Consider the following 40,991-nt stretch of genomic DNA (forward strand, 5'->3'; position numbering starts at 1 on the left):
TTTTGGCACGCTGTTGAGTTCTCAAGGAACGGACGCTTCCTTCGTACTCACCCTCAGAACCTTCTGGGGCTTTCCTCCGGGCGCTTCCCTTCGGTGTTTCCAACACTATCAGTCTTTCTTACTCCCTCTGACCACCCACCCTGCGGACAGCAGTGGTTTAGACCAGTTAGGATCTCGGCTTGATAGCACTGCCGACCCCCGACTCGATGTCGCGTTGGGGCCAGGCAGGGGTACGACAGTACAGGTCGGCCGCAGTCGAGGCAAATCGCTTGCGGTGCACCCTAGGTCCGTCAACTGGTAGCTGTCATGCGGAACTAGGACTTCATATGACATACCCTGCTGAACAGTGCGTCGTCCGGTACGAGCAGTGACGACGCAGCACGAAATCCCCGCCCTGGGAGGCTCCATGACCACAGTGACGTCCCCTCTCGCCGGACGGGCCATCGGGCTCGCGGCCGTGCCCGACCCGGTGTTCTCCGGCGCGATGGTCGGTCCTGGCACTGCCATCGATCCCGAGCCTGGGGCCACGGAGGCCGTCTCCCCCGTCGCGGGCATCGTCGTCTCTCTCCACCCGCACGCGTTCGTCGTCGTCGATGAAGAGGGGCATGGAGTTCTGACGCATCTGGGCATCGACACGGTGCAGCTCAACGGTGAGGGCTTCGAGCTCCTCGTCAACAAGGGCGACACCGTGCAGCGCGGACAGGCTGTGGTCCGGTGGGACCCGGCAGCCGTCGAGGCGGCCGGGAAGTCGCCGATCTGTCCGGTCGTGGCGCTCGAGGCCACCCCCGACTCCCTCTCCGACGTCCGTGAGGACGGCGACGTGAAGGCCGGCGACAGCCTCTTCGGCTGGCAGTGACCGCCGCACGCCGGTGACGGCGAGTTCGACATCTACCGCGGCGGCACGGATCGCCGCTCAACCGGAGACGGGTGACATGGAGACAACGCTGCGAGGCGTCGGCGTGAGCCACGGAGTGGCGATCGGCGAGGTGCGGCACATGGGCACGGCGGTTCTCGAGCCGCCGGCCAAGCAGATACCGGCGGAGGACGCGGAGCGCGAGCAGGGACGGGCCCGGAAGGCCGTCGAGGCCGTCGCCGCCGATCTGATCGCCCGGGGCAATCTCGCGGGCGGCGAGGCGCAGGCCGTGCTCGAGGCGCAGGCCATGATGGCGCAGGACCCCGAACTGATGGCGGACGTGGAGCGTCGCATTGCCGTGGGCAGCACGGCCGAGCGTGCCGTGTACGACGCGTTCGCCGCCTACCGGGCCCTGCTGGCGGGTGCCGGTGAGTACCTGGCCGGACGGGTCGCGGATCTGGACGACGTGCGGAACCGGATCGTGGCCCGGCTGCTCGGGGTGCCGATGCCGGGTGTGCCGGACAGCGACGAGCCGTATGTACTGATCGCGCGCGATCTGGCGCCGGCCGACACGGCGCTGCTGGACCCGGCGCTCGTGCTCGGCTTCGTGACCGAGGAGGGCGGTCCGACGAGCCACAGCGCGATCCTGGCGCGGGCGCTCGGCGTCCCCGCTGTCGTGGCTCTGCCGGGCGCGGGCGAGCTGGCCGAGGGCACGCTGATCGCGGTGGACGGCAGTACGGGAGAGATCTTCGTCGAGCCGAGTGCCGAGAAGCGGGCCGCGATGGAGCAGGCCGCCGCCGAGCGCAAGGCCGCCCTCGCGGCGTCGAGCGGGCCGGGTGCGACGTCGGACGGGCACAAGGTGCCGCTGCTGGCGAACGTCGGCGGTCCCGCGGACGTGCCGGCGGCCGTGGATGCCGGCGCGGAGGGCGTCGGGCTGTTCCGTACCGAGTTCCTCTTCCTCGACGACAGCAAGCAGGCGCCGTCCGAGGAGAAGCAGGTCCAGGCGTACCGCCAGGTGCTCGAGGCGTTTCCCGAGGGCCGGGTCGTGGTGCGCGTCCTCGACGCGGGTGCCGACAAGCCGCTCGACTTCCTGACGCCGGCCGACGAGCCGAACCCGGCGCTGGGTGTCCGCGGGCTGCGCTCGCTGCTGGACCACCCGGAGGTGCTGCGCACGCAGCTGTCCGCGCTGTCGAAGGCGGCGCAGGGCCTGCCGGTGTACCTCGAGGTCATGGCGCCGATGGTGGCGGACCGTACGGACGCGAAGGCGTTCGCGGACGCGTGCCGGGAGGCGGGGCTGCAGGCGAAGTTCGGCGCGATGGTCGAGATCCCGTCCGCCGCGCTGCGGGCGCGCTCGATCCTGCAGGAGGTCGAGTTCCTTTCGCTGGGGACCAACGACCTCGCTCAGTACACGTTCGCCGCCGACCGGCAGGTGGGTGCGGTGTCGAGGCTGCAGGATCCGTGGCAGCCGGCGCTGCTGGATCTGGTGGCGCTTGCCGCGGACGCCGCGAAGGCCGAGGCCAAGAGCTGTGGTGTGTGTGGTGAGGCGGCCTCCGATCCGCTGCTCGCGTGTGTGCTGACGGGTCTGGGTGTCACGTCGCTGTCCATGGGCGCGGCGTCCATTCCTTATGTGCGCGCCACGCTGGCGAAGTACACGCTGGCGCAGTGCGAGCGGGCCGCGGCCGCTGCGCGCGCCGCCGACACCGCCGAGGAGGCGCGGCTGGCCGCGCAGGCGGTGCTGTCCGGCGAGTAGTCGTCGGCCGGATGCTGTCGAAGGGGGCTTTCCGCCGGGTGGCGGGAGGCCCCCTTCGCCGTTCAGTGGTGGATGTCCGGGTCGTCGGTGGTGACGGGGAACCCGGCGCAGTACTCGACGCCGGGCTCGGGTGACAGTGGTTCGCCGGTGGCGGCGTCGGTGCAGTAGGCGCTGAAGACCTCGCCCGCCGTGAGCGGGATCAGCCGACCGTGGTCGAGGCGCCAGCCATGGAGGTGGTCCGGGCTGCCGGGGCGGCTGGTGCGCAGGACGACTCCGCCGGTGGTTTCGAGGGCGATTCCGGCCGCGAGGACGGTGACGAACTCGGCGCCCTCCCCGGCGTCGATCTCTGCGGAGGCCGAGGCGGAGCCATGGGCGTGGAGCACGGCGAGGAGCTGTTCGTCGGGGCCGGGGACGCTGCACACGAGATGGTGGGTGCCGGGTCCGGCGACTTCGAGGAGCCTCATGAGGATCCGGGACGCCCGGTCGAACGCGGAGCGTCCGATGTCCTGGCCGCAGTCGGCGCAGGTACCGAGGTCGGCGAGGAGCAGCGTCGCGTACTGCCAGGTGGCGTGGCGGACGGCCTGGTCGATGAGCCGGGGCAGCAGCTCGGCCAGTGGCTGTCCCGTGTAGGTGACGGCGGGGCCGCGGCCGGTGAGCTCGGCGGTGAAGCGGCTGCGGGCCTCGGCGGTGTCGGCGTCGAGGCCGGTCTCCGTGCAGAACTCGGCGTATTCGTCGGGGTCGAAGAGGGCGACCGTGGTGTGCAGCTGCCGGGTGGCGAGCGTCTTCAGGAGTTGCTCGGACTGGCGGAGATAGGTGGTGTGGTCGTCGAAGGTGAAGCTCCGGTAGCGGCGCATCGCGGTGAAGTCGCGGGCGTCGGCCAGGATGCCGACGGTGCTGGGGACTTCGCGGCGCAGGATGCGCCGCATCGATGCGTGGGTGCCCGGCCGCTTGGACCTGCTGGTGTGCGCCATGCTGATTCCCCCCTGAGCGCTGTTGGTCACTGCTCACTCACGGTAGGTGGTGGCACTGACAACGGCGGCCGGTCGCCCCGGACGCCGCCCGGGAGCGGCGTCCGGGCCCGGGGCTACTTGCGGGTGCGGGCCAGGTCCTCGTAGAAGCGCAGGAGTTCGAGGTTGTCGACGGATCCGGGATTGACCGCCTTGTCGAGTGCCGTGCCCTGGAGGAGGCGTTTGACGGGGACCTCGATGCGCTTGCCGGTGAGGGTGTGCGGTACGCCGGGGACCTCGATGATGTCGTCGGGGACGTGGCGCGGGGAGAGCTGTTCGCGGATGGTCCGCTTGATGCGGTCCTTGAGTGCGTCGTCGAGTACCGCGCCTTCGGCGAGGTGGACGAACAGGGGCATCCAGTAGCCGCCGTCCGGTTCCTCCAGCCCGATGACGAGGGACTCGCGGATCTCCGGGAGGCGTTCGACCGCCTCGTAGATGTCGGCGGATCCCATGCGCACCCCCTGGCGGTTGAGGGTGGAGTCGGAGCGGCCGTGGATGACCACGGAGCCGGTTTCGTTGATGGTGATCCAGTCCCCGTGCCGCCAGACGCCCGGGTACATCTCGAAGTAACTGTCGCGATAGCGGCTGCCGTCGGGGTCGTTCCAGAACCGGATGGGCATGGAGGGCATGGGGTTGGTGACGACGAGTTCGCCGACCTCGCCGATGAGCGGCTTGCCCTGGGGGTCCCAGGACTGGAGGTCCGTGCCGAGGCAGGCGGCCTGGAGTTCGCCGATGTGGACGGGGAGCGTGGGGACGGCGCCGGCGAAGCAGCTGCAGACGTCGGTGCCGCCGCTGACGGAGGCGATCCAGAGGTCCTCGGCGACCTCGTCGTGGAGCCAGCGGAAGCCGTCGGGCGGCAGGGGGGATCCGGTGGTGGCGACGCAGGCGATCTTGGAGAGGTCGTGGTCGCGGGCGGGGTGGACGCCGGCCTTGGCGCAGGCCATGACGTAGGCGGCGGAGGTGCCGAAGAGGGTGGCGCCGGTGCGTTCGGCGATGCTCCACTGGGCGCCGGTGGTGGGGTGGCCGGGGCTGCCGTCGTACAGCACGACGGTGGTGCCGGTGAGGAGGCCGGAGACGAGGAAGTTCCACATCATCCAGCCGGTGGAGGTGTACCAGAAGAAGCGGTCGCCGGGGCCGAGGTCGCAGTGGAGGCCGAGCTGCTTGAAGTGTTCGAGCAGGATGCCGCCCTGGGACTGGACGATGGCCTTGGGCAGGCCGGTGGTGCCGGAGGAGTAGAGGACCCACAGGGGGTGGTCGAAGGGGACCTGCTCGAAGACGGGGTCGGCGTCGCCGGCCGTGACGGCGGACCAGTCGAGGGCGCCTTCGGGGGCCTCGGTGCCGAGCAGGGGGATGTGGACGACGGCGCGCAGGGTCGGCAGTTCGCGGCGGAGCTCGGCGACGGTCGCGGTGCGGTCGTGTTCCTTGCCGCCGTAGCGGTAGCCGTCGACGGTGAAGAGGACGACGGGTTCGACCTGCTGGAAGCGGTCGAGGACGCTGCGGGCGCCGAAGTCGGGGGCGCAGGAGGTCCATACGGCGCCGACGGCGGCGGTGGCGAGCAGGGCGGCGACGGCCTGGGGGATGTTGGGCAGGTATCCGCTGACGCGGTCGCCGGGGCGTACGCCGAGGGCGCGCAGCTCGGCGGCGAGTGTGCCGACTTGGCGGCGGAGCTCCGCCCAGCTGATGGGCGTGGGCTCATGTGTCTCGTCCACATGAAGAAGTGCGGGGTCGTGTGCCCGTGCGGGGTCCTCGGCGGTGCGCAGGGCGTGTTCCGCGTAGTTGAGCGTGGCGCCGGGGAACCACTGGGCGCCGGGCATGGTCCGGTCGCCGAGCACGCGCTCGTAGGGGGTGGAGAAGCGGATGTCGAACCAGTCGGCGACGGCCTGCCAGAACGTCTCGAGTTCCGCCACGGACCAGCGGTGCAGCGCCGGGTAGCCGCCCTCGGCCGGTGCTCCGTAGCGCTCGGCGGCCCAGGACTGGAAGTGGGTGACGCGGGCGGCCGCGATGCGGTCGGCGTCGGGCTGCCAGAGCGGGGCGGGGTTCGCTGCTGAGGTCATGGGTCGGCTCCCGGGCTTTCTCTACGCGGTCGGTGCGCGGTGTCTGCGCGGCCCGCGGGCGGGCGGGGTGTGCGCGGACGCGGGCTGAAAGGGACGATGCCACGTGATCGTCTTTCGCACCAGGGCTCTCCGCCCATGGTCGGGAGGGCGGATATGTGCTCCCACCACGGGTGAACGGCAGTTGAACAGGGCACCTGATCCGCCGGCCGGGTGGCAGGGTGAGCTGCATGGACGGTCGTGACCTGGTGCGCTCGGTGAGGAATGTCGGCTCGGTTCAGGGCTTGCGGGCGGCGCGCTCCGCGTGGCGGCGGAACAGGGCGGACGCTCGGGAGCTGTCCCCCAGGGGGCCGGAGCGGGCCAGAGTGCCGGGCGCGGCGCAGGAGGCGGAGCCGCTGCCGGGCGGCGGGATCGTCCGGTTCGCCCGTTCCGAGCTGCGCATCGTGGTCGCCACGGGAGGGGCGGTGTTCCGGGGCTGGGACGGTGCTGAGCCTCTGCCGTCGTACGGGCTGGCCGGGCCGCCTCCGGAGCCCGATCCGCGGGCCGCTCTCGAGCCGGACAAGGACGGCGGCTGGCGGGTGGTGTCGGAGCGGGTGACGGTCGAGGTGTCGCGCCACGGGGCGGTGGAGATCCGCACTCCCGGCGGTGTGGTGCTGCGTCGTGATCTGCCGCCGCGCTGGTGGGAGCCGGTCGGCGGCGGTCCGGCCCGCTGGGTGCAGCGCAGCGAGGTCGGCGCCGACGCGCGGATGTTCGGTCTGGGCGGCCGGGGCACGGGCCTCCGGCTGCGTGGGGGCGCGTACCGGATCTGGAACGGCGGAGCCGCAGGGCCGGAGGGAGATGCTCCGCACCTCACGATGCCCGTGCAGATGGTGGTCGCCGACGCGGGGACGCATCTGGCGTTCCACGACACATCGTGGGACGGCCGGGTCACGGTGCGGGAGGGCGAGGAGGGGGCGGGCTCGGGCCACGACCGGCCGGGGGCCGTCGAGCTGAGGATGGACGGCGGGCCGCTGCGGAGTTGGGTGCTGGTGGGCACTCCGGCCCGTGTGCTGAGCGGTTTCGCGCAGCTCACGGGTGCGCCCGCGCTGCCGCCTACGTGGGCGCTCGGGCTTCACCACGCGGGCGCCGGGGCGGATGACGAGCAGGCGGTGCGGCGTCTGGTGTCCGCCTACCGGGAGCGCGGGCTGCCGTTGTCGGCGGTGCGTCTCGGCGGGGGAACGGGGCGTCCGGCGCAGCAGGCCGGAGCCGGCTGGTTCCGCCGGACGCCTCCCGAGGACGCGGCGGCGGCGTTCGGCGTGGACGAGGCGCGGTTCCCGGATCTGCCCGCGCTGGCGAAGGATCTGCGCGAGGACGGGGTGCGGCTGGTCCGCGTCATCGGTCCGGCCGTCGCGGCGCGGCCGGGTGACGAGGTGTACGAGACCGGGGTGCGCGCGGGGGCCTTCGTGCGGGATGCGCGGGGCGCCGTGGTGCGCGGGGTGGCGGCTTCGGGCGATCGCGTGCACCCGGACTTCACCGATCCGCGGACCCGGGCGTGGTGGGGGGAGCTGTACGGGGAGTTGCTGGACCAGGGCTTCTCGGGGATGTGGCACGAGGCGCCCGTCCCGTGGGCAAAGTCGCCGTTCGGGGCCATGGCGCTGCCGCGTTCGGCGCGGCATGTACTGGAGGGCCGTGGCGGTGACCATCGGGAGGCGCACAACGTGGGCGGTCTTGCGATGACGCGCGCCGCGTACGAGGCGCTGTGCCGGCTGCGCCCCGACGAGCGTCCGTTCCTGGTGTCCGGCTCCGGCTGGACGGGGGTGCAACGGTACGGCGGGGTGTGGGCCGGGCCGGTGCCCAAGGGGTGGCCGGGGCTGCGTGCCTCGCTGGTGCTGGTCCTGGGGCTCGGCGTCTGCGGGGTGCCGTTCGCGGGGGCGGAGGCCGGGCCGGTGCCCGGCATGTCGGCGGAACTGTATCTGCGGCGCCTCCAGATGGCCGCGTACCTTCCGCTGCTGTGTGCCGGGAACACGGGCGCGGAGCCATGGGAGTTCGGGCCGGAGGTGCTGGCGCATGCGCGGGCGGCGCTGCGGGAGCGGGAGCGGCTGCGGCCGTATCTGGTGGGGCTGGCGCATCTGGCACGGCTGACCGGTGCGCCGTACGTCCGTCCGCTGTGGTGGGGCTGCCCGGAGGACCGGGGGCTGCGGGACTGCGAGGACGCGTTTCTGCTGGGCGATTCGCTGCTGGTGGCGCCGGTGCTGGAGCCGGGTTCGGACCGGCGGGCGGTGCGGCTGCCCCGCGGGCGCTGGTACGACACGGCGACGGGCCGCGCGTACGAGGGCCCGGCTCAGGTGCTGGTGGACGCGCCTGTGTCACGGATCCCCGTGCTGGCGCGGGCGGGGACGGTGCTCGCGGTGCAGGGTGACGACGGCCGGGTGGAGCTGGAGGTCTGGGCGCCTGCGCCGGGGCGCAAGGGCGGCGGACTGGTGGTGCGCGACACCGGTGACGGCTGGGCGCTGTCGCGGATCGAGCGCTACGCGACGCGTCTGGTGGAGGGCCGTGTGATGGTGGAGCGGGTCACGGACGCGGGGCGGGTGGCGGTGGACGACCCGGTGCGGGTGCGCGGCCTCGGCTGACGGCGAGGCCGGTCAGCGGTGTGCGTACGCGCCCGTGAACCAGTTGCGCGCGGCGGTCGTGTGGAGCGGGAAGGCCAGCTCCTCGGGCCCGCGCAGCAGGTACCAGCCGTCGGTCTCGTCGGTGGGCCGGGGCGGTGGCAGCGCGGCGGCGGGGCGGGCGGGCAGCAGTCCGAAGAGCAGCAGGTGCCCGGCGGCCGAGCTGAGGGCGTCGGCGAGGCGCACGTCGTGCTGCGGAACCTCGATACCGGTCTCCTCGGCGAGTTCGCGCACGACGGCGTGCCGCCAGTCCTCGGCGTGGTCGATGAAGCCGCCGGGCAGTGCGGTGCCGCCGCGGGCGGGTTCGATGGTGCGGGTGATGACCACGAGTCCGGTGCCGCGGTCGTCGTACGCGGGCAGCAGGGCGACGGCGACGGGCAGGGGGTTGCGGTAGGCGGTCTCGCCGCAGACGGGACAGGTGCGGGGCCAGCCGGCTGGGGAGCCGTACGGCGCTCCGCAGTGGCCGCAGTGGGAGTCCTGGGGCACGGGCGGACTGTATCCGATCACTCTTTCCCGCCGGGGCGGGAAGTGATAAACGGTGTGCGCATGACTCGACTTGGTTCCGCTTTCCGTGCTCTGACCGTGGCCGCCGCCGGGCTGCTCGCCGTCTCGGCGGCCGCTCCCGTCGCCCGGGCGGCCCCCGAACCGAAGGCGCCGCGGGAGTTCGTGTCGCTGCGCACCGTCGCGCCGACGATCATCCAGGAGATGCGCTACACGACGGACCACAACTTCGTCGGCGAGCCCGTCGACGGGTACCGGCAGCCGTGGTGCATCCTGACCCGGCCGGCCGCCGAGGCGCTGGGCCGGGCGCAGTCGCGGCTGCTGCGGCAGGGGTACTCGCTGAAGGTGTACGACTGCTACCGGCCGCAGCGCGCGGTCGATCACTTCGTGCGCTGGGCGAAGGACCTGGACGACAAGGCGATGAAGCAGGAGTTCTATCCGCGGGTCGACAAGTCGCGCCTGTTCGCGGGCGGTTACATCGCGGAGAAGTCCGGGCACAGCCGCGGCAGCACGGTGGACCTGACCATCGTGAAGCTGCCCGCCGAGCCGACGCGGGACTATGTGCCGGGCGAGCCGCTGACGGCGTGCTACGCGCCCGTTTCCGAGCGCTTCCCGGACAACTCCGTGGACATGGGCACCGGTTACGACTGCTTCGACACGCTGTCGCACACCGACGACCCGCGGATCACCGCGGCCCAGCGCGCCAACCGGCAGCTGCTGAAGGGGACGCTCGCCGCGCAGGGGTTCGTGAATCTGCCGGAGGAGTGGTGGCACTTCACGTACAAGCCGGAGCCGTTCCCGGACACGTACTTCGACTTCCCGGTGGCGCGGCGCTCGGTCGCGGGGCACCGGGCGGGCTGACGCGCGGGCGCCGGGCCGTTACGGTGCGGTCATGGCGCAGCAGACGTTCGATACGTACGAGGAGTTCTGGCCCTACTACGTGGCGATGCACTCGCGGGCCGCTACCCGGTGGGTACATCTCACGGGCACCCTGACCGGGCTCGCGATCAGTGTGTACGGCCTGGCGCGGGGGCGGCTGCGGTACGCGGCCGCCCTCCCCCTGATCGGCTACGGGACGGCCTGGCCGGCCCATTTCCTCATCGAGAGGAACAACCCGGCCACGTTCGGGCATCCGGCCTGGTCACTGCGCGGTGACGCGCAGATGATCCGGATGATGCTGGCGGGCCGGGACGGGGAGCTGGCGGAGATCGCCGCCAAGTGGCTCGCCGAGAACCGCTGACGGTCCCGGCCCGGCACAGACCTGCTCGTCGGTGGGACACGTTCTGCCGCAACCCCGCCTGCGAGGACGGGGAGCACCTGGCAGTTGCGCGCCACGGCGGGCGCGCGGCGGATGCCGGGCGCGCGGCCCGCGGGCGGCACCGCGCCGCCTCTTGACGTTCCCGCCCTCCGTGTCCAGCACCCGCCATGAACTGTGCCTGCTGTCCGCGACCTTGACGCCCCATCACGGCAGGGGAAAACTGCCTCCTCGTCGGCATCGCCGCACTTCGGCACGCTCACCACGCTCGTCACGGACGCCGGGCGGGGCCGGGGACCTCCCCTGCCTCCGGGTCCGCAGTCATGCACGCCATGGAGCACGCACCCTGCACGGAGGACCGGGGCCGGGCCCCGGGCCAGGGCAAAGGAGCCGCCATGAGCAACGGAGACATATTCCTCGGTGAGGTCATCGGCACCGCGATCCTCATCCTCTTCGGCGCGGGCGTCTGCGCCGCCGTCACGCTGCACCACTCCAAGGCGAGGGCAGCCGGGTGGGTCGTCATCGCCTTCGGCTGGGGCTTCGCGGTGCTGGCGGGCGCCTACACCGCGGCTCCCCTGTCCGGCGGGCACCTCAACCCGGCCGTGACCGTGGGCGTCGCCGTCGACACCGGCGAGTGGGGCAAGGTGCCGCTGTACATCGCGGCGCAGATGGTGGGCGCGATCATCGGCGCCGTACTCGCCTATCTCGTCTACTACGCCCAGTTCCAGGCGAACGCCGACATCAAGACCGCCCAGCCGACGCTCGGGATCTTCTCCACCGGCCCCGAGATCCGCAAGCCGGCCGCCAACCTCGTCACCGAGATCATCGCCACGGCCGGCCTGGTGCTGCCGATCCTCGCCTTCGGCAAGAACGACGGCATCGGAGTGGGCCAGATCCCGGGCCAGGACGCCGGCATCTACGGATCGGGCATCTCCATCCTGCTGGTGTCCCTCCTGGTCGTCGGCATCGGCCTGTCCCTCGGCGGGCCCACCGGATACGCCGTGAACCCCGCCCGCGATCTCGGTCCGCGCATCGTCCACGCCCTGCTCCCGATCCCCAACAAGGGGACGTCGGACTGGGGTTACTCCTGGGTGCCCGTCGCCGGGCCCCTCGTCGGCGGACTGCTGGCGGGTCTGATCTTCAACGCGGCCTTCTAGCCGCATGCCTCCCGGCCTCTGGGCCGCTTCGACAAGGGGACGTAAGGGGACGTCATGACCGACAGGTTCGTCGCCGCTATCGACCAGGGCACCACGTCCAGCCGCTGCATCGTCTTCAACCAGCACGGCGAGATCGTCGCCGTCGACCAGCGCGAACACCGCCAGATCTTCCCCCGGCCCGGCTGGGTGGAACACGACGCCACCGAGATCTGGTCCAAGGTCCAGGCCGTCGTCGCGGGCGCCCTCGCCAAGGCGGGGCTGCGGGCCGGCGAACTCAGCGCGCTCGGCATCACCAACCAGCGCGAGACGACGGTCCTGTGGGACCGCGCCACCGGCAAGCCCGTGCACAACGCGATCGTCTGGCAGGACACCCGCACGGCCGCGCTCTGCCGTGAACTCGGCGGCGCGGACGGCCAGGACCGCTTCCGTGACACCACCGGTCTGCCGCTCGCCAGCTACTTCTCCGGGCCCAAGGCCGCCTGGCTGCTGGACAACGTACCCGGGCTGCGCGCACGGGCCGAGCGCGGCGAGATCGCATTCGGCACCATCGACTCCTGGCTGATCTGGAACCTCACCGGCGGCACCGACGGCGGCGTCCACGTCACCGACGTCACCAACGCCTCGCGCACCATGCTGATGGACCTGGAGAGCCTGCGGTGGGACCCGGCCATCCTGTTGGCGATGAACGTGCCCGAGGCGATCCTCCCGGAGATCAGGTCGTCCGCCGAGGTGTACGGCACCGCGGTGGGCCAGCTCTCCGGCGTCCCGGTGGCCTCCGCTCTGGGCGACCAGCAGGCCGCCGTCTTCGGCCAGGCGTGCTACGACACGGGCACGGCCAAGAACACGTACGGCACGGGAAGTTTCCTGCTGCTCAACACCGGAAACCGGCCCGTGCCCTCGAAGAGCGGACTGATCACCACGCTCGGCTACAAGATCGGCGACGAGAATCCGGTGTACTGCCTGGAGGGATCGATCGCGATCACCGGGGCGCTGGTCCAGTGGTTCCGCGACCAGCTCGGGATCATCCGGTCGGCCGGCGAGATCGAGACACTGGCCGCGAGCGTCGACGACAACGGCGGCGCGTACATCGTGCCCGCCTTCTCCGGCCTCTACGCGCCTTATTGGCGCTCGGACGCGCGCGGAGTGATCACCGGGCTCACCCGGTACGTCACCAAGGCGCATCTGGCGCGGGCCGTGCTGGAGGCGACGAGCTGGCAGACGCGTGAGGTCGTCGACGCGATGTACCAGGACTCCGGGGTGCGCATCACCACGCTGAAGGTCGACGGCGGCATGACCGCCAACAACCTGCTGATGCAGCACCAGGCGGACGTGCTGGCGGTGCCCGTGATCCGGCCGAAGGTCTCCGAGACGACCTGTCTGGGCGCCGCGTACGCGGCCGGGCTCGCGACCGGTGTGTGGTCGGACCTGGACGAGCTGAAGGCCCACTGGCAGCGCGACGTCGAGTGGTCGCCGCGGATGGAGGCCGAGGTGCGCGAGCGCGAGTACCACAACTGGCGCAAGGCGGTGGAGAAGAGCTTCGGCTGGGAGGAGGAGCCCGGCGGAAGCTGAGACCGGCGGCGGCCGGCCCCCGCGGGACGCCCATGGAGGCGCACGGCCCGTACCCCTGGAATTCGCCCGCATCGGTGGCGGGCCGTGTCCGTGCGCGTGACCTCAGGTGATGGCGGGCTCGCGGGCCTGGTCCGCGCGGACCAGGGCGTGTTCCACGACGGCCACCAGGATCTCCTTGACCGACTCGCGTTCACGCGCGTCGCCGATGAGGAGGGGGACTTCGGTGTCGAGGTCCAGCGCCGCCCGCACGCTCTCGGCGGGGAAGCGGTTCGCCCCCTCGAAGCAGTTGACCGCGACGGCGAAGGGGATGTCCCGGCGCTCGAAGTAGTCGATGGCGGCGAAGCAGTCTTCCAGGCGCCGGGTGTCGGCGAGGACGACCGCCCCGAGCGCACCCTGTGCCAGCTCGTCCCACAGGAACCAGAAGCGGTCCTGACCGGGGGTGCCGAAGAGGTAGAGCACCAGGTCCTCGCGCAGGGTGATCCGCCCGAAGTCCATGGCGACCGTGGTCGTGGTCTTGCTCTCCACACCGGAGACGTCGTCGACGGGGCGCCCCGCCTCGCTGAGCGTCTCCTCGGTGCGCAGGGGTCTGATCTCGCTGACCGCGCCGACCAGGGTGGTCTTGCCGACGCCGAAGCCGCCCGCCACCAGGATCTTCAGAGTCACCGGCTCCGGCGGTGCCTCTCGGCGGCTAGAGCGCCCGAAGGCCATTGATCACCTCGCGCAGAATGCTCACGTCCGGCAGCTCGGCCGGGGGTACGGGACGGGTCACGTGGACGAGTTCGTCGTCCACGAGGTCGCCGACGAGGACCCGGACCACGCCCACGGGCAGGTCCAGTCCCGCGGCGAGTTCGGCGATCGACTGCGGTGTGCCGCCGCAGCGTTCGACGATCTCGACATGCTCCGGGGACAGCGTCTGGTCGTGGCGGGGGTCGGCGGCGGACGCATCGGGCACGACCAGGGCGATCAGATCGAGCCGGTGGCGGCTGTCGTGCGCGGTGCGGCCGCGCGTCATGGCGTACGGACGGACCACGGGACCGGCGTCCGCGTCGATCCAGTGGTGCGGGGTGCGGCTGTTCCGGAGTGAATCACTCATGGCAGCCTCTCACCCCCCGGCGGCCTGACCGGTCCGTGGCGCGGTGGCCAGGTGGGCGCCCACCCGCTTGACCATGAGCGTCATCTCGTAGGCGACCTGGCCCACGTCGGAGTCGGCGTCGGCGAGCACGGCCAGACAGCTGCCGTCACCGGCCGCGGTGACGAAGAGGAACGCCTCGTCGAGTTCCACCACCGTCTGGCGGACCTGCCCGGCCTCGAAGTGGCGGCCGACCCCCTTGGCGAGGCTGTGGAAGCCCGAGGCCACCGCGGCCAGGTGCTCGCTGTCCTCGCGGGTCAGCTCCTTGGAGGTGCCGGTGGCGAGGCCGTCGCTGGAGAGCACGAGCGCCTTGCTGATGCTGGCGACGCGGTCGACCAGCTCGTCGAGGAGCCAGTTGAGTTCGCCGGCGCCCCCGGCGGCGACCGGTGCGCCGGTGGCGCTGGATGCTGCGGCGTTCGGTGCGGTCATGGACCGTCCCCCTCCGATGTCGTTCCTGGTGCGTTCCGGCCGGGGCCGGTGGCCTGGTCCGTGCCGCGTTCGGCCGCGGCTTCCTCGGCGTTGCGCCGGCGGCCGCGCTGCCAGCCCCGCTGCATGGACGCCATACGGTTGCGGACCTCCTCCGCGTCCCGCTCGAACTCCCGCCTCGCGGCGGGCGCCGCCGGCGGCTGTGCGGCGGCCGCTTCCCTCAACTGCGGGGCCAGGCTGGCCTGCCGGACGCGCCGCGGCAGTCCGTCGAGCGGCGGCGGAGCGGCAGCAGGCGCCTCGGGGACGGGTGCCCGGCCGCGGGGCGACGGATCGGGTTTCTGGGCCACCGGCTCGCGTCCCCGGCCCGACCGGTCGCGGCGGTCCTGGACGAGCGGGATCGGCAGGGCCGGCGGAGCGGTGCCCCCAGCGGGCGGGGAGGTCCGTCCGAAGGGTGTGGGGGCATCCGTGCCGCGCCCGGCGCCGGGGGCGGGATGGTGCCGCCCGGCGGTGTTCCGCTCGTCGACGCGGCGGCCGTGGTCGGCGACGAGCGTCGGCTGCCGCCTGCGCCGGGGCAGCGGGACGGGTCCGGCCGGCGGCTCCTGCCCCGGTACGAGCCCCTGCCGGTGCTGGTCTCGGCCGGCGCCCTCGCGGCCCGCACCGTCGCGGCGCTGGGAGCGGGGACGGAAGATGCCGCCGCGTTCGCTCTCGGTGTCCTCCAGGTCGCCGAGGGCGGCGTCGACGACGGCCGCGCGGTCGACTGCGCCGGACCGGTCACCGCGGCGGTCGTCCGGCCCCAGGGCGCCGACGGGCGCCTCCAGTTCCACGGGCCCGTCGAGCAGGGCGGAGCCGGTCAGCCCGGAGGGGACCTTGGACAGGGCGAGCCTGCTGTGGTCGCGCCGCCCGGCCGCGCTCTCGGTCTTGCGGTCGAGCCGGAATCCGGTTCCCTGGGTCTCCGGCGCCTCGGTGAGCAGCGCGGCGGGGATGAACACGACGGCCGTGGTACCGCCGTACGGGGACTGCTGGAGCGAGACGCGCACGTTCTGGCGCTGGGCGAGCCGGCTGACGACGAACAGGCCGAGCCGGTCGGTGTCGGACAGCTCGAACTCGGGTGTCTCCGCCAGCCGCAGGTTGGCGTCGAGGAGCGCGTCGGGCGCCATGCCGAGTCCGCGGTCGTGGATCTCCAGAGTGAACCCGTTGGCCACCCGCTCGCCGTGGACCTGCACACCCGTGTGCGGGGGCGAGAACACCGTGGCGTTCTCCAGCAGTTCGGCGATCAGGTGGGTCAGGTCGGCGACCGCGGGTCCGCCGACGCCGATGCGCGGCAGCCGGCGCACCTCGATGCGCTCGTAGTCCTCGACCTCGGCGACCGCGGCCCGTACGACATCCATCAGCTGGATCGGCTTGCGCCACTGGCGGGAGGGCGCCGCGCCGGAGAGGATCACCAGACCCTCGGCGTGGCGGCGCATACGGGTGGTGAGGTGGTCGAGGCGGAAGAGGTCCGCGAGTTCCTCGGTGTCCTCCGTGCGCCGCTCCATCGCGTCGAGCAGGGTGAGCTGCCGGTGCAGCAGGACCTGGTTGCGGCGGGCGAGGTTGACGAAGACCTCGGAGACGCCGCGCCGCATGTCGGCCTGGCGCACGGCGGCCTCGACGGCGGCGCGCTGCAAGGTGTTGAGCGCCTGGCCCGCCTGCCCGATCTCGTCCTTGTCGTAGTCCAGACGCGGGGCCTCGGTCTCGACGTCGACGTGTTCTCCGGCGGCGAGGCGGCGCATCACGCTGGGCAGGCGTACGCCGGAGACCTCGTGGGCCTCCTTGCGCAGCCGGGTCAGGTCGCGGACCAGGTCGCGGCCGATGCGCACGGAGACGATGAGGGAGACGAGGACGGCGAGGAAGCCGAGCACGCCGGCGACTCCGGCGCGTACGAAGACGCTGTACGCGGCGGGTTCGATGCGGTCCTCGTGGCGGTCGCCGGCTTCCTTGCTCTCGCGGGCGAGGTCGTCGAGGACGGGTGTCGCGACCTCTTCCCAGCGGTCGATCTCGGCGGAGGCGAGCCGGTCGACGGGGCCCTCGGTGATGAGGCGTTCCTCCGTCTCGCGCAGCGGCACGGTCTCGGGGCTGCGCCAGTACTCCTCGTGGATCTCGCGGTCCTTCGCCGGCAGGCTCGCGAGGTTGAGCTCGTAGTACAGATTGCGTTGTGCGACGAGGTCGGTGAGGGTGCGTATCTCCTCGCCGGTAATCTTGCGGGTGGTGAGGGTGGAGGCGACCAGAGCGTCCTCGCGTGCGAGCATCTCGCGGGCCCGGAGCAGCCCGACCAGGCCGATCCCCTGCCGTTCGAGCGCGGCGTCGTTGAGGCCGTGCAGGGTGAGCAGGAAGCCGTAGCACGGGTCGACGAGGCGGTTGAAGAACTCGAGCGCCTGGAACCGGGTGATCGTGTTGCTGTCGACGGACCGGCGCAGCGCGCCGAGGCCGTCGAGCGCGTCGAGGAGCGAGGTGAGCTGCTGCGCGGTCTCGGGCGTCATGTCGTCGCGCACGGACTGCGTCCTGGCCTTGTCGCGCAGCGCGGCGACGACGGTGTCGGTCGCGTCCCGCCGGGTGCGCAGGGCCGGCAGCGCGTCGGAGGCACGGCGGTCGGCCAGGTAGACGAGGGTCTGACGGCGTTCCTTCTGGAGGACGTCGACGGTGTTCTCGACCGGGTGGCCGACCTGTTCGGCGACGGAACTGGCAGCCAGGAGCTGAGCGGCGTCCCGGCCTGTCAGGACGGTGGCGAACCCCCACAGTGCCGTGAGGGACAGCAACGGCACGAGGAGCAGCGCCACGATCTTCCGGCGGATGGACTTCCCGCGAAAGCGCATGGCCTCCCCCTGCTCAACCCGGCCCGGCTCGGCGGGTGTTCCGTCAACAAACGGCGAGAGCCTACTACTGTCACACGGACAACTCGAAGGAACGTCCGGACGATTTTCGGCCGACGGAAGTGAACGCGGTAGAGGCATGTCCTGGTATTCGCGGTGATGGCATTCCTCTCCGTGTCACGAGGGAGCGGCGACACGCCTCTTTTTCGGACCGGGGCAGTTGGCCGGAATTCTTCGCTTCGGGGTGCGGGGTGCGGGGTGTACGGGGCCGGGGACGCGAGTCCGGGACGTGGTCGGTACGGCGGGAATCTTCACGGCTTCCCATGCGTCCATACGTACGGGGAGCCGCGGAGGTTCACAGTCGTCACGCGCCGACTCGTCGATGGGCACCGCATTCCACGGAATGCGGCGGTTGTCCGTGCAGGAGTGCGCGAGCCGGAACAGCCGGAGTAGAGCGACGGATTCCGGGCAGCCACCCTGAAGTGGGACAGAGGTGGGGAGTGACAGGATCCATGGACACGCACGAGCGCTGCGAAGAGACTCCGGGCTCCGCGCCGCAGGCGTTGCAGAAAGCGGCGTCCGGGGCGTCCGGAGCGACATCGGCTCATGACGACGCGTATGGGCCGCACTCACTCTGGACCGAGGAGCCGAGCGCCAGGCGACGCATGGCGGATCCGGTGCGTACGGCCGCGGTCCGAGCGGTGATCATCACGTCCCTCACGCTGATCCAGGCGATGGCAGCCTTCCTTCTGTCGGTGACGGGTTCGTGGCTGGCGTTCCCGATGGTGCTCAGCAGTGTGGCGAGCACGGTGGTCGCGACCTGGTCGGTGCTGGACGTGTGGGTGACGCGGCAGGTGTGGAACCAACGGCATGGGGTGGTGTCCGTGCCCAGCAGCACGGCGCGGCAACTGCGCCGCGAGCGCCGCCGGGCGCGCCGGGCGGCGCGGGCGTCCGCGCGCGAGGCGTCGCGGATACGGAGGCCCGGCGCGGGCGGGCTGTCACGGGCCTGACCCGCGCGGGGTTCGCCTGCTGAGGGGCGACGTCGCCGGGGTGGCAGCCCGCTTGGGCGCGCAGAGGGACAAGGCCGCCCGAGCCGCAGGTCACGTGGCCGACGTTGCCGGGCCGCATGCCCTGGTGAACCCCGCTGGTCGGCCGAGAACCGCGCCGGAGCCGCACAACCGCAGGTCACGAGCCCACGTCGCCGGGCCGCCGCCGCCGAGACCCGGCCGAGCCGATGCCGAGGCCACCCCGCCCTTGTCGGCCCGGCCGGGCGGTCGGCTACGCGTCCGGTGCCGTCGTCGTCCGTTCGACCGCCGGGGACGGCTCGGACGCCGACTGCTCCGGGAGCGGGGCCCGCTTGAACATGCGCGTGGCCGTGATCTCGCCGTGCACCGTCTCCCCCGTGGGCTCGATCTGCGGAAGCCCGGGACGCAGGTGCTCCTCGACACTGATGTACTTCAGGCCCGCCCGCAGGTCCGCGTCGTTGCGCAGCCGGATCACCAGGGGGAACTCCGCGAGCGCCGTCGTGTCGAACAGGCCCGTCGTGTACAGCAGTTGCACACCGAGACCGTCGGAGACGGCACGCTGGAGCTCCAGCAGGTAGGTCGCGTTGGCCCGGCCGATGGGGTTGTCGAGGAAGAGCGTGCCCGCGTGCCGGTGCTTGTCGCGCCCGCGGTCGTTGCTGCGCAGGGCCGCCATCGTGCAGTACAGCGCGATCGCCGCCGTCAGCAGCTGTCCGCCGGAGAAGACGTCGCCCATCTGCCCCACCGGCACCCGCTCCGCGCGGAGCACGGCGTCCGGCTTGAGGATCTCCACCGCGACGCCCTTCGGCTCCAGGGCCGCCTGGACGCCCCGCAGCAGCAGGGACATGCCGTCCCTGCGCCCCTCGCCGTAGGCGGCGGACGCGTTCTTCTTCACGGCCGCGCGGGTCGCCTCGTCGATGACCTCGCCGAGCCGCTCCGCGAGCGTGGCCTGATCCGGCTCCTCGAAACGGATCCGCAGGAACTCCTGTCCCGACCACTCCCCGAGCCCCTCGGGCAGCCGGGACAGCCGCTGGGCCGAGCGCAGGGTCGCGAGGGCCGATTCCACCAGACCGCGCAGGCGGTCCACGATGGTGTCCCGGTTGCGCTCCAGCTGCGCCAGTTCGTCGGTGAGCACCCGCAGCCGGGGCGCGAACGCCTCGGCCCACTTCGCGGCGTGCTCGGGCAGCGCGGCCGCGGGCAGTTCGCGGATCTGCTGCCGTGCGGGGGTGCGGACCTGCTCGTAGCGCGTGGAGTTGGCGTGCCGTACGAGCACGTCGCTCGCCTCGCGTACGGCCGACTCGGCGGCCGAGAGGTCGGTCGCGCAGCCGCGTAGTGAACGGCGTGCCTCGGCCGCGGTATGGCGGGCCTCCCCCAGCGTGCCCGGATACGGCTCCGGGGCGTCGGCCGCCTCGTCGTCCTGGTGGTGGTCGCGGAGCAGGTCGCGCAGGAGCGCCGCCGTCTCGTCGAAGCCGCCCGCGGCGTCCTCGGCGGCTCGATGCGCCCGGAGCAGCTCCGCGTGCGTGGTGCGGGCGGTCTCCAGCGCCTCGGTGCGCGCGGCCAGTTCGCCGTCGGCGGTGCGCAGCAGCGCCTTGGCGTGCTCTGCGTCGGCGGGGACGAGGTCGTCGGGCAGGTCGGTGTGCGACGCGCCGTCGGCCGGGGCCAGCCGCTCGGCCTCGCCACGGAGACGGCCGAGCTTCTCGCTCGCCTCGGACGCGCGTGACTCCAGCATCTGCACGAGCGCCTCGGCGCGGGCGGCGGCCGCCTGGCGGGACGGGCCGTCGGCGCCGTCCGTGCCTTCGAGGAGCTGTGCGGCGCGGGTGCGGACCTTGTTGGTGAGGCGGTCGAGCTCCGCGAGTGCGGCGCTCTCGTCGCTCTCGGCACGGGCCTGTTCGGCGCGGAGATCGGCGCCGACGCCGACCTTCTCGTAGAGCTGGGACGCCGCACGGTAGGCCTCGCGGAGCGCGGGCAGGGAGGCTCGCGGGGCGTCGCCGTCGTCCTCGGGGAGGTTCTCGGGGGCTCCGGCGATCTCGGCACGCTCGGCGCGCAGGGCGCGGGCGGTGCGCCGGGCGTCGTCACCGGCGCGCTGGGCGGCGCGGCGGTCCTCGTCGGAGGCCTTGGCGCGCTCCAGGCAGGCGGCGGCGCGGGCCTCGGACTCGGCGGCCTCGTCGGCCAGTTCCCGCAGTTTGGCCTGCCAGCCCGCGCGTTCGCGCAGCCGGAACGCGAGGCCGGCGAGCGCGTCCGCGGCGCGACGGGCGCGCTGTGCGGCCTCCTGCCGCTCCTCCCGCACACGCGCGGCGTCGGCGGCCGCCTCGTCGGCCTCGGCCCGTGCCGTACGGGCCTCGGCGAGGGCCTCCTGCGCCTCCACCGCCACGGCGCGGGCGGTGCGCGCGGCGTCGGCGAGCTCGGCGAGCATGCCCTGCGGGCAGTCCTCGCGCCAGGCGGCGAGCCGGGCCGCGAGGGAGCGGTCGCCGGCGAGGCGTGCGGCGAGCGCGCGGATCTCCTCGTCACGGGCGGTCGCCCTGGCCCGCAGCGCGTGCCGTTCCTCGTCGGCCGCCGCCTCGTCGTGCATGGCGGGGTTCGGCGGGACGAGGAAGACGTCCTGCTCGGTGCCGGTGTCCGTCGCGGGCACGGGAGCGAGCAGCGCGGCGGCGGTGCCGACGGCGACGGCCGAACGCGGCAGCAGTGCCGCACCGGCGAGCGCCTCGCGCGCGCGGGCGTGCGAGGCGGGGTCGGTGATCACGACACCGTCGACGAGCTCGGGCCGCGCGGCCAGCACGGCGGCATGGTCGGCGGGGTCGACGGACTGGGCGAGATAGCGCCAGCCGGGCAGCGCCGGAATGCCGTGCTCGCCGAGGAACTCGACGGTGGCGAGCACGTCGGGTGCGGGCGGCAGGAGCCCGCCGTCACCGAGGGCGCCGAGGATGCGGGCGTCGTCGGCGGCGGCGGTGCGCAGGTCGAAGAGCTGCCGCTCGGCGGACGCGATGGACTGCTCCAGCAACTCGCGGAGCTCGTCCGCGAATCCGTCGAGTTCGGCGGCGCCGAGGGGACCGTCACCGGCCCGTCGCGACGCGGTGCGCCGCCCGTCGGCGGCATCCTCGGGAGCCGCGCCGTGCGCCGCCGTGTTCCCCGTGGCCGGAGCACCGGGAACGCCGTGTCCCGCCCGGGCCGCCTCGCCATGGGCCCGGCCGCCGGAAGCGGCGCCGTCGTCCATGGGGCTTGCGGGTGCCCCGCCGGGGGCTCCGGCGCCTGCTTCGGCCAGGGCCCCGTGGGCACCGCCGTCCACGTCCCTTTCGGCGTGGCCGCCGGACGTCCCGTCGTGCGCTGCGGTGCCCGCCTCGGCCGACGCCCTCGGTCCGCGATGCCCGGGCTCGCCCCCGGACTGAGCGTCCTCGGGCCGAGCACCGGCCCCGTCGTGCGCGGCGTCACCGGGGTGCGGCACGCGGGCGGCGGCCGCCGGACCGCGGGCGTGGTCGGCGGGGACCGCGCCGGGGCCGCGCGGTGCCGGGACCGCCGGGCCGGGCAGTTGGGGCGCGGGAAGGCTCAGCAGGTCCGCCAGCCGGCCGTCCTCCGCGATGGACTCGGCCGCGCGGCGCTCCGCCTCGTACGCGTTCTCCGCGGCCTGCGCCGCGTCCGCCGCGCGCGCGGCGGTCAGCTCGGCGCGCGACTCCGCCGCGGCGGCCTCCTTGGCGCGCTCGGCCGTGACGCGCGCCGCCTCACGTGCGGCGTCCCAGGCCGCGACCGCCGTCTTCTCCGCGTCGCTCGCCGCCAGCGCGGCCCTGGCCGGGTCGGCGTCGGGTGCGGTGTCGTCGAGCCAGCCGGCCCGTACGGCTTGCGCGGTCTCCTGCTCGACCTCGGCGAGGCGCTGGCGCAGGTGGCCGATCTCGCTGCGGGCGCGCTGGGCCTCGGTCGCCGCGACCGTGGCGTCACGGTGGGCGGCCTCGCCGCTCTCCTGGAGGGCGCGGGAACGCTCCTCCTCCTCGTTCGCGACCCGTTCACCGTCCTCGGCGGCCTTGTGCAGAGCGCGTACGAGATCTCCGGCGGCCTTGGCGCGTGCGGCCAGGGCGGGTGCCGCGTCCCGCTCGGCCTCGCGGATCGCCGCCGCGACGCGGGCGGAGCGGTCACCGGCGGCGCGGTGTCGCAGCACGGCCTCGGCCGCCTGCCAGGCCGAGTGCAGCGTGCGCGCGTCGATGAGCTCACGGCGCTGCGCGGCGGCGCCCTTCTCGGCGACGGTCAGGGCCAGGGAGGCGTGCCGGTACGCCAGTTCGGCGGCGATCAGAGAGCTGCGGCTGCGGGCCTGCTCGGCCTCGGTGACGGTGTGCGCGGCGGCCGTGACCTGCTGGGCGAGGTCGGCGGCACGGGCCCGTTCCTGCGTGGCGCGGGCGGAGAGGCGGCGCGCCAGGGTGCGGGTGCGGCGCTCGGCGCCGGCGTGGATCTCGCGTGCTCGCGTACGCGCCTCGGCGGCCTCGACGATCCGGCCGAGGAGGTCGGCCGAGCCGGCCGTGAAGTCCCGCTCCGCGGTGAGCTCGGCGCGGCGGCCGAGCTTGTTGCCGAAGCCGCTGACGAGGTCCGCGAGGCCGTCGGTGTCGCGGGTGTCGGTGACGGCTCGCAGCAGCAGATCGGTGAAGTCGGAGTCCTTCTTGACGGCGAAGAGGCCCGCGGCCTCGCCCTCGTCGGCGTTCATCTCGCGCTGGTAACGGAACAGTTCGGGGTCGAGGCCGAGTTCGCCGAGGTGTTCGTTCCAGCGGTCGTGGATCTCCTCCCAGTACACGTCGAGGTGCGGATACGCCTTGCCGGCCTCGGTGACGGCGTCGCGGAAGCCCTTCATGGTCCGGCGCCGGCCACGGGCCCCGGAGGCCCCTTCGACCGGCGGCCGCACGGCCGTGGACTCGGCGACGGGGAGGGAGTCGAGGCTGAGTCCGGGGCCGGGCCGGAAGGAGTACCAGGCCTCGGCGAACTTGCGCGGGTCGTTGGACACCTGGCGCCCGCGCCACTCGCTGACCTTGCCGACGACCACCAGCTCACCGGTCTGCGTGTGCTGCCACTCCAGGGCGACATGTCCGCAGTCGTCGGCGAGCAGGAACTTGCGCAGCACGCCCGAGCTCGCTCCGCCGAGGGTGTTGCGGTGGCCGGGCAGCATGACCGAGAAGATCAGCTTGAGCAGGACGGACTTGCCACCGCCGTTCTCCAGGAAGAGCACGCCGGCGGGGGCGGGACGGCGCGGCGGGCCGACCGGCTCCTCCTCGAAGAACTCCGCCTGGGTGGGAGCGGGGTTGGGCACCGGCTCGCCGACTCCGCGCAGGTCGAGCACGGTGTCGGCGTAGCGCGCACCGGCAGGGCCGATGGAGTAGAGGCGGACCCGGGACAACTCGTACATGGCGGCGGACTCTCAGTCTTCTTCTGGCTTCGTCGAGCGGTGGCGCGTGCGGTGCGGTGCCGCGGGGAAGGCGGCTGCGCGGGGACGGTGACGCGGGGCGGGGGCGGTCACGCGTGGAACGGCAGGCCGGCGTCCGCCGCGAGCTCCAGGTCGTCGCCGTCGGGCGGCGGGACGAGCGTCGCGGTGCCGTCGCTGACGGGGACGACACCCAGCTCCAGCAGTTCGGCCATCGCCGCGCTGCCGGCCATGTCGCGCACCTGCAACTGGTAGCGCGCGGTGGTGCGGTATGCGCCTCCCGCGTCGTCGCCGGTCCGCTGGAGGAAGCCGGAGTCGGTGAGGAAGGCGACCGCCTTGCCGACGATGCCGGTGGTGGATCCGGCGAGGCGGCGGGCGTCCTTGGTGGCACCCGTCGCGCTGCGGCGCGCGTACACCCGCCAGGCCGCCTCCAGGCCGGGGGCGTCGCTGGCCGGGTCGCTGTTCTCGCCCTGCTCCTCGGCGCGCTCCTCCAGTCTCCGGCAGGCCTGCCGGACGAAGGCGTCGACGCCGTTGACGGTGATCCGGCCGATGTAGCCGTCGTCCGCGAGGTCCTCGGGTCGGGGGAAGGCCATGGCCGCGACGGCGAGGTGGGCCAGGCCGTGCAGGAAGCGGTCGGCGGAGTCGGCCGCGGCGCGGCGCGCGTAGTCGCCCATGCGGACGGCGAAGACGGAGTCCTCGGCCGCGGTGACGGCCATGCCCGCGCGGGGTGAGACCTCGAGCACGACGAGGCCGAGGCCGGTCGCGACGGCGTCGGCGAGCCGCGCGAAGGGGGTGTCCTCGCGGTAGCGGCGGAGCAGTTCGGCGTACTCCGCGTCGCGGGCGGGGAGCAGCTTGGGCTGGAGGCCGAAGGAGACGAGCCGGGCGGCGTCGGCTGCGTCCGCGGGGGTGACGTTGCCGGAGCCGCGGGTGGGTCCGGTGACCGGGCCCGCCGGGGAGCCGAGCGGCGCGTCGGCCTCACGCCACGGCGCGGCGTGCTCTGCGTGCGGCTCGGTCACGGTCGGTGCTCCTCTGTGCGGTGGTGGTGCGTGTGCGAGCGGGCGGCGCCCGCGGCGGGCTGTTCCCCTGCCCGGCCCATCGCGAGCCGGGGCAGGCCCCGGACTCCGTACCGCGCTGCGCGCGGTGTCCTCGATCTCCCCGTGCGGCCCGGCAGCCGTGGGAGCGACCCGCGGACGGGTTGACGGCGCGGGGCCGAATCCGGCCCGGCCGGCGGTTGAGGCGCCGGGGGTCCCCCCACACCCGCAGGGCGCAGGGTCCGGGGGCGAAGCCGCCGGTCGAGGGAGGGCGCAAGGTCAGTCATGTGCCCTCCGTGCGGTCCGCCGCCATGCCCGCCGCGTCCAGCAGTGCGGTGCCCACGATCAGGTCAGCACCGCCGAACTCGAGGTCGTCCAGCTCCGTGCCGTCGTCGACGGCGAACAGCAGGCGCTGTTCGCCCTGCCGGTACGCCGTGCCGACCGGCGGGCTCGCCGCGTGGACGGCCAACAGGGCGACGAGGTAGGGAAGTTCGGGGTCGGTCCGGCGGGCCTCGGCGAGGAGACCGGAGAGCCGGCGGGGTGCGTCGTGCTCCAGATCGAGCAGCTCCATGGCGCTCGCCAGCTGCTCCTCACTGAAGCGGCTGTCGTCGGGGGTGGCGATCAGATCGGGCTCCGGCATCTCCGCACCGAGGTGTTCCCGCTCCGGCGGCGGGGTGAGCAGCAGGTCGACCAGGTCGCCGACGCGGACGGAGGCGGGCGTGCGCAGCCCGGTGCCGCGGGCGAAGAAGGCGTCGGTGACGCGGGTCGCCGAGGCGACGGGCAGAGGGAGCAGGGGCGCCAGCAGCTGGCCGTACAGGTCGAGTCCGGTCCGCGCGGTGGGGCGGGCGAAGGCCTGGCGGTCCTGCTCGGCGCGGAAGAGTGGGCCGGCCTCGAGCAGCCGGGACTGCAGCTGGGTGTGACGACGGATGCAGTCCTTGACGATGTCGACGAGCTCGGCGGCCCGCCGCTTGTGCTCCGGGTCCTCCGCCTCGTCGCGTGCCTTGCGGATGTTGGTCAGGATCGCGTTCTCGTGGCGGTAGCGGTCGGCGACGTGGTCGAGGGCCTCCGCGATCATGTCGGGGACGGTGTTGAGCCAGTCGACCGCGCGCACGTTGCGCCGGGTGGCGTCCAGGGTCCGGCGCAGGGTCTCCGAGTACTGCACGGTGCGGTACCGCGCCTGCTCGGCGGCGAGCTGGGCGTCGGCGAGGCGGCCTCTGCTGATGAGGACCTCCAGCTTCACCTCGGCCGCGATCTGTGCGCTGGTGACGTCGGTGTCGAGGGCGCCGACGAGGACGTTGACCGCCTCGTCGGTCGTGCGCAGGTAGACGCTGCCGCCGTATCCGGGGACTTCCTCGACGAGCTTGAAGTCGTAGTCGCGGCGGGTGTAGACCCCGTCGGTGCCGAAGGTGCCGTACACGGCGCGGAATCCGCGGTCCACGCTGCCGACGTTGATCAGGTTCTCCAGGACCCAGCGGGCGACGCGCTCGTGCTCGGCCTGCGGGCGGTGCGGCGCCTGGGCCGCGACCCGCGGGAGGAGTCTGGCCACTATCTGGTCGTGGTCGGCTCCGGTGTCGAAGTCCATGTTCAGCGTGACGAGGTCGATCGCGGCGAGGGCGACCTCGGCCATCGCGTAGACCGAGTACTCCCCCGCGAGGTTGGCCTTGCGGGCGTCGAGGTCGTGCAGGGGAGCGGTGCACGCGAGCGCGCGCAGGCGCCGCGCCAGCCCTTCGTCGGCGGCCGGGCCCTGCGCGGGCCGCGGCCCCGCGCTGAGCTGGGGCGGAACGAATTCCGTCGGGGCAGGCGAAGTCACGGTGCACAGATTAGGTCCTCGCACTGACAACGGAGAAAACGGCGCAGAAGCGACCGCTCCGCGCCCCGGGCCGTCCTCCTGCGCACTCCCGGCCGCCGGGGAGGCGGCCCCGGGCCCGCTACGCCCTGTCGGCGCCGGCGACGAGTCCCGCGCAGGCCTCGACGAGGCGGGTGCGCGAGTCGTCGAGGTAGTCGGCCAGCAGCCGCTCGGCCCTGGTGCGCTCGCCGGCGCGCAGGGCCTCCAGGATCTCCCGGTTGCGCACGAGATAGGGCTGGTGGAGGCCACCGGGGTCGTCCACGACGTGGAAGGCAAGGCGCAGCTCGGCGAGGACGCCGCGCATGAGCTCGTCGGTGCGGGCACTGCCTGCGAGGGCGACGAGTTCGCGATGGAAGTGGATGTTGGCGGTCGAGACGCCCTTCCAGTCGCGTTCGCGGGCGGAGCGTTCGCCGCCGGTGACCGCCTCGTCGAGTGCGGCCAGGTCGTAGGGCGGCTCCCCCAGCCCGTGCACGACGGCGCATTCGACGAGCTGCCGGGTCCGGTAGATGTCCTCGACGTCCTGGACGGCGAGCATGCGCACGAAGACGCCGCGATTGAGCTCGTGGACGAGCAGTCGTTCATGGGTGAGCAGCCGGAACGCCTCGCGCAGGGTGTTGCGGGAGACGCCGAGCGCCTTGCCGATGCTGTCCTCCGACAGCCGCACGCCGGGCGGGAAGCAGCCCTCGGCGATGCGGGTGCGCAGGATGTCGGCAACCCGCTCGGCCGTGCTCGTGCGCCCCAACAGCGGGCGGTCGTCGGCCAGTCCGCCGACCCCGGGCTCCGTCGTGCCCACAACGCCCTCTCTCCCTCGCCGGAGGCTCACACCGGCGCACGGGCTCCATCGTAGAAGCTCGAACAACTCAACCCGACTCTTATTGGATCGTTCAACGATCCTCTGGCTACGCGGCCGGTGGGAGGCGTCGGCGTACTTCAGTCTCGACAACGGACGCACCGGACTTCTCACCACGGTCGGGGGCCTGCTGCGCACCACCCTGTGCGGCGGTCGAAGAGCCGGGGCCGGTTCTGGTAAGCGAGGCGCAGGGCGTCGCGGAACCCTTCGGTGATCACGAGCACGGTCGGTTCGCCGCGGCGCTCCAGCAGGGGGTTGGTGGCGACGGTGGTGCCCATCCCGACCGCGGCCGACGCGGTCGGCCGGGACGGGCTCGTCGTCGGGTGTGCCGAGCAGCAGGCGGATCCCGGCGACGGCGGCGTCACGGTAGCGCTCGGGGTTGTGCGAGAGCGGTTTGCGGGTCACGAGCCGCCCGTCGGGGCGTTTGCCCACGATGTCGGTGAAGGTGCCGTCACGGTCGATCCAGAACTCCCAGCGCCCGCTCATTCCCCCATTCCTGCCCCGGCGGGGCGGAACGGCGGCTCCGGCGACACGGCGGCGAGAGCGGCGGACAGGGCGTGCTCGGCGGACCGGTCGAGCCGGGCGCTGGTGCCGCGGGCCCAGTGCTGCATCTCGTCGCCGGCGAGCCGCAGGAGCTGCGGGATCAGGTCGGTGCACCGGCGCGCCACCCATCCGGTGCCCGCCGTGGCGAGCCACAGCAGCGCCTCGGCGCGAGTGGATCTCGGCCGGTCGGGGTCGGTGGAGGGCGGCGGGCCGTGGACGAGTCCGCGGGCGGAGAGCAGGTCGTGGAAGGACCGGGCGAGCATGCGGTGTCCCCGTTCGCCGGGATGCAGCCGGTCGGCGCTCCACATGGACCGGTCGGCGACCCAGGCGGGGTCCGCGGCGTGCAGATGGACGGCACCGTAGCGGTCGGAGAGGGCGTGGACCACGGCGTTGACGGCATGCTGCCGCCGGGCCAGAGGCCGGGCCAGGGGTACGGGCAGGGCGAACATCGCACCGGGGTCGGGCAGGCAGGCCGTGAGCAGGACCGTGCCGCGCGCGGCGAGCGCACCGCACACCTGGTCGAGATGGTGCGTGAGCCGGCCGATGTCGAAGGTGCGCCGGAGGGTGTCGTTGACGCCGACGACGACGGACGCGATGTCCGGCCCGAACTCGAGGGCCTGCGGCGCCTGGTGCTCGGCGACGTCCCGGCTGAGGGCGCCACTGACGGCGAGGTTCCGGAAGACGGCGGGCCGCTCGGCGCTCCCGACGCCGTCGGCGAGCAGCGAGGCCCACCCCCGCCACCCGCCGTCGACGGGGTCGCCGACGCCCTGGGTGAGCGAGTCACCGAGCGCGACGAACCGCAGGGGCGGGGCCGTGTCCGTCCGCGCTCGCTGCGCTGCGCGCGGCGGGGTGGCCGTCTCGTCCAGGAGCACCGCCCCGGCACGGCCGTCCCGTGGCGGGGGTACGGCGTGCCATCCGCCCGGGGAGCCGTCCCTGTCCGCGCCCGCTCCCGCCGCGCCGATCCCGGATCCTGCCACGCTCTCGGGACCGGCTTCCGCGCACAGGCACCGCACGCCGCACTCCCCGTCGAGGTCCGCGGTCGTCATGCCTGGACTCCCGGTTCCTTCGCTCCGTTCCGTACCGGCAGGGCGTCGTGGGCGACCAGGAACGCCGTCACCGAGCTGTCCCAGTCGAAGAGTTCGGCCCGCCCGCGGGCCGCCTCGCGTCGCGTGCTCTCGGGCCGGGCGAGGACCTCCAGGACCGCGTCCGCGAAGTCCCTCGCCGTGTCCGCCGCGGCGACGCCGGCGTCGCCGATCACCTCCGGCAGCGCGGAGGACGCGCTCGCCACCACGGGCGTGCCGCAGGCCAGGGCCTCGAGCGCGGACAGCCCGAACGTTTCCGCCGGGCCGGGCGCCAGGCACACGTCCGCCGCCGCCTGGAGGTCGGCGACCGCCTCCCGGTCGGCGACGTGGCCGAGGAACCGGACCGGCAGGCGATCGGCCTCCGCCCTGTGCACCAGCGACGCCCTGAGGGGTCCGTCCCCGGCGACGACCAGCGTCGCCGGCACGCCCCGTTCCCGGAGTTCCGCCAGCGCGTCCAGGGCGGTGCCGGGCCGTTTCTCCACCGAGAGCCGCGAACAGAGCAGCAGCAGGACGCGCGCGCCGTCGGCGTACCGGGCGCGCAGCACCGTGCTGCGCCGCCCGGGCCGGCACCGCCGGAGGTCCACGCCGAGCGGCGCCCGTACGACGTTGCGCGCGCCGATGCGGATGAACTCGCGTTCCGCCCACTCCGTCGTGCACACGATCTTCGAATAGGCCCAGGCGCTGCGCCGGTTGAGCCGGTCCGCCGTCCGCGCGGCGAGCGAGTCCGGCAGGCCCCAGGTGCGCAGCACACCGTCGGCGGTCTCGTGCGAGACCATCACCGACGGGATGCGGTGGCGGCGCGCCCACTCGCCGGTCCAGCGCAGGGTCGTGCGGTCGGAGACCTCGAGGCGGTCGGGTGCGAGGTCCTCGAGGAGGCGGCGCAGCCGTCGGCGCCCGGCGAGCACCCGGTAGCCGCCGGTGCCGACGAGCTCGGGGCCGGGCAGGGTGACGACGCGGCCCTGCGGGGTGTGCCGGTCGCTCTCCAGGTCTCCGGGGACGACCAGAACGGGCTCGTGCCCGGCGGCGAGGTAGCCGCGGCCGAGCTGGTCGAGCGCGGTGCGCAGCCCGCCGGACGACGGCGTGACGAAGTTCGCGAGCCGTACGATGCGCAGTCCGCTCATGCCGCCACCGCCGTGCGCGCGCCGAGGACGTCGGCGTAGTGGTCCAGCAGCATGTCGCCGACCGCGGCCCAGGTGCGGCCCTCGACGGCGGCGCGCCCGGCGCGTGCGAAGCCGGCCCGCAGCCCGGGGTCCTCGGCCAGCGTCCGTACGGCGTCGCGCACCGCGTCGGTGCTGTGGGGCGCCACGAGCAGGCCGGTCCGCCCGTGGTCGACGAGGTCGAGCGGGCCGCCGGCGGCGGGCGCGACGACGGGGACGCCGCTCGCCATGGCCTCCTGCACGGTCTGGCAGAAGGTCTCGTACGGGCCGGTGTGCGCGAACACGTCGAGGGAGGCGAAGATCCGCGCGAGGTCGTCCCCGGTGCGCCGGCCGAGGAAGACGGCACCGGGCAGCGCGCCGCGCAGCGAGGTCTCGCTCGGTCCGTCGCCGACGACGACCACCCGTACTCCCGGCAGGCCACAGGCGCCCGCGAGGAGTTCGACGTGCTTCTCGGGGGCGAGGCGGCCGACGTAGCCGACGATCAGCTCCCCGCCGGGCGCCAGTTCGCGCCGGAGGTTCTCGTCGCGCAGCTCGGGACGGAAGCGGGCCGTGTCCACCCCGCGCGGCCACAGCGCCACGCGTTCGACGCCGTGCTCCTCCAGGTCGCGCCGGGCCGCGGTGGACGGTGCGAGGGTGCGGTCGGCGGCTCCGTGGACCGCCTTGATGCGCCGCCAGGCCGTGCCCTCGCCCGCTCCGACGTAGGTACGGGCGTACCCGGCCAGGTCCGTCTGGTAGACGGCCACGGCCGGCAGGCCGAGCCGGGTCGCCGCGGCCATCCCGCGGACGCCGAGCACGAAGGGGCTCGCGAGGTGGACGATGTCGGCGCGGTGCGCGGTGATCGCCGCCGCCACCCTGCGGCTGGGGAGCGCGACCCGTACCTGCGGATAGCCGGGCAGCGGCAGGGAGGGCACCCGGACGACAGGGCACGGCGCGTGGGGGTCGGCGCTGTCGGCCCCGGCCGCGGCCGGGGCGATGACGAGCGGTTCATGACCGCGCGCGGCGAGGTGCCGGGCGGTCTGCAGGGCGCAGTGCGCCACACCATTGACGTCGGGCGGGAAGGATTCGGTGACGATGACGACACGCATACCCGTGTTGTCGTCGGGCCCGGGGTGGCTGCGCCAACGTGGATCTTTCCGGCCGGGGAACGTCCCATGAGCGTTTTGTTGCCACGCCCGGCCCGACGGCTGCGAGTCGTCACACAGCGGGCATGTCGGGCCCGATCCTGCTGCGTACGGCGGTCTGCACCTCCGCCTCCTCGGCGGGGTCGGCGGCGAGCCGGCGCAGTCGTTCGGCGACGCGTACGTCACCGGTCTCGGCGTGGAGGGCGGCGACCTCTCTGGTGGTCTCTTCGCAGTCCCACAGGCATTCGACGGCGAATCCGGTGGCGAAGGAGGGGTCGGTGGCGGCGAGCGCCCGGGCGGCACGGCCGCGGAGACGGGAGGAGGTCGTCTCGCGGTAGACGTGGCGCAGTACGGGTGCGGCGCAGGGGATGCCGAGGCGGCCGGTGCCGTCGACGAGAGTCCACAGCAGGGGCGCGTCGGGCCCGTCGGCGCGGACGGTCTCGCGCAGGGCGCCCAGCACGAGGGGTGCGTCCTTCGCGGCGCCCCGGCAGGCGAGGACTCCGGCGGCGGACGCGCCGAGGGCGTCGGGCCGGTGGACCCACCCCCGGGCCCGGTCCACGGCCTCGTCGCCGCACATCCGCTCGAACGCGGAGACCGCCGCTTCGGCGACGGTGGCCGATCCGTTCGCGACGGCCGCCTCGATCAGGTCGAGGACGACGGGGTCCCGGGACTCGGCGAGGTAGTGCAGGGCGGCGCAGCGGGCTCCGTCGGATCCGCCGTGCGCCGCGCGGACGATCTCGGGGCGGTCCTCGGGTCCCGCGACGGCGGACAGGCAGCGGGCTGCGGGCACGTGCAGCGCGCTGCCGCGCGTCAGGCCCTGGTCGGCCCATTCCAGGACGGCCTGGACGCTCCAGCCGGGGCGGGGGCCGGAGGGGCGCATCTGGCGCTGCCAGCGGTCGAAGGAGCCCGCTTCCTGCGCGGCGCGCACCCGGCCGCCGATGAACTCGCGCCGGTCCTCCGCCCACAGCCGCCACGGCCGCGGTTCGAAGGCGTCGCGGACGGCGACGGCCAGGTCGGCGTCGCCCTCGGGGGTGGCGGGGAAGCGGGCGAGGATCGGGGCCGCGAGGGAGCGCAGGCCCGCGTCGTCGTCGCGCAGGGCGAGTTCGTCGAGGGCCCAGGCCCAGTTGGCGCCCTGTGCGGCGTACCGGCGCAGCAGGGCGAGGGCGTCGCCCCGGCCGTAGGAGGCGAGGTGCCCGAGCACGGCGAGCGCGAGGCCGGTCCTGGTCTCGTCGGCGTCGAGGTGGTCGTCGACGTCGCACAGGTGCCGCTCGACCTCGTCGAGGCTGCCGTGGAGGTCGAGGTACAGGCGGGCGTAGTAGAGGGAGCGGTTCTCAACCTGCCAGTCGTGGCGGGGGTCATTGAGGACGCAGTGGTTGAGCGCCGCGAGCGCGTCGGCCCGTGGCGCGGCGAGCGCGTGCAGTGTGCCGTCGCCGCGGCCCCTCTGCAGCAGGCCGAGCAGGGTGCCGCTCGGCGCTATGACTGGATCGAACATGGGGAATGCCTCACATCAAGCTGTCGACGCAACCGGTGACTGGAATGCCTAGGCCGCGCAGCAGCATGTCGGGCCGCCCGTCGTCATACGCGTCTTCTGCTTGGTGGTGAGCATGTTCCTCTGCCTCTCTTCGGTGGCCCCAGGGGAATTCCCGGATGATGGGGTCCGGGACAGGGCTGACGTCATGATGACCCACACATTTCGCCACCGCGACCACATTTACGGCTCCCCCACGACCTGGCGGTCGCCCTGGAGGCCCACCCCCGCGGATGATCCCGTCACGGCTGGTCGGAGCGCGTGCGGCGCCGACCGGAACGTGCGCGACGGCCGCTCAGCGGCCGTCGAACAGCTCCAGAAGATCCGTCTTCCCGAACATCCGCGCGGTATCCAGGGCCGAGGGGGTTCCGGCCCGCGGATCGGCGCCGCCGGAGAGCAGTGCGCGGATGACGGCGTCCTCGCCCTTGAAGACCGCGCCGGCGAGAGGCGTCTGGCCGCGGTCGTTGGCCCGGTCCGGTTCCGCGCCCCGGGCGAGGAGCGCCTCGACCGTGGCGGCGTGCCCGTGGTAGGCGGCGAGCATGACGAGGGTGTCGCCCTTGTCGTTGGTCAGGTCGGCCGGGACACCGGCGTCGAGATACGCGGCGAGCGTCTCGGTCTCCCCCCGGCGCGCCAGGTCGAAGACCTTGGTCGCGAGTTCGATCACCTCGGAGTCCGGGACTTCGCTCATCGGACGGACCGCCTTTCACCACGTTGACCTGGGCCGCACGGCAGGAGCAGCCGTACGAGTGAACCGACAGGGTACTGCCAGGCGGCCCGGCACGAGGGCGCTGACGAGGGCGAACGGGTCCCCCCGGCGGCAAGGCGGCGGGAGGCACTGCGCCACTGCGCCGTGCCGTGTGCGCACCGATCAACGAACGCGTGTGCTCCGGTGCAGTGAAACCCGCCCGATTTCACCCATTTGCAGCTTTTATCGTATAGACACTTTCTGTAAGCATGGAAGAACTCATGGTGAATGTCCCCTCACCCAGGAGATCCTCATGATCCTGTCCATCTCAGGCGTCGTGCTGCTTGGCATCATCGTGTTCCTCTTCTTCAGGAAAGACGGGCTCAAGGCGTCTCACGCATTCGTCTCCGTGCTCTTCGGTTTCTTCCTCGCGGGCACCGCGATCGCGCCGAGCATCACGGCGGGCACCACGAGCCTCGCCGGGCTGCTGGGCGGGATCAAGTTCTGACGCCCCGAACGACCGGCGAGCACCTTCAGGAGACACGAGCACCTTCAGGAGACAGATGTGGCCCGGCGACCACTCCCCCGCATTCTGACCAGCGGCAGCGCACAGATCGCCCGAAGCCGTGAGATCGCGCGCACGGCCGCCGACGGCGCCACCGATGTCCTCCATCCGCTGATCACGGTCACCCGGGGTCTGCGGAAGCTGGCCGCCATGGCCCGGAGCAAGTGGGCCGCCACTCCCAAGGAACGGCGTGGTCCCACCCTGTTCTTCGTGGCGGCCTGCGTCCTGGCCGCCGCGGTCGTCCCGTACGGGCTGCTGGTCGCCCTCATCACGGTGATGGCCGCGGCCGCCTGGGCAGGCAGGGTCGGGGAACCGGTCAGGACCGGCCCCGACGAAACCGAGGTCGCCCGGCTCAAGGCCCTGTACGAGGCCCTCGTGCCGTACTTCTCGGCCCCCGAGGACCCCACTCCGCTCTTCACCCACGGCGGGGAGTGGAACAAGGTCTTCAGCAGGTACGAGTTCGACGAGAGCGGCCGCCTCACCCGGCTGCGCGTGACGTACCCGGCGTACTTCACCGACTCCGAGGCCGACTCCCGGGCCCGGATCGAGCACCTGCTCCACACCAAGTCCGGCCGCGGCCGCGAGTACCGCTTCCGTTGGGACGAGGAGGCCAACCAGCTCGACATGAGCGTGCTGCCCGCGCTGTCCACCTCCATCGCCGCCCAGCGTTTCGTCACCGGCCCCGGCGAGACCGTGCTCGGCTTCACCGACGCCGACTCCGTCCAGCGCATGCTGCCGGTCACCCGCGGCGAGACCACGGAGCAGGCGCCGCCGGTCATCTGGCGCACCGGGCCGCGCTCCACCGAACCCCACCTGCTGGTGGTCGGCGAGCCCGGCAGCGGCACCACCACACTGCTGCGCTCCATCGCCCTGCAGGCCCTCCAGCACGGCGACGTCCTGATCGTCGAGGGCGGCGGCACCGGAGAGTACGCCTGCCTCACCGGCCGCCCGGGCGTCCTCGCCGTCGAGTGCGACCTCGCCGGAGCGCTGGCCGGTCTCGAGTGGGCCGCGCACGAGACCGAGCGGCGCCTGATCGTCGCGAACCGCGCACGGCAGGCGGGCAGGCCGGCACCCGACGACGCGAAGCGGCCGCTGTGGATCCTGCTCGACCGGCCGAGCGTCCTCGGCCATCTCGCCGCGGCCGACGGCCACATGGACCCGCAGGAGCTGCTGCAGGCGCCGCTTCGGCACGGCCGGGCGGTGCACGTCACAGTCGTGGTGGCCGAGCAGTTCGACAGCGCCGACGCCCTGACCGAGACCGTGCGGACGCATACGCGCGCCCGTGTCGCGCTCGGCCCGGCGGACTTCGACCAGGTCAAGGCGGTGCTGGGCACGGTTCCCCGCACGACTCCGGCCACGGACGTCCCGCCCGGGCGCGGCTATGCGCGGCTGAGCACGGGTCCGGTGCTCAGGCTCCAGGTCCCGGCGACGCCGGACCCGTTCGACGACGCGACGAGCGAGGCGCACCGGCAGGCGGTGCTCGATCTGCTGCCGCCGCGTCCGGACGAGCCGACGCAGGCGCCGGAGGCCGAGCCCGGTGCGAGGCCGGCGTCCTCCCCCGCACCGGCGGCCGCCGCGGTCCCCGCCGAAGGCTGACGCCACACCACCCCCGGCCGGGCCCGCGCGTCCCACGCGGTCCCGGCCGCGGCGCGTCCCGGGCCTCGCGCCCCGACCACCCGCCCGTGCCCGACCGCCCCGCACCACCCGGCGACCGACCGCCCTGCAGCGCATCTCCCGGCCGGCGGCCACGCCCCGCTCACGCAAGGCACCCCGCCCGAAGCGCACCCGGCCCCGGGCGGCGGTCACGCCACGAACGTGCGCGGGGCCTCCGTGCCCGTGGTCGCGCCCGTGCGTACCAGTCGCGCCGCCGCAGCGAGCCGCGTGGCGGCCTCCTCCGCCACCGGCCCGCCGACCGTGAACGGCAGCCGTACGTATCCCTCGAACGCCCCGTCGACCCCGAAACGCGGGCCGGACGGCACCCGGATACCGACCCGCTCGCCGACCTCCGCGAGCCGTGAGCCGGAGAGGCCACCGGTGCGGACCCACAGCGTCAGACCGCCGGAGGGCACGTCGAACTCCCAGTCCGGAAGCTCCCTGCGCACCGCTGCGACGAGCGCGTCGCGGTTGTCGCGGGCCTGTTCGCGGCGGATGGACACGGCGCTGTCCCAACCGGCGGTGCGCATCAGCCAGTTGACGCCGAGCTGCTCCAGCACGGGGGTGCCGAGGTCGGCGTACGCGCGGGCGGCGACGAGCGAGCGGATGACGTCGGGAGCCGCGCGCACCCAGCCGATCCGCATGCCGGCCCAGAACGCCTTGCTCGCCGAGCCGACGGTCAGCACGGTGGAACCGGCCGGGTCGAAGGCGCAGACGGGACGGGGCATCTCGACGTCCGGGTCGAGGTACAGCTCGGACATGGTCTCGTCGACGACCAGGACGGTGCCCGCCGAGCGGGCCGCCTCCACCAGCGAACGGCGCTGGTCCTCGTCGGCGAGCGCGCCCGTCGGGTTGTGGAAGTCGGCGACGACGTAGGCGAGCCGGGGCGCCGCGTCGCGCAGCACCTGGCGCCAGCGCGCCATGTCCCATCCGGCCAGCCCCTCGGCCATCGCCACCGGCACGAGCCGGGCCCCGGCCTCGCGCATCAGCTGGAGGATGTTGGCGTAGGAAGGGGACTCGACGGCGATGCGCTCACCGCGGCCGGCGAAGAGGTGGCAGATGGCGTCCATCGCGCCCATCGCACCGGTGGTGACCATGATCTGCTCGGGCATGGTCGGGATGCCACGCTCGGTGTAGCGCTCGGCGAGCATCTGGCGCAGCGCGGGCAGGCCCGCCGGGTAGTCGCCGTGGGTGTGGGCGTACGGCTGCAGTTCCTCGAGGGCTCCCTGGATGGCCCTGGTCAGCCATGGCTCGGGGGCCGGCAGGGACGCGCAGCCGAGGTCGATCATGGAACCGAGCGACTCGGGCGGCAGCGGTTCGAGGCCGCGGGCGGGCAGCGGGTTGCCCGCGGGAACGGCGGTCCAGCTGCCGGCCCCCCTGCGGGACTCCAGGAACCCCTCGGCCCGCAGGGCCTCGTAGGCGGCGGCGACGGTGGTGCGGCTGACGGAGAGCGAGAGGGCCAGCTCCCGTTCGGCGGGCAGGCGCGCGGCGACGGGCACCCGCCCTTCGAGGACGAGGAGCCGGATGCCGTCGGCGAGGGCGCGGTAGGCGGGCGGCTTGCGGGTGCCGGGGCCGGCGGGGCGCGGTTGCTGGGAGGTGAGCTGCCGGGCGAGCTGCGCCGCCCCCACCGCTGAGGTCCACTGAGACATGGAAGTCAGTCCACCTTCCTCGAATTGGCCATGGTTGAGCATTCTTCCGTAGCCACAGAGTGTCATGCGTCGGTCCACTAACACCACACAGGGGGACGCCACCGTGTCCGGACATCTCACCCGCAGGCTGCTCCAGCTGTACGTCGGTTTGGCGTTGTACGGGGTGAGTTCCGCACTCCTGGTGCGCGCCGGGCTCGGGCTCGAACCGTGGGGCGTGCTGCATCAGGGCCTGTCGGAGCTGACCGGAATCTCGATCGGCGTGGTGTCGATCATCGTCGGCGCCGTGGTGCTGCTGCTGTGGATCCCCATCCGGCAGCGGCCGGGGCTCGGCACGGTGTCCAACGTGTTCGTCATCGGGATCGCCATGGACGCGACACTTGCGGTCGTGCCCGATGTCCACGGGCTCGTGGCGCAGATCCCGCTTCTTCTCACGGGTGTCGTACTCAACGGTATGGCCACCGGCCTGTACATCGCGGCCCGCTTCGGTCCCGGTCCGCGCGACGGCCTGATGACGGGTCTGCACCGCCTCACGGGCCGGTCGATCCGCCTGGTCCGCACGGCACTGGAGGTCGCGGTCGTCGCCACCGGATTCCTGCTCGGCGGATCGGTGGGCGTCGGCACGGTGGTGTACGCGCTGGCGATCGGGCCGCTGGCACAGTTGTTCCTGCGGCTCTTCGCCATCCCGGGGGCGAACGAAGGCAGCACCGTGGTCGCCGGCTCGACACCGAGGCAGGCCATACTGCGGCGGTGAATCCGACACGCCACCCTTATCTGGACCATCCGGCGACGCTCGCCTTCGCCCATCGCGGAGGCGCCGCGGACGGCATCGAGAACACCACGGCCGCCTTCCGCCGGGCCGCCGACGCCGGATACCGCTACTTCGAGACCGATGTGCACACGACGGCCGACGGACGCCTGGTCGCGTTCCACGACGCGACGCTGGACCGGGTCACCGACTCGCGCGGACGCATAGCCGAGCTGCCCTGGAGCGAGGTGAGCCGGGCCCGGGTGGCGGGCCGGGAACCGCTGCCGCTGTTCGAGGAGCTGCTGGAGGAGTTCCCCACCGCCCGCTGGAACGTGGACCTCAAGGCGGAGTCCGCGCTCGAGCCGCTGGTGGACCTGATCCGCAGGACGGACGCCTGGGACCGGGTGTGCGTCGGTTCGTTCTCGGAGGGCAGGGTGGCGCGGGCGGTGCGCCGGGCCGGTCCGCGCCTCGCCACGTCGTACGGCGTCAAGGGCGTGCTGGGCCTGCGGCTCGCCTCCGTGGGGATACCGGCCGCGGTGCGTAGCGGCGCGGTGTGCGCGCAGGTTCCGGAGACCCAGGGCGGTATCCGGGTGGTGGACCGCCGCTTCGTGCGCGAGGCGCACGCGCGGGGACTGCAGGTCCATGTCTGGACGGTCAACGACGCCGACAGGATGGCCGCGCTCCTGGACCTTGGCGTGGATGGCATCATGACCGATCATCTGGAGACGTTGCGCACGGTACTGACCGACCGTGGGGTGTGGGTCTGACCCGGAGCGCGTCCGGGACAGCAGGAGCGAGGGGGCGCGGATGACGGCCGGCACCGCCGACCGCACGGACGGCGCGGACAGCGCCCGCGAGCGAAGACGCGAGCAACGGGGCTGGTATTTCTACGACTTCGCGTGCTCGGTGTACTCGACGAGCGTGCTCACGGTGTTCCTCGGGCCCTATCTGACATCGGTCGCCAAGGCCGCCGCCGACGCCGACGGTTTCGTCCATCCGCTGGGGATCGCGGTGCGGGCCGGTTCCGTCTTCCCCTACGCGGTCTCGGCGTCGGTCGTCCTCGCGGTGCTGGTGATGCCGTTCGCGGGCGCGGCGGCGGACCGCAGCGGCCGCAAGAAGCCTCTCCTCGCCGTCTCCGCGTATCTCGGCGCCGCCGCGACGACGGGCATGTTCCTCCTGGACGGCGACCGGTATCTGCTCGGCGCCTTCCTGCTGATCGTGGCGAACGCCTCGCTCGCGGTGTCGATGGTCCTCTACAACGCGTACCTGCCGCAGATCGCCGAGCCGCACGAACGCGACACGGTCTCCTCGCGGGGCTGGGCCTTCGGCTACACCTCGGGCGCGCTGGTGCTGGTGCTCGACCTCGTCGTCTATTCCGGCCACGAGTCCTTCGGGCTGTCCGAGGGCGACGCGGTGCGGATCTGCCTGGCCTCCGCCGGTCTGTGGTGGGGCGCCTTCACGCTCGTTCCGCTGCGCCGGCTGCGGGACCGCCGCGCCACCGCCGACGGACAGGGCGCGGTCGGCTCCGGCTGGCGTCAGTTGCTGGCCACGCTGAAGGACATGCGCCGCCATCCGCTGACGCTGTCCTTCCTGCTCGCGTACCTCGTCTACAACGACGGCGTGCAGACCGTGATCTCGCAGGCCTCGGTCTACGGCTCCGAAGAGCTGGGCCTGGACCAGACGACGCTCATCACGGCGGTGCTCCTCGTCCAGGTCCTGGCGGTCGCGGGCGCGCTGGGCATGGGCCGGCTGGCGCGGACGCACGGCGCCAAGCGCACCGTGCTCGCCTCACTGGCGGTGTGGACCCTCATCCTCGCCGCGGGCTATTTCCTGCCGGCGGGCGCGCCGGTGTGGTTCTACTGCCTGGCGGCGGCGATCGGGCTGGTGCTGGGCGGCAGCCAGGCCCTGTCGCGTTCGCTGTTCTCCCACCTGGTGCCGCGGGGCAAGGAGGCGGAGTACTTCTCCGCGTACGAGATGAGCGACCGCGGGCTGAGCTGGCTGGGCCCGTTGGTGTTCGGTCTCGCGTATCAGCTGACCGGCAGCTACCGGGATGCCATCATCTCCTTGGTGATCTTCTTCGTTCTCGGGTTCGTGCTGCTCGCGCGGGTGCCGGTGCGGCGTGCGGTGGCCGCCGCGGGCAACCCCGTTCCGGACCGGATTTAGACGCGGCGATGAAAGGCCGGTAGTGTACGCCTTTGGCCCGCCAGGCGGACCGTTACTGCGTGCTCAAGTAGCAAAGACGCTGGGTGACATCTGATGCCAGATGTGACAAACCGGGCACTGGTGGGTAGAACAAGGGGCGGCACGACGGGCGACGCATGACCCGCAACGGGAATCTTTACCGCCGACCGGACGTTGACCGGATGACGACGACAGCGACACCTGTCCTGTGGGCGACAAGCCCGGGAGGCACGATTCATGAGTGAGCGAGCTCTTCGCGGCACGCGCCTCGTGGTGACCAGCTACGAGACCGACCGCGGCATCGATCTGGCCCCGCGCCAGGCGGTGGAGTACGCATGCGAGAAGGGGCATCGTTTCGAGATGCCTTTCTCGGTCGAGGCGGAGATTCCGCCGGAGTGGGAGTGCAAGGTCTGCGGAAGCCAGGCGCTCCTTGTTGACGGGGACGGCCCCGAGGAGAAGAAGGGCAAGCCGGCGCGTACGCACTGGGACATGCTCATGGAGCGGCGCACCCGCGATGAGCTCGAGGAAGTGCTGGCCGAGCGGCTGGCGGTCCTGCGCTCCGGCGCCATGAACATCGCAGTGCACCCGCGCGACAGCCGCAAGTCCGCGTAGGCGCGCCGAAGCGCGCGGTCACGCACGTACGGAGCCGCGGGGGGGGGGCCCCCGGGGGTGGGCGGGCCCCCGGGCCGCCCGGTTTTGGGGGGGGGGGGGGGTTTTGGGGGGGCGGGGCCCGGGCGCCACCAGGGGAAAGCGGG

General features: G+C 73.2%; 31 protein-coding genes and 1 pseudogene. 14 read left to right on the forward strand and 18 right to left on the reverse strand.

All coding sequences use genetic code 11. The features are described 5' to 3' along the window. The first annotated feature begins 406 nt into the window (after positions 1–406). The gene (locus ACWD0A_RS30370; protein ID WP_307716513.1) at positions 407–856 is read left to right on the forward strand and encodes a PTS sugar transporter subunit IIA; all 450 of its coding nucleotides are present in this window, start codon (positions 407–409) and stop codon (positions 854–856) included. A 76-nt stretch (positions 857–932) separates the two neighbouring features. After that, positions 933–2,603 (forward strand): phosphoenolpyruvate--protein phosphotransferase, encoded by a 1,671-nt coding sequence (gene ptsP / locus ACWD0A_RS30375; protein ID WP_451303280.1) that lies wholly within the window; start codon positions 933–935, stop codon positions 2,601–2,603. Between the two features lie 62 nt (positions 2,604–2,665). On the opposite strand, the gene ACWD0A_RS30380 is transcribed toward ptsP, so the two are convergent. After that, positions 2,666–3,574 carry a hypothetical protein gene (locus ACWD0A_RS30380; protein ID WP_451303282.1) on the reverse strand — a complete coding sequence of 303 codons (909 nt, stop codon included), beginning with the start codon at positions 3,572–3,574 and terminating at the stop codon, positions 2,666–2,668. Between the two features lie 113 nt (positions 3,575–3,687). Then, positions 3,688–5,664, reverse strand: a complete 1,977-nt coding sequence (locus ACWD0A_RS30385; RefSeq protein ID WP_451303284.1) for an acetoacetate--CoA ligase — start codon at positions 5,662–5,664, stop codon at positions 3,688–3,690. A 227-nt stretch (positions 5,665–5,891) separates the two neighbouring features. On the opposite strand from ACWD0A_RS30385, the gene ACWD0A_RS30390 reads away from it, so the two are divergent. After that, complete coding sequence (locus ACWD0A_RS30390; RefSeq protein WP_451303286.1) at positions 5,892–8,270, forward strand: glycoside hydrolase family 31 protein; 2,379 nt, start codon at positions 5,892–5,894, stop codon at positions 8,268–8,270. A gap of 12 nt (positions 8,271–8,282) precedes the next feature. On the opposite strand, the gene ACWD0A_RS30395 is transcribed toward ACWD0A_RS30390, so the two are convergent. After that, a complete protein-coding gene (locus ACWD0A_RS30395) occupies positions 8,283–8,792 on the reverse strand; it encodes an NUDIX domain-containing protein (protein ID WP_451303288.1) in 510 nt (169 codons plus the stop codon). A gap of 60 nt (positions 8,793–8,852) precedes the next feature. Here ACWD0A_RS30395 and ACWD0A_RS30400 point away from each other — a divergent pair, with 60 nt between their 5' ends. The 4 genes from ACWD0A_RS30400 (at position 8,853) to glpK (ending at position 12,788) form a co-directional block, all read left to right on the forward strand. After that, the gene (locus tag ACWD0A_RS30400) at positions 8,853–9,668 is read left to right on the forward strand and encodes a M15 family metallopeptidase (protein WP_451303290.1); all 816 of its coding nucleotides are present in this window, start codon (positions 8,853–8,855) and stop codon (positions 9,666–9,668) included. 31 nt (positions 9,669–9,699) lie between these two features. Then, a complete protein-coding gene (locus ACWD0A_RS30405) occupies positions 9,700–10,047 on the forward strand; it encodes an Mpo1-like protein (protein ID WP_451303292.1) in 348 nt (115 codons plus the stop codon). Positions 10,048–10,457: 410 nt separating this feature from the next. Then, positions 10,458–11,219, forward strand: a complete 762-nt coding sequence (locus tag ACWD0A_RS30410; protein ID WP_451303294.1) for an MIP/aquaporin family protein — start codon at positions 10,458–10,460, stop codon at positions 11,217–11,219. Between the two features lie 54 nt (positions 11,220–11,273). Continuing rightward, the gene (glpK, locus tag ACWD0A_RS30415) at positions 11,274–12,788 is read left to right on the forward strand and encodes a glycerol kinase GlpK (protein ID WP_451303296.1); all 1,515 of its coding nucleotides are present in this window, start codon (positions 11,274–11,276) and stop codon (positions 12,786–12,788) included. A 102-nt stretch (positions 12,789–12,890) separates the two neighbouring features. Here the strand turns inward: glpK and ACWD0A_RS30420 are convergent, their stop codons facing one another. Genes ACWD0A_RS30420 through ACWD0A_RS30435 form a run of 4 tightly spaced genes read right to left on the reverse strand, consistent with a single transcriptional unit; the run spans position 12,891 to position 17,192 of the window. Continuing rightward, positions 12,891–13,496: a GTP-binding protein gene (locus tag ACWD0A_RS30420; protein WP_451303298.1), complete on the reverse strand. Its 606-nt coding sequence runs from the start codon at positions 13,494–13,496 to the stop codon at positions 12,891–12,893. Beyond that, positions 13,477–13,881 carry a DUF742 domain-containing protein gene (locus ACWD0A_RS30425; RefSeq protein ID WP_307716502.1) on the reverse strand — a complete coding sequence of 135 codons (405 nt, stop codon included), beginning with the start codon at positions 13,879–13,881 and terminating at the stop codon, positions 13,477–13,479. The genes ACWD0A_RS30420 and ACWD0A_RS30425 overlap by 20 nt, the downstream gene beginning before the upstream one ends. Before the next feature lie 9 nt (positions 13,882–13,890). Then, the gene (locus ACWD0A_RS30430) at positions 13,891–14,346 is read right to left on the reverse strand and encodes a roadblock/LC7 domain-containing protein (protein WP_451303300.1); all 456 of its coding nucleotides are present in this window, start codon (positions 14,344–14,346) and stop codon (positions 13,891–13,893) included. Further along, positions 14,343–17,192 (reverse strand): sensor histidine kinase, encoded by a 2,850-nt coding sequence (locus ACWD0A_RS30435; RefSeq protein WP_451303302.1) that lies wholly within the window; start codon positions 17,190–17,192, stop codon positions 14,343–14,345. Before ACWD0A_RS30435 ends, ACWD0A_RS30430 begins: the two co-directional genes overlap by 4 nt. A gap of 509 nt (positions 17,193–17,701) precedes the next feature. Between ACWD0A_RS30435 and ACWD0A_RS30440 the strand changes: the two genes are divergently transcribed. After that, on the forward strand, positions 17,702–18,199 hold the full coding sequence (locus ACWD0A_RS30440) for a hypothetical protein (protein WP_451303303.1): 498 nt from the start codon (positions 17,702–17,704) through the stop codon (positions 18,197–18,199). A gap of 268 nt (positions 18,200–18,467) precedes the next feature. On the opposite strand, the gene ACWD0A_RS30445 is transcribed toward ACWD0A_RS30440, so the two are convergent. From ACWD0A_RS30445 to ACWD0A_RS30490, 10 genes and pseudogenes are all read right to left on the reverse strand, one after another. After that, a complete protein-coding gene (locus ACWD0A_RS30445) occupies positions 18,468–23,585 on the reverse strand; it encodes a hypothetical protein (protein ID WP_451303305.1) in 5,118 nt (1,705 codons plus the stop codon). A 107-nt stretch (positions 23,586–23,692) separates the two neighbouring features. Then, on the reverse strand, positions 23,693–24,616 hold the full coding sequence (locus tag ACWD0A_RS30450) for a hypothetical protein (RefSeq protein WP_451303307.1): 924 nt from the start codon (positions 24,614–24,616) through the stop codon (positions 23,693–23,695). A gap of 298 nt (positions 24,617–24,914) precedes the next feature. After that, complete coding sequence (locus ACWD0A_RS30455; RefSeq protein WP_451303309.1) at positions 24,915–26,441, reverse strand: hypothetical protein; 1,527 nt, start codon at positions 26,439–26,441, stop codon at positions 24,915–24,917. A gap of 118 nt (positions 26,442–26,559) precedes the next feature. Continuing rightward, complete coding sequence (locus tag ACWD0A_RS30460) at positions 26,560–27,270, reverse strand: GntR family transcriptional regulator (protein WP_451303311.1); 711 nt, start codon at positions 27,268–27,270, stop codon at positions 26,560–26,562. A gap of 206 nt (positions 27,271–27,476) precedes the next feature. Continuing rightward, positions 27,477–27,813 (reverse strand): annotated as a pseudogene (locus ACWD0A_RS30465) (hydantoinase/oxoprolinase N-terminal domain-containing protein); the annotation flags it as partial. Next, positions 27,810–28,673, reverse strand: coding sequence for an SGNH/GDSL hydrolase family protein (locus ACWD0A_RS30470; protein WP_451303333.1), 864 nt, complete (start codon positions 28,671–28,673; stop codon positions 27,810–27,812). The gene ACWD0A_RS30470 and the pseudogene ACWD0A_RS30465, both read right to left, overlap by 4 nt. Positions 28,674–28,912: 239 nt before the next feature. Continuing rightward, positions 28,913–30,073, reverse strand: coding sequence for a glycosyltransferase (locus tag ACWD0A_RS30475; protein ID WP_451303313.1), 1,161 nt, complete (start codon positions 30,071–30,073; stop codon positions 28,913–28,915). After that, the gene (locus ACWD0A_RS30480; RefSeq protein ID WP_451303315.1) at positions 30,070–31,194 is read right to left on the reverse strand and encodes a glycosyltransferase family 4 protein; all 1,125 of its coding nucleotides are present in this window, start codon (positions 31,192–31,194) and stop codon (positions 30,070–30,072) included. Before ACWD0A_RS30480 ends, ACWD0A_RS30475 begins: the two co-directional genes overlap by 4 nt. A 109-nt stretch (positions 31,195–31,303) precedes the next feature. Next, the gene (locus ACWD0A_RS30485) at positions 31,304–32,722 is read right to left on the reverse strand and encodes a HEAT repeat domain-containing protein (protein ID WP_451303317.1); all 1,419 of its coding nucleotides are present in this window, start codon (positions 32,720–32,722) and stop codon (positions 31,304–31,306) included. Between the two features lie 331 nt (positions 32,723–33,053). Continuing rightward, positions 33,054–33,446 carry an ankyrin repeat domain-containing protein gene (locus tag ACWD0A_RS30490; RefSeq protein ID WP_451303319.1) on the reverse strand — a complete coding sequence of 131 codons (393 nt, stop codon included), beginning with the start codon at positions 33,444–33,446 and terminating at the stop codon, positions 33,054–33,056. 310 nt (positions 33,447–33,756) lie between these two features. Here ACWD0A_RS30490 and ACWD0A_RS30495 point away from each other — a divergent pair, with 310 nt between their 5' ends. After that, a complete protein-coding gene (locus ACWD0A_RS30495; RefSeq protein ID WP_177153084.1) occupies positions 33,757–33,951 on the forward strand; it encodes a hypothetical protein in 195 nt (64 codons plus the stop codon). A 57-nt stretch (positions 33,952–34,008) separates the two neighbouring features. Continuing rightward, a complete protein-coding gene (locus tag ACWD0A_RS30500) occupies positions 34,009–35,604 on the forward strand; it encodes a hypothetical protein (RefSeq protein ID WP_451303321.1) in 1,596 nt (531 codons plus the stop codon). Positions 35,605–35,810: 206 nt separating this feature from the next. Here ACWD0A_RS30500 and ACWD0A_RS30505 read toward each other — a convergent pair whose 3' ends face one another. Further along, the gene (locus ACWD0A_RS30505; RefSeq protein WP_451303323.1) at positions 35,811–37,310 is read right to left on the reverse strand and encodes an SCO1417 family MocR-like transcription factor; all 1,500 of its coding nucleotides are present in this window, start codon (positions 37,308–37,310) and stop codon (positions 35,811–35,813) included. Between the two features lie 64 nt (positions 37,311–37,374). Between ACWD0A_RS30505 and yczE the strand changes: the two genes are divergently transcribed. The 4 genes from yczE (at position 37,375) to ACWD0A_RS30525 (ending at position 40,848) form a co-directional block, all read left to right on the forward strand. After that, on the forward strand, positions 37,375–38,061 hold the full coding sequence (gene yczE / locus ACWD0A_RS30510; protein ID WP_451303325.1) for a membrane protein YczE: 687 nt from the start codon (positions 37,375–37,377) through the stop codon (positions 38,059–38,061). Then, positions 38,058–38,822 carry a glycerophosphodiester phosphodiesterase gene (locus ACWD0A_RS30515; protein WP_451303327.1) on the forward strand — a complete coding sequence of 255 codons (765 nt, stop codon included), beginning with the start codon at positions 38,058–38,060 and terminating at the stop codon, positions 38,820–38,822. The genes yczE and ACWD0A_RS30515 overlap by 4 nt, the downstream gene beginning before the upstream one ends. Before the next feature lie 40 nt (positions 38,823–38,862). Further along, the gene (locus tag ACWD0A_RS30520) at positions 38,863–40,218 is read left to right on the forward strand and encodes an MFS transporter (RefSeq protein WP_451303329.1); all 1,356 of its coding nucleotides are present in this window, start codon (positions 38,863–38,865) and stop codon (positions 40,216–40,218) included. A 255-nt stretch (positions 40,219–40,473) separates the two neighbouring features. Continuing rightward, positions 40,474–40,848, forward strand: coding sequence for an RNA polymerase-binding protein RbpA (locus ACWD0A_RS30525; RefSeq protein ID WP_451303331.1), 375 nt, complete (start codon positions 40,474–40,476; stop codon positions 40,846–40,848). Positions 40,849–40,991 lie beyond the last annotated feature (143 nt).

The sequence above is a fragment of the Streptomyces sp. NPDC002867 genome, from assembly GCF_053591895.1.

Bases quoted from the DNA above. Each gene is read 5' to 3' on its own strand.
- ACWD0A_RS30370 (WP_307716513.1), top strand. From the start codon at position 407: ATGACCACAGTGACGTCCCCTCTCGCCGGACGGGCCATCGGGCTCGCG.
- ptsP (WP_451303280.1), top strand. From the start codon at position 933: ATGGAGACAACGCTGCGAGGCGTCGGCGTGAGCCACGGAGTGGCGATC.
- ACWD0A_RS30380 (WP_451303282.1), bottom strand. From the start codon at position 3,574: ATGGCGCACACCAGCAGGTCCAAGCGGCCGGGCACCCACGCATCGATG.
- ACWD0A_RS30385 (WP_451303284.1), bottom strand. From the start codon at position 5,664: ATGACCTCAGCAGCGAACCCCGCCCCGCTCTGGCAGCCCGACGCCGAC.
- ACWD0A_RS30390 (WP_451303286.1), top strand. From the start codon at position 5,892: ATGGACGGTCGTGACCTGGTGCGCTCGGTGAGGAATGTCGGCTCGGTT.
- ACWD0A_RS30400 (WP_451303290.1), top strand. From the start codon at position 8,853: ATGACTCGACTTGGTTCCGCTTTCCGTGCTCTGACCGTGGCCGCCGCC.
- ACWD0A_RS30405 (WP_451303292.1), top strand. From the start codon at position 9,700: ATGGCGCAGCAGACGTTCGATACGTACGAGGAGTTCTGGCCCTACTAC.
- ACWD0A_RS30410 (WP_451303294.1), top strand. From the start codon at position 10,458: ATGAGCAACGGAGACATATTCCTCGGTGAGGTCATCGGCACCGCGATC.
- glpK (WP_451303296.1), top strand. From the start codon at position 11,274: ATGACCGACAGGTTCGTCGCCGCTATCGACCAGGGCACCACGTCCAGC.
- ACWD0A_RS30420 (WP_451303298.1), bottom strand. From the start codon at position 13,496: ATGGCCTTCGGGCGCTCTAGCCGCCGAGAGGCACCGCCGGAGCCGGTG.
- ACWD0A_RS30425 (WP_307716502.1), bottom strand. From the start codon at position 13,881: ATGAGTGATTCACTCCGGAACAGCCGCACCCCGCACCACTGGATCGAC.
- ACWD0A_RS30430 (WP_451303300.1), bottom strand. From the start codon at position 14,346: ATGACCGCACCGAACGCCGCAGCATCCAGCGCCACCGGCGCACCGGTC.
- ACWD0A_RS30435 (WP_451303302.1), bottom strand. From the start codon at position 17,192: ATGCGCTTTCGCGGGAAGTCCATCCGCCGGAAGATCGTGGCGCTGCTC.
- ACWD0A_RS30440 (WP_451303303.1), top strand. From the start codon at position 17,702: ATGGACACGCACGAGCGCTGCGAAGAGACTCCGGGCTCCGCGCCGCAG.
- ACWD0A_RS30445 (WP_451303305.1), bottom strand. From the start codon at position 23,585: ATGTACGAGTTGTCCCGGGTCCGCCTCTACTCCATCGGCCCTGCCGGT.
- ACWD0A_RS30475 (WP_451303313.1), bottom strand. From the start codon at position 30,073: ATGAGCGGACTGCGCATCGTACGGCTCGCGAACTTCGTCACGCCGTCG.
- ACWD0A_RS30480 (WP_451303315.1), bottom strand. From the start codon at position 31,194: ATGCGTGTCGTCATCGTCACCGAATCCTTCCCGCCCGACGTCAATGGT.
- ACWD0A_RS30485 (WP_451303317.1), bottom strand. From the start codon at position 32,722: ATGTTCGATCCAGTCATAGCGCCGAGCGGCACCCTGCTCGGCCTGCTG.
- ACWD0A_RS30490 (WP_451303319.1), bottom strand. From the start codon at position 33,446: ATGAGCGAAGTCCCGGACTCCGAGGTGATCGAACTCGCGACCAAGGTC.
- ACWD0A_RS30495 (WP_177153084.1), top strand. From the start codon at position 33,757: ATGATCCTGTCCATCTCAGGCGTCGTGCTGCTTGGCATCATCGTGTTC.
- ACWD0A_RS30505 (WP_451303323.1), bottom strand. From the start codon at position 37,310: ATGTCTCAGTGGACCTCAGCGGTGGGGGCGGCGCAGCTCGCCCGGCAG.
- yczE (WP_451303325.1), top strand. From the start codon at position 37,375: ATGCGTCGGTCCACTAACACCACACAGGGGGACGCCACCGTGTCCGGA.
- ACWD0A_RS30520 (WP_451303329.1), top strand. From the start codon at position 38,863: ATGACGGCCGGCACCGCCGACCGCACGGACGGCGCGGACAGCGCCCGC.
- ACWD0A_RS30525 (WP_451303331.1), top strand. From the start codon at position 40,474: ATGAGTGAGCGAGCTCTTCGCGGCACGCGCCTCGTGGTGACCAGCTAC.